The 56,440-nt window shown below is 67.2% G+C and carries 49 protein-coding genes and 1 pseudogene (1 of these 50 cut by a window edge); 24 read left to right on the top strand and 26 right to left on the bottom strand.

The annotated features are described in order from the left end of the window. Nucleotides 1-1,187: the 3' portion of an N-acyl-D-amino-acid deacylase family protein gene (locus tag AC6LJ5_RS10400; protein ID WP_498140416.1), read on the top strand. Its footprint begins 334 nt before the window's first position; 1,187 of the gene's 1,521 nt are visible here — the last part of the coding sequence; the start codon falls outside the window, past its left edge; it ends in the stop codon at nt 1,185-1,187. 114 nt (nt 1,188-1,301) lie between these two features. On the opposite strand, the gene AC6LJ5_RS10395 is transcribed toward AC6LJ5_RS10400, so the two are convergent. The 5 genes from AC6LJ5_RS10395 to AC6LJ5_RS10375 all read right to left on the bottom strand — a co-directional run bounded on the left by AC6LJ5_RS10395 (nt 1,302) and on the right by AC6LJ5_RS10375 (nt 6,236). Beyond that, nucleotides 1,302-3,596 (bottom strand): RelA/SpoT family protein, encoded by a 2,295-nt coding sequence (locus AC6LJ5_RS10395; RefSeq protein WP_103274540.1) that lies wholly within the window; start codon nt 3,594-3,596, stop codon nt 1,302-1,304. Between the two features lie 22 nt (nt 3,597-3,618). Beyond that, the gene (rpoZ, locus tag AC6LJ5_RS10390; RefSeq protein ID WP_006219679.1) at nt 3,619-3,822 is read right to left on the bottom strand and encodes a DNA-directed RNA polymerase subunit omega; all 204 of its coding nucleotides are present in this window, start codon (nt 3,820-3,822) and stop codon (nt 3,619-3,621) included. Nucleotides 3,823-3,866: 44 nt separating this feature from the next. Continuing rightward, nucleotides 3,867-4,499, bottom strand: a complete 633-nt coding sequence (gmk, locus tag AC6LJ5_RS10385; protein ID WP_103274539.1) for a guanylate kinase — start codon at nt 4,497-4,499, stop codon at nt 3,867-3,869. 97 nt (nt 4,500-4,596) lie between these two features. After that, complete coding sequence (locus AC6LJ5_RS10380) at nt 4,597-5,520, bottom strand: c-type cytochrome (protein ID WP_103274538.1); 924 nt, start codon at nt 5,518-5,520, stop codon at nt 4,597-4,599. Continuing rightward, entirely contained in the window at nt 5,517-6,236 is a 720-nt protein-coding gene (locus AC6LJ5_RS10375; RefSeq protein ID WP_498140415.1) for a c-type cytochrome, read from the bottom strand. The genes AC6LJ5_RS10380 and AC6LJ5_RS10375 overlap by 4 nt, the downstream gene beginning before the upstream one ends. A 224-nt stretch (nt 6,237-6,460) precedes the next feature. On the opposite strand from AC6LJ5_RS10375, the gene AC6LJ5_RS10370 reads away from it, so the two are divergent. Beyond that, nucleotides 6,461-7,231, top strand: a complete 771-nt coding sequence (locus AC6LJ5_RS10370) for an SDR family oxidoreductase (RefSeq protein WP_103274536.1) — start codon at nt 6,461-6,463, stop codon at nt 7,229-7,231. Between the two features lie 161 nt (nt 7,232-7,392). Here the strand turns inward: AC6LJ5_RS10370 and AC6LJ5_RS10365 are convergent, their stop codons facing one another. Next, nucleotides 7,393-7,995 carry a C40 family peptidase gene (locus AC6LJ5_RS10365; protein WP_392413726.1) on the bottom strand — a complete coding sequence of 201 codons (603 nt, stop codon included), beginning with the start codon at nt 7,993-7,995 and terminating at the stop codon, nt 7,393-7,395. A gap of 399 nt (nt 7,996-8,394) precedes the next feature. Between AC6LJ5_RS10365 and AC6LJ5_RS10360 the strand changes: the two genes are divergently transcribed. Next, on the top strand, nt 8,395-9,903 hold the full coding sequence (locus AC6LJ5_RS10360) for an AMP nucleosidase (protein ID WP_498140414.1): 1,509 nt from the start codon (nt 8,395-8,397) through the stop codon (nt 9,901-9,903). Between the two features lie 394 nt (nt 9,904-10,297). Continuing rightward, the gene (locus tag AC6LJ5_RS10355; RefSeq protein ID WP_158658511.1) at nt 10,298-11,809 is read left to right on the top strand and encodes an amino acid permease; all 1,512 of its coding nucleotides are present in this window, start codon (nt 10,298-10,300) and stop codon (nt 11,807-11,809) included. Between the two features lie 55 nt (nt 11,810-11,864). Here AC6LJ5_RS10355 and AC6LJ5_RS10350 read toward each other — a convergent pair whose 3' ends face one another. From AC6LJ5_RS10350 to AC6LJ5_RS10310, 9 genes are all read right to left on the bottom strand, one after another. Beyond that, nucleotides 11,865-13,295 (bottom strand): aldehyde dehydrogenase family protein, encoded by a 1,431-nt coding sequence (locus tag AC6LJ5_RS10350; protein ID WP_498140413.1) that lies wholly within the window; start codon nt 13,293-13,295, stop codon nt 11,865-11,867. A gap of 69 nt (nt 13,296-13,364) precedes the next feature. Next, entirely contained in the window at nt 13,365-14,279 is a 915-nt protein-coding gene (locus tag AC6LJ5_RS10345; RefSeq protein ID WP_103274532.1) for a LysR family transcriptional regulator, read from the bottom strand. A gap of 123 nt (nt 14,280-14,402) precedes the next feature. Beyond that, on the bottom strand, nt 14,403-14,732 hold the full coding sequence (gene fdxA, locus AC6LJ5_RS10340; protein WP_103274531.1) for a ferredoxin: 330 nt from the start codon (nt 14,730-14,732) through the stop codon (nt 14,403-14,405). Beyond that, nucleotides 14,732-15,505 (bottom strand): enoyl-CoA hydratase-related protein, encoded by a 774-nt coding sequence (locus AC6LJ5_RS10335; RefSeq protein ID WP_103274530.1) that lies wholly within the window; start codon nt 15,503-15,505, stop codon nt 14,732-14,734. Before AC6LJ5_RS10335 ends, fdxA begins: the two co-directional genes overlap by 1 nt. After that, nucleotides 15,502-16,692: a CaiB/BaiF CoA transferase family protein gene (locus tag AC6LJ5_RS10330; RefSeq protein ID WP_498140412.1), complete on the bottom strand. Its 1,191-nt coding sequence runs from the start codon at nt 16,690-16,692 to the stop codon at nt 15,502-15,504. Before AC6LJ5_RS10330 ends, AC6LJ5_RS10335 begins: the two co-directional genes overlap by 4 nt. Before the next feature lie 11 nt (nt 16,693-16,703). Then, nucleotides 16,704-18,074 (bottom strand): FAD-dependent oxidoreductase, encoded by a 1,371-nt coding sequence (locus AC6LJ5_RS10325; protein WP_498140411.1) that lies wholly within the window; start codon nt 18,072-18,074, stop codon nt 16,704-16,706. Nucleotides 18,075-18,242: 168 nt separating this feature from the next. Then, the gene (locus tag AC6LJ5_RS10320) at nt 18,243-19,082 is read right to left on the bottom strand and encodes an ABC transporter permease (RefSeq protein ID WP_498140410.1); all 840 of its coding nucleotides are present in this window, start codon (nt 19,080-19,082) and stop codon (nt 18,243-18,245) included. Continuing rightward, on the bottom strand, nt 19,082-19,900 hold the full coding sequence (locus AC6LJ5_RS10315; RefSeq protein ID WP_103274527.1) for an ABC transporter ATP-binding protein: 819 nt from the start codon (nt 19,898-19,900) through the stop codon (nt 19,082-19,084). Before AC6LJ5_RS10315 ends, AC6LJ5_RS10320 begins: the two co-directional genes overlap by 1 nt. A 3-nt stretch (nt 19,901-19,903) precedes the next feature. Continuing rightward, nucleotides 19,904-20,932, bottom strand: coding sequence for an ABC transporter substrate-binding protein (locus tag AC6LJ5_RS10310; RefSeq protein WP_498140409.1), 1,029 nt, complete (start codon nt 20,930-20,932; stop codon nt 19,904-19,906). 365 nt (nt 20,933-21,297) lie between these two features. On the opposite strand from AC6LJ5_RS10310, the gene AC6LJ5_RS10305 reads away from it, so the two are divergent. After that, nucleotides 21,298-22,374 (top strand): porin, encoded by a 1,077-nt coding sequence (locus AC6LJ5_RS10305; RefSeq protein WP_498140424.1) that lies wholly within the window; start codon nt 21,298-21,300, stop codon nt 22,372-22,374. 6 nt (nt 22,375-22,380) lie between these two features. On the opposite strand, the gene AC6LJ5_RS10300 is transcribed toward AC6LJ5_RS10305, so the two are convergent. Then, nucleotides 22,381-23,106, bottom strand: coding sequence for an IclR family transcriptional regulator (locus AC6LJ5_RS10300; protein WP_498140408.1), 726 nt, complete (start codon nt 23,104-23,106; stop codon nt 22,381-22,383). Nucleotides 23,107-23,252: 146 nt separating this feature from the next. On the opposite strand from AC6LJ5_RS10300, the gene AC6LJ5_RS10295 reads away from it, so the two are divergent. The 9 genes from AC6LJ5_RS10295 (at nt 23,253) to AC6LJ5_RS10255 (ending at nt 32,630) form a co-directional block, all read left to right on the top strand. Next, nucleotides 23,253-24,500 (top strand): CaiB/BaiF CoA transferase family protein, encoded by a 1,248-nt coding sequence (locus tag AC6LJ5_RS10295; RefSeq protein ID WP_498140407.1) that lies wholly within the window; start codon nt 23,253-23,255, stop codon nt 24,498-24,500. Beyond that, on the top strand, nt 24,500-25,660 hold the full coding sequence (locus AC6LJ5_RS10290; protein ID WP_498140406.1) for a thiolase family protein: 1,161 nt from the start codon (nt 24,500-24,502) through the stop codon (nt 25,658-25,660). The genes AC6LJ5_RS10295 and AC6LJ5_RS10290 overlap by 1 nt, the downstream gene beginning before the upstream one ends. 70 nt (nt 25,661-25,730) lie before the next feature. Then, nucleotides 25,731-26,141 carry a Zn-ribbon domain-containing OB-fold protein gene (locus AC6LJ5_RS10285; RefSeq protein ID WP_498140405.1) on the top strand — a complete coding sequence of 137 codons (411 nt, stop codon included), beginning with the start codon at nt 25,731-25,733 and terminating at the stop codon, nt 26,139-26,141. Between the two features lie 36 nt (nt 26,142-26,177). Continuing rightward, entirely contained in the window at nt 26,178-27,335 is a 1,158-nt protein-coding gene (locus tag AC6LJ5_RS10280) for an aminotransferase class V-fold PLP-dependent enzyme (RefSeq protein ID WP_498140404.1), read from the top strand. A gap of 74 nt (nt 27,336-27,409) precedes the next feature. Further along, a complete protein-coding gene (locus AC6LJ5_RS10275) occupies nt 27,410-28,315 on the top strand; it encodes a transporter substrate-binding domain-containing protein (protein WP_498140403.1) in 906 nt (301 codons plus the stop codon). A gap of 2 nt (nt 28,316-28,317) precedes the next feature. Next, nucleotides 28,318-29,085, top strand: coding sequence for an amino acid ABC transporter permease (locus AC6LJ5_RS10270; protein ID WP_498140402.1), 768 nt, complete (start codon nt 28,318-28,320; stop codon nt 29,083-29,085). A 7-nt stretch (nt 29,086-29,092) separates the two neighbouring features. Continuing rightward, a complete protein-coding gene (locus tag AC6LJ5_RS10265) occupies nt 29,093-29,782 on the top strand; it encodes an amino acid ABC transporter permease (RefSeq protein ID WP_498140401.1) in 690 nt (229 codons plus the stop codon). Between the two features lie 36 nt (nt 29,783-29,818). Continuing rightward, nucleotides 29,819-30,571, top strand: coding sequence for an amino acid ABC transporter ATP-binding protein (locus AC6LJ5_RS10260; protein ID WP_498140400.1), 753 nt, complete (start codon nt 29,819-29,821; stop codon nt 30,569-30,571). A gap of 244 nt (nt 30,572-30,815) precedes the next feature. Then, on the top strand, nt 30,816-32,630 hold the full coding sequence (locus AC6LJ5_RS10255) for a flavin monoamine oxidase family protein (protein ID WP_498140399.1): 1,815 nt from the start codon (nt 30,816-30,818) through the stop codon (nt 32,628-32,630). A gap of 165 nt (nt 32,631-32,795) precedes the next feature. Here AC6LJ5_RS10255 and AC6LJ5_RS10250 read toward each other — a convergent pair whose 3' ends face one another. After that, the gene (locus AC6LJ5_RS10250; RefSeq protein ID WP_498140398.1) at nt 32,796-33,728 is read right to left on the bottom strand and encodes a YicC/YloC family endoribonuclease; all 933 of its coding nucleotides are present in this window, start codon (nt 33,726-33,728) and stop codon (nt 32,796-32,798) included. Nucleotides 33,729-33,929: 201 nt separating this feature from the next. Between AC6LJ5_RS10250 and rph the strand changes: the two genes are divergently transcribed. After that, entirely contained in the window at nt 33,930-34,667 is a 738-nt protein-coding gene (gene rph / locus AC6LJ5_RS10245) for a ribonuclease PH (RefSeq protein WP_103274523.1), read from the top strand. A gap of 85 nt (nt 34,668-34,752) precedes the next feature. On the opposite strand, the gene AC6LJ5_RS10240 is transcribed toward rph, so the two are convergent. Beyond that, nucleotides 34,753-36,129, bottom strand: a complete 1,377-nt coding sequence (locus tag AC6LJ5_RS10240) for an MmgE/PrpD family protein (RefSeq protein WP_392411106.1) — start codon at nt 36,127-36,129, stop codon at nt 34,753-34,755. Beyond that, nucleotides 36,126-37,286, bottom strand: a complete 1,161-nt coding sequence (locus tag AC6LJ5_RS10235) for an acyl-CoA dehydrogenase family protein (RefSeq protein WP_103274522.1) — start codon at nt 37,284-37,286, stop codon at nt 36,126-36,128. The genes AC6LJ5_RS10240 and AC6LJ5_RS10235 overlap by 4 nt, the downstream gene beginning before the upstream one ends. 222 nt (nt 37,287-37,508) lie before the next feature. On the opposite strand from AC6LJ5_RS10235, the pseudogene AC6LJ5_RS10230 reads away from it, so the two are divergent. Beyond that, nucleotides 37,509-38,948, top strand: a pseudogene (locus tag AC6LJ5_RS10230) (methyl-accepting chemotaxis protein); the annotation flags it as partial. 147 nt (nt 38,949-39,095) lie between these two features. On the opposite strand, the gene AC6LJ5_RS10225 reads toward AC6LJ5_RS10230, so the two are convergent. Then, nucleotides 39,096-40,952 carry an EAL domain-containing protein gene (locus AC6LJ5_RS10225; protein ID WP_392411099.1) on the bottom strand — a complete coding sequence of 619 codons (1,857 nt, stop codon included), beginning with the start codon at nt 40,950-40,952 and terminating at the stop codon, nt 39,096-39,098. A gap of 170 nt (nt 40,953-41,122) precedes the next feature. On the opposite strand from AC6LJ5_RS10225, the gene rdgB reads away from it, so the two are divergent. From rdgB to ntrC, 5 genes are all read left to right on the top strand, one after another. Next, on the top strand, nt 41,123-41,746 hold the full coding sequence (gene rdgB / locus AC6LJ5_RS10220) for an RdgB/HAM1 family non-canonical purine NTP pyrophosphatase (RefSeq protein ID WP_498140397.1): 624 nt from the start codon (nt 41,123-41,125) through the stop codon (nt 41,744-41,746). Between the two features lie 35 nt (nt 41,747-41,781). After that, nucleotides 41,782-42,999: a radical SAM family heme chaperone HemW gene (hemW, locus tag AC6LJ5_RS10215; protein WP_103274520.1), complete on the top strand. Its 1,218-nt coding sequence runs from the start codon at nt 41,782-41,784 to the stop codon at nt 42,997-42,999. A 184-nt stretch (nt 43,000-43,183) separates the two neighbouring features. Continuing rightward, nucleotides 43,184-44,596: a type I glutamate--ammonia ligase gene (gene glnA / locus AC6LJ5_RS10210; RefSeq protein WP_103274519.1), complete on the top strand. Its 1,413-nt coding sequence runs from the start codon at nt 43,184-43,186 to the stop codon at nt 44,594-44,596. A gap of 251 nt (nt 44,597-44,847) precedes the next feature. Next, nucleotides 44,848-45,912 carry a nitrogen regulation protein NR(II) gene (gene glnL / locus AC6LJ5_RS10205; protein WP_103274517.1) on the top strand — a complete coding sequence of 355 codons (1,065 nt, stop codon included), beginning with the start codon at nt 44,848-44,850 and terminating at the stop codon, nt 45,910-45,912. Next, nucleotides 45,912-47,414: a nitrogen regulation protein NR(I) gene (gene ntrC / locus AC6LJ5_RS10200; protein ID WP_103274516.1), complete on the top strand. Its 1,503-nt coding sequence runs from the start codon at nt 45,912-45,914 to the stop codon at nt 47,412-47,414. The genes glnL and ntrC overlap by 1 nt, the downstream gene beginning before the upstream one ends. A 27-nt stretch (nt 47,415-47,441) precedes the next feature. Here ntrC and AC6LJ5_RS10195 read toward each other — a convergent pair whose 3' ends face one another. Further along, complete coding sequence (locus AC6LJ5_RS10195) at nt 47,442-48,368, bottom strand: LysR family transcriptional regulator (protein WP_498140396.1); 927 nt, start codon at nt 48,366-48,368, stop codon at nt 47,442-47,444. A gap of 32 nt (nt 48,369-48,400) precedes the next feature. Then, nucleotides 48,401-48,538: a hypothetical protein gene (locus AC6LJ5_RS10190; protein WP_158658432.1), complete on the bottom strand. Its 138-nt coding sequence runs from the start codon at nt 48,536-48,538 to the stop codon at nt 48,401-48,403. Between AC6LJ5_RS10190 and AC6LJ5_RS10185 the strand changes: the two genes are divergently transcribed. Both AC6LJ5_RS10185 and AC6LJ5_RS10180 read left to right on the top strand, forming a co-directional pair. After that, nucleotides 48,537-49,235: a pirin family protein gene (locus AC6LJ5_RS10185; RefSeq protein WP_392411092.1), complete on the top strand. Its 699-nt coding sequence runs from the start codon at nt 48,537-48,539 to the stop codon at nt 49,233-49,235. The two genes, AC6LJ5_RS10190 and AC6LJ5_RS10185, sit on opposite strands and share 2 nt — an antisense overlap. A gap of 172 nt (nt 49,236-49,407) precedes the next feature. Beyond that, nucleotides 49,408-50,313 (top strand): pirin family protein, encoded by a 906-nt coding sequence (locus AC6LJ5_RS10180; RefSeq protein ID WP_103276489.1) that lies wholly within the window; start codon nt 49,408-49,410, stop codon nt 50,311-50,313. A 124-nt stretch (nt 50,314-50,437) separates the two neighbouring features. Here the strand turns inward: AC6LJ5_RS10180 and prfH are convergent, their stop codons facing one another. Both prfH and AC6LJ5_RS10170 read right to left on the bottom strand, forming a co-directional pair. Then, the gene (prfH, locus tag AC6LJ5_RS10175) at nt 50,438-51,061 is read right to left on the bottom strand and encodes a peptide chain release factor H (protein WP_498140395.1); all 624 of its coding nucleotides are present in this window, start codon (nt 51,059-51,061) and stop codon (nt 50,438-50,440) included. Beyond that, a complete protein-coding gene (locus AC6LJ5_RS10170; RefSeq protein WP_498140394.1) occupies nt 51,061-52,197 on the bottom strand; it encodes an RNA ligase RtcB family protein in 1,137 nt (378 codons plus the stop codon). The genes prfH and AC6LJ5_RS10170 overlap by 1 nt, the downstream gene beginning before the upstream one ends. Before the next feature lie 613 nt (nt 52,198-52,810). On the opposite strand from AC6LJ5_RS10170, the gene AC6LJ5_RS10165 reads away from it, so the two are divergent. Then, nucleotides 52,811-53,788 (top strand): Bug family tripartite tricarboxylate transporter substrate binding protein, encoded by a 978-nt coding sequence (locus AC6LJ5_RS10165; protein WP_498140393.1) that lies wholly within the window; start codon nt 52,811-52,813, stop codon nt 53,786-53,788. An 86-nt stretch (nt 53,789-53,874) separates the two neighbouring features. Here AC6LJ5_RS10165 and AC6LJ5_RS10160 read toward each other — a convergent pair whose 3' ends face one another. Both AC6LJ5_RS10160 and AC6LJ5_RS10155 read right to left on the bottom strand, forming a co-directional pair. Continuing rightward, nucleotides 53,875-54,657: an ABC transporter ATP-binding protein gene (locus tag AC6LJ5_RS10160; RefSeq protein ID WP_498140423.1), complete on the bottom strand. Its 783-nt coding sequence runs from the start codon at nt 54,655-54,657 to the stop codon at nt 53,875-53,877. 2 nt (nt 54,658-54,659) lie between these two features. Then, nucleotides 54,660-56,330, bottom strand: coding sequence for an ABC transporter permease (locus AC6LJ5_RS10155; RefSeq protein WP_498140392.1), 1,671 nt, complete (start codon nt 56,328-56,330; stop codon nt 54,660-54,662). Nucleotides 56,331-56,440 lie beyond the last annotated feature (110 nt).

Raw genomic sequence — 56,440 nt, 5'->3', positions numbered from 1 at the left:
CGCCGCAGCCGCTGGACCTGATGGGGCCACCGGCGCTGTTTCGCTTCGAGACCTTCGGCGCATGGCTGGACGCGCTGCGGGACCAGCCCGCCAACGTCAACGTGGCGCCGCTGGTGGGGCATTCCACGCTGCGGGTTCGCGCCATGCGGGACGTGTCGGGGGCGGCTACGCCGCAGGAAATCGAGGCCATGCGCGCCGAAGTGGAACTGGCGCTGCGCGCGGGCGCGTTCGGCGTGTCCACCGGCACCTTCTATCCGCCCGCGGCGGCGGCCTCCGAGGCGGAGATCATCGCGGTCTGCGAGCCGCTGAAGCGGCTGGGCGGTATCTACTCCACCCATCTGCGTGATGAGACGGACGATATCGTCGCGTCCATCGAGGAAGCCCTGCGGGTCGGACGCGCGCTGGATTGCATGGTGGTGTTCTCGCACCACAAGGTCGCCGGCAAGCGCAATTTCGGGCGGTCCGAGCAGACGCTGGCAATACTGGCCGAGGCCGCGCGCTCGCAGCCGCTATGCCTGGACTGTCACCCCTATCCGGCCACGTCCACCATGCTGCGGCTGGACCGCGTCGGCCAGTCGTCGCGCACCATGATCACCTGGTCCAAGGGCTATCCGGAAGCCGGCGGGCGCGACTTTCACGAATTGATGGCCACGCTGGGCCTGGACGAGGTAGGCCTGCTGGAAAAATTGAAGCCGGCCGCCGCGATCTATTTCGTGATGGACCCGGGCGACGTGGAACGCATCGCCCGCTACCCGCTGACCCTGTTCGGCTCCGACGGCCTGCCGTTCGATCCGCGCCCGCATCCGCGCCAGTGGGGCACCTTCCCGCACATCCTGGCAAAGATGGTGCGCGAGTCCGGCCTGATGACGCTGGAACAGGCCATCCACAAGATGACCGGCCAGGCCGCGCAACAATACGGCCTGCAGGACCGCGGTCGCATAGAAACCGGCTGCCACGCCGACCTGGTCCTGTTCGACCCGGACCGCATCCAGGACCGCGCCACTTTCGAAGATCCGATACAGGTCAGCGAGGGCATCGAAGGCGTATGGCTCAACGGCAGCCAGACCTGGGACGGCCACCAGACGCTACCCGCCCGTACAGGCCAGGTACTGCGCCGCGCGACCAGCCCCGCCTGCACGGCGGGGCTGCCAGGCGGGGGGGCAACTACAGGAATCTGTGGGCAATAGAAAACAGACCGCCACAAGAACAGGTGCCCCCAAATCGGGATGTCACGGATCCGGCTCCGCCGGTCCGTAGACATGCCCCCTAGAGGGGGAAGCGCGCAGCGCTTCGGGGGTGGGTCACCCCTTGACTCGGACGATCTTCTGCACCTGCGGCACGTGGCGGATGGCGCGGATCACCTGGGCCAGGTGCTTGCGGCTGTCGACCTGGATGGTCAGGTGCAGCGACACCGTGGCAACCGCGTCGTCGTGCATCGTGACGTGGACGATGTTGGCGTCGGCGGCCGTGACCTCGGCGGCCAGCCGGCCCAGCACGCCGCGCTCGTTGCGCGTGACGATGTCCAGGCGGGTGGCGAGGTGCTTGGCCGTGTGCGTGTCCCAGCCCACATTGATCCAGCGTTCCGGTTCGCGCAGGCGCTGGCGCATGGCCACCGGGCAGTCGGCGGTGTGCACGACCAGACCGTGGCCCATGCGCATGCCGGCGATGATGGGGTCGCCGGGCAGGGGGCCGCAGCAGGGCGCGAGCTGCACCGCCTGGCCTTCGTTGCCCTGGATCAGGATGGGCGCGCTGCGGGCCGAGGTCAGCTCGTCCACCGCGGCGGCGGTGGTGGCGACCAGCTGGTGCTCGGGCGCGAAGCGGCGCGCGACCACGGCGGCCAGGCGCTTGCCCAGGCCGATGTCGGCCAGGATTTCCTCGCGCGAGCTGGCGCCGGTGCTGCGCGCCAGCTTCTGCCAGGCGGGATCGTCGGTGGCGGGCAGCGGCATGTGCAGTTCCTGCATGGCCTGGCCCAGCAGGCGTTCGCCGAAGGCGACCGATTCCTCGTATTTGACGGTGCGCAGGTAGTGGCGGATCTCGGAGCGCGCGCGTCCGGTGCGCACGTAGTTCAGCCACTGCGCGTTGGGGCGCGAGGCCGGCGAGGTGACGATTTCCACCGTGTCGCCGCTGCTCATTTCGGTGCGCAGCGGCACGAACTCGCCGTTGACCTTGGCGGCCACGGCCTGGTTGCCGATGTCGGTGTGAATCGCGTAGGCGAAGTCCACCGGCGTGGCGCCGCGCGGCAGCGAGATGATCTTGCCGCGCGGGGTGAACACATAGACCGCGTCGGGGAACAGGTCGACCTTGACGTGCTCCAGGAACTCGCCGGAATCGCCGGTCTGGCTTTGGATATCCAGCAGCGATTGCAGCCACTGGTGAGTGCGCTTCTGCAGGTCGTTGAGGGTCAGGTCGGCGCCCTTGTACAGCCAGTGCGAGGCCACGCCTTCCTCGGCCACATGGTGCATGTCGCGGGTGCGGAACTGGAATTCCACCGGCGTGCCGTAGGGGCCGACCAGCGTGGTGTGCAGCGACTGGTAGCCGTTCACCTTGGGAATGGCGATGTAGTCCTTGAACTTGCCGGGCACCGGGCGATACAGCTGGTGCAGCGTGCCCAGCGCCAGATAGCACTCGGGCAGGGTGTGGACGATGACTCGGAAACCGTAGATGTCCAGCACGTCCGAGAAGGATTTTTTCTGGTCGACCATCTTGCGGTAGATGCCGAACAGGGTCTTCTCGCGGCCAGTGACCTCGGCCTCGATGCCGGCGGCGGGCAGGGCGGCGCGCACCGAATCGGCGATCTTGCTGATGACCTCGCGGCGGTTGCCTCGCGCGGCCAGCACGGCCTTGTACAGCACCTGGTAGCGGTTCGGGTGCATGGCCGCGAAGCACAGGTCCTGCAGTTCGCGGAACAGCAGGTTCAGGCCCAGACGATGCGCGATGGGCGCATAGATATCCAGCGTCTCGCGCGCGATGCGGCGGCGCTTTTCGGGGTTGACCGCGTCCAGCGTGCGCATATTGTGCAGCCGGTCGGCCAGCTTGATCAGGATGACGCGCACGTCGCGCGCCATCGCCAGCAGCATCTTGCGGAAGCTCTCGGCCTGCTGTTCGGCCTTGGTGGCGAAGTCCAGCCGGTCCAGCTTGGACAGGCCGTCGACCAGCTCGGCGACCTCGGGGCCGAACTTCTCGGCGAGTTCCGTCTTGGTGACGCCCTGGTCTTCCATCACGTCGTGCAGCAGCGCGGCCGACAGGGCGTTGACGTCGAGCTTCCAGCCCGCGCAGATTTCAGTGACGGCGATGGGGTGAGAGATGTAGGGCGAGCCGCTCGCGCGGAATTGGCCCAGATGCGCCTGATCGGCGAAGCGGTAGGCTTCGCGCACGCGTTCTACATCTTTCTTGTCGAGATAGCTGCCGATGATTTCGGTCAGCGGCGCCAGTGAGGCGACGGGCGATGCCGTCGCGTCGGCCGCCTCCTGGGCGGCGACGGAAGGCGGTGGAGGCGGGGTCTTGTCTTTCTTGCCCGTGCGCCGTCCCAGACGGGAGCCGGCGCGCAGGGCGGCAAGCAGACCTGATGAAGCGTACTTCAGCCCGGGAAAAGCCATGCGTGCCGCCCCCCGGAGAGAATCAGGTCGGAACTTTGCGGAGCATTTCCACGCCGGTGAGGCCGCCCGCGATTTCGCGCAGCGCAGTGACCGTGGGCTTGTCTTTGCTGTCCAGGCGCGGGGCATGGCCCTGCGCCAGCTCGCGGGCGCGGTAGGTCGCGGCCAGCGTGAGCTTGAAACGGTTGGGGATCTGGTTCAGACAGTCTTCGACGGTAATGCGAGCCATTAGGACACCTGGTGCTGATGGAAATGGGAGGAAATGCTTGCGTTTCAGTGCGCCGCCGGGATGCCGAGCTGCGCGAACAGCGGAGCGTGGCGGGCGGCCTGAGACGAAAAGCGCAGCCGCGCGGCGCTGACGATTTGGGTCAGTTCCGACAGGGCCACGCTAAATTCTTGATTAATAATAACATATTCGCATTCCGGAGCGTGCGCGATTTCACCGCCCGCCGCCATGAGCCGGCGCGCGATGACTTGCGGCTCGTCCTGGCCGCGCGCCTTGAGCCGGGCTTCGAGTTCCTCGATCGACGGCGGCAGGATGAAAATGCCGATGGCGCCCGGAAAGCGCTGCTTGACCTGGCGCGCGCCCTGCCAGTCGATCTCGAGCAGCACATCGCGTCCTTCGCGGGTGGCGGCGTCGATGCGGTCGCGGGGCGTGCCGTAGAAATTGCCATGCACCTCGGCCCATTCCAGCAGGGCCTGATCGTCGCGCATGCGCTTGAAATCGTCGACCGCCACGAAGCGATATTCGCGACCGTCTTCTTCGCCGGGACGCGGCGCGCGCGTGGTGCAGGAAACCGAGAGCAGGATGGAAGGATCTTGCTGGAGCAGGGCCCTGACCAGGCTGGATTTGCCCGCGCCGCTGGGGGCGACGACCATGAAGACGTTTCCGGAATTGGCGTGCATGAATAGATGACGAGCGTGTGATGCCGAGACCGCAAGAATAACAAATCGCGCGGCGCGGCAGGGGCGAAACCCGCTGCCGCGCCGCGCTTTCAGCGGTTCAGGGCTTGGCCGCCTGCAACAGCTTGCCGCCGGGCGCGGGGGAATCGCTGCCCAGCAGATGGCCGTTGACCTCGATGCCGTAGAGCGAGTCGTCGGAGTCGTGGTACTTGGCGCGGGTCGCGGCCACCGACTCTGCGTAGCGCGGGTCCTGCGGCCGTTCGTGGGCGTTCATGAAATAGGCCACGTCCCACGCTTCCTGATCGCTCAGCATGCCGGCCTGTCCCAGCGGCATGTTGGCCTTGATGAAGCCGGCCGCGTTGCCGATCTGGTGCATGCCCGCGCCCCAGTTGAACGAGTCCGCCCCCCATAAGGCGGGGAAGACCCAGTGCTTGCCGTTCTTCTGGCCCTGGCCTTCAGCGCCATGGCACACGGCGCAGTACTGGGCGTAAACCTTTTCGCCACGCAGGTAGTCGGCCTTCTGCGCCGGCGCGGGCAGCTTGCGGTAGCCCTGGCCTTCCAGCGTCACGCCGGTCGGCGCCTTGCTGGCCAGCCAGAACATATAGGTCTGCAACGCGGTCAGCACGGGATCGTCGGCGGCGGGCGGCTTGCCGTTCATGCTGTAGCGGAAGCAGCCCTGCAGGCGCTCGGCCAGCGTATTGACGTGGCCGTTCTTGGCCCGGTACGCGGGATACAGCACATAGGCGGCCCACATGGGCGCTGAGTCCGGGCGGCGGCCCGCGTCCAGGTGGCAGCTGCTGCAATTCAGGTCATTGCCGACGAATTTACCGGCGGCCTGGGGCGTGTGCAGGAAGATCTGTTCTCCCTGGCGCACGATCTTGCCGAATTCGGTGTCGGGCAAGGATGCGGCCGACGGCGGCGTGAAGCTGGGGCGCGGCTCGGCGGCCAGCGCGGTGGCGGACATCGACAGGGCGAGGGCGGCGGCGAGCCAGGCGCCGGGCAAGCGGGTAAGGCGCGGGTTCATTGCTTGGCTCCCGGTGCGGCGGCTTGCGCGGCCAGTTGCTCGGCGGCCTGGGGCAGGCCGGCGTAGTAGGCCGATACGGCATCGATCTCGGCGTCGGTCAGGCGGGTGGCCACGGCGGGCATCAGGCCCAGCGGGCCGGGCGGGCGCTGGCCCTGGCGCCAGGCGCGCAACTGCCCGGAAATGTAGGCAGCCGACTGGCCCGCCAGCGCGGGGAAGTTGTCCCCGACGCCGATGCCGCCGGGACCATGGCATTGGTTGCAGGCGGGGACATTCTTGTCCCAGGCGCCTCGGGTGGCCAGCCAGGCGCCAGTGTCGGCCGGCGCGGCGCGGCCCATCGCGGTCGCGGCGAGCTTGTCCGTATCCAGCGGCGCGGGCAGGGAGGCGTAGTAAGCGGCGACGGCCTGGCGCTGGGCGGGATCGAGCGCCTGGGCCGTGGCTTTCATGATCGGACTGACACGTCCGCCATCGGCCATGGCGTCCAGCTGTTCGGTCAGGTACTTGGCGCCCAGGCCGGCCAATCTCGGGAAACCGGCGGAGGGATTGCCTTCACCCTTGGCGCCGTGGCAGGTGACACAGGCGGGCGCGCCATTGGCGCCCTGGGTGCTGATCTGGGCGCCGTCGGGCGCGCTGAGCGTACAGGCCGGCGCCGCGAGCAGGGCGCCCAGCGCCAGGGCGCAGGCCCGGCGTCGTGCCACGGTGAGGGACCGTCTAGGCATGGAGCTTCTCCGTTCAATGCTGATTTTTGTAATAAGCAAATTTCCACAAATTATAAAGAAACTTGTGACAGATCATCGCGCAGGCAGGCGCTTGAGGGGGGTCAGGCTATGCCTGCGGCTCGATTCCAACCCGAAAGACGGTGAAACCGCGCTGGTACGTTCGCTTGCAGCGCGCGCCATGGCCTTGGGGTAGGATTTCGCCCATCGACAAGAAGGAGAGTCCGATGCATACGAACGAGATCGACGCGCAGCGCGTGGCCCTGGTGACCGGAGCGGGCACGGGCATAGGCCGGGCGGTGGCGCTGGAATTCCTGGCTCAGGGTTACCGCGTGGTGCTGGCGGGTCGGCGCCGCGAACTGCTTGAGGAAACGCGCACGGCGGCGGGCGAAGACGGCGTGCGCGCGCTGGTGATGCCGACGGATGTGTCCGACGAGCATGCGGTGCGGGATCTGTTCGACGCGGCGCAGCGTGAGTATGGGCGCCTGGATGTGCTCTTCAACAATGCCGGACGCGGCGCGCCCGCGGTGCCGATCGAGGAATTGTCGGTCGACGTCTGGCGCGATGTGGTGAACACCAATCTGACTGGCATGTTCCTGTGCGCGCAGGCCGCGATCCGGGTCATGAAGTCGCAGACGCCGCGCGGCGGCCGCATCATCAACAACGGCTCGATCTCGGCGCATGCGCCGCGGCCGTTCTCCATCGCCTATACGGCCACCAAGCACGCGGTGACCGGCCTGACCAAGTCGATTTCGCTGGATTGCCGGCCCTATGGCATCGCCTGCGGCCAGATCGACATCGGCAACGCGGCGACCGACATGACCGAGCGCATGGCCGCTGGCATCCTGCAGGCCGACGGCAGCACCAAGGTGGAGCCGCGCATGGACGTGGCCCACGTCGCGCAGGCCGTGGCCGCGATGGCGCGCCTGCCGCTGGACGCCAACGTGCAGTTCATGACCATCATGGCCACCAACATGCCCTTCGTAGGCCGCGGCTAGGGGGGAGGCTCACCCCCCGAAGCGCTGCGCGCTTCCCCCCTCAAGGGGGGCGCCGCTGTGGACCGGCAAAGCCGGATCCGCGCGGCCCCGCTGGCGTGGCGCCTGCTCTGGCGCCATGAGCAATTCGATTGCCCCAAGCCTACGCGCTTGGGGTGTTTCTTTTAGCGCTCAGCCTGGGCGAGCATCTGGCCGGGAGTCGGTTCCAGATAGCGGCGGGCGCCGACGTAGCGCTTGGTCCAGTAGGGATTCTTCATTTCGTCCACGCGCACCTTGGCGCCACGGCGCGGGGCGTGCACGAACTTGTTCTGGCCGATGTAGATCCCCACGTGCGAGGTGACGCCTCGGCCCCGGGTGGCAAAGAACACCAGGTCGCCGGGACGCAGGTTCTGCTTGTTCTTGATGGCTTCGCCTTCGGTGCGCTGCTGGCGCGCGGTGCGGGGCAGTTCCAGGCCGGCGATTTCGCGAAAGACATGCAGGACCAGGCCGCTGCAGTCGAAGCCCTCGGAGGCGTCGTCGCCGCCCCACGCATAGGGGGTGCCGATGGCTTCCAGGCCGGCTTGCACGACGCGTTCGCGCAGGGTGGGGACGGTGGGTTCCTGCGCCAGGCGCAGGCCATTGAGGCTGGCGCGGGCCTGGGTGGTGGTGGACAGCGAGGCCTGGGCGGCGCCGGGGATCCAGGACAGGGTCAGCGCCAGAAGGGGGACGGACAGCAGGCAGGCAAGGCGGGGAGGGGCGGTTCGGTCTTTTCGCGTAGGCGGCGTCATTGCGTCACTTCAGGAAATCGGAGTGGGCGGCATGGCTTGGCCAGGGGTTGCGGCACCCTGGCAAGCCGGCGGAAAGGGCGCAGCGCCGGGCGGTCCTCACCGGCGCTGCAGCACTATTGTAATGGAATAAAGTTTCATTACATTTGTCGTGCAATGCAGCATCCCGATCGGGCCATTGTTACGTCATTCGCAGAATAAAGCGTAACGGGCCGAGGCCGGCCGCCCGGAATCGGGCGCGATGGGTTCCATGCGCCCCTTGCGGGCGACCGTGGCCGCGATGACCGTTCATGTACGCGCGGCTCATGCATAATCAATGCATCGGCCCGGTGCCGCGCATGCCGCATGCGGCGGCGCCGCAAGGCCGACATAAAACAGATAAGAAAGCGGAGTAAAAGCGCAATGATGAATGCAGTCCACCCCGAATCCTCCATGAACCGGCCCGACGCCTTGCCTTTCGAACCCTTCCAGGACGCGGTTGCCGCGGTCGACCGGCTCGAAGAGATCTACAGCCGCAATACCGCCTTCCTGCGCGCGGTCTTCCGAGAGGTGCTCGAGGACGCCGGCGCCCGGGAAGGCGACAAGTCGCGGGCCCGGGCCTATTACCCGGCCATCCGCATCCGTGTCGAGACCTACGATCCCATCGACACGCGCCTGTCCTATGGCCACGTGGCCGAACCGGGCATCTACCAGACCACGATCACCCAGCCGGCGCTGTTCCGCGACTACCTGATCGAGCAGGTCGGATTGCTGCTGCAGAACCACCGCGTGGCGGTCGAGGTGGGCGAGTCGGACTCGCCCATTCCCCTGCATTTCGCCTTCCCGGAAGGCGCCTACGTCGAGGGCGAGCACCTGGAAGCGCTCAAGCGCCCGCTGCGCGACCTGTTCGACGTGCCCGACCTGGCCGTGACCGACGACGCCATCGTCAACGGTTCCTGGCGCGGCAAGGACGGCGAGCCCAAGCCGCTGGCGCCCTTCACCGCGCAGCGCGTGGACTACTCGCTGCACCGGCTGCAGCACTACACGTCGACCGCGCCCACCCATTTCCAGAACTTCGTGCTGTTCACGAACTACCAGTTCTACGTCGACGAGTTCTGCGCCCGCGCCCGCGCCTTGATGGCCAGCGGCAACCAGGATTACGAGATGCTGGTGGAACCCGGCAACCGCATCACCCGGCGCGGCGAAAGCGGCCCGGCCGAGGCGGGCGAGCCGCCGCGACTGCCGCAGATGCCGGCCTATCACCTGGTGCGCGGCGACCATTCCGGCATCACCCTGGTCAATATCGGCGTGGGCCCGTCCAACGCCAAGACCATCACCGACCACATCGCCGTGCTGCGCCCGCACGCCTGGCTGATGCTGGGCCACTGCGCCGGTCTGCGCGATTCCCAGCGCCTGGGTGACTACGTACTCGCGCACGGTTATGTGCGCGAGGATCACGTGCTGGACGCCGACCTGCCGACCTGGGTGCCGGTACCGGCGCTGGCCGAGGTGCAGGTGGCGCTGGAGCAGGCGGTGGAAGAGGTGGCCGGCCTGTCGGGCTGGGACCTGAAGCGCATCATGCGCACGGGTACCGTGGCCACCATCGATAACCGCAACTGGGAGCTGCGCGACCACGTCGAACTGGTCGAACGCTTCGCCCAGTCGCGCGCCATCGCCCTGGACATGGAATCCGCCACCATCGCCGCCAACGGCTTCCGCTTCCGCGTGCCCTACGGCACCTTGCTGTGCGTGTCGGACAAGCCGCTGCACGGCGAGCTGAAGCTGCCCGGCATGGCCAGCGCCTTCTACCGCCGCCAGGTCAACCAGCACCTGGAAATCGGCATCCGCGCCCTCGAACGCCTGCGCGGCATGCCGCCGGAGCGCCTGCACTCCCGCAAGCTGCGGACCTTCATGGAAACCGCCTTCCAATAGCCGGCACGGCGGTCCGCGCATCGCCTCCCTGTCCCTCGTTGATTCATCCGCAATATAGGGACAGGGGGCTTCCTGCTACAAATCTGTTATCGCGGCAGCGCGGCCGCGACAGGGCTACCCCGATCACATCCGCGCCGCCGTCCCCCGCTTGGCACGGCCTTCCCAAGCGGGGCCACGCGGAGCCGGCTTTGCCGGTCCGCTGTGGCGCCCCCTTGAGGGGGGAGCGCGCAAGCGCTCGGGGGTGGGCCCATTTTTTGCTATGCTCGCGCGTTGCTCGGATACCCGGGGCGCCGGCGGCCTAGCCTGCGGCATTTCCCAGGCTCCTTCCAGATCCCATAAGGAACGCACTTTGGCACCATCGGAACACGATGAATCCCGCGCCGTCGGCAAGGCCGTGACCGGAGGCGAAAGCCCCTCCGGCCTGCGCCGCGCCCTGTCCGCGCGCCACCTGACCATGATCGCTGTCGGCGGCTCGATCGGCACCGGCCTGTTCGTGGCATCGGGCGCGACCGTGGCCCAGGCCGGCCCCGGGGGCGCGCTGCTGGGCTACGCGCTGATCGGCATCATGGTCTATTTCCTGATGACCAGCCTGGGCGAGCTGGCCGCGGCCATGCCGGTTTCCGGCTCGTTCTCGACCTATGGCGCGCGCTACGTCGAAGAAGGCTTCGGTTTCGCGCTGGGCTGGAACTATTGGTACAACTGGGCCGTCACGGTGGCGGTGGATCTGGTGGCCGCGCAGCTGGTGATGGCCTACTGGTTCCCCGACATTCCAGGCGTGTACTGGAGCGCGCTGTTCCTGGCGATCACCTTCGGGCTCAATGCCTTGTCCGCGCGCGGCTTCGGCGAGGCCGAGTTCTGGTTCGCGCTGATCAAGGTGGTCGCGGTGCTGGCCTTCGTGGTCATGGGCGTGATGATGCTGCTTGGCATCATCCGCGGCGGCGAGACCGGCGGCCTGGCCAACTGGACCGTGGGCGACGCGCCGTTCGCGGGCGGTTTCGCGGCGCTGATCGGCGTGGCCATGGTGGTGGGCTTTTCCTTCCAGGGCACCGAACTCATCGGCATCGCGGCCGGCGAATCCAAGGATCCCGCGCGCAACCTGCCGCGCGCGGTGCGCCAGGTGTTCTGGCGCATCCTGCTGTTCTACGTGATGGCCATCCTGGTCATCGGCCTGCTCATTCCCTATACCGATCCGCAGCTGCTGCGCACCGAAGTCACCGACGTCAGCGTCAGCCCCTTCGCGCTGATCTTCGAGCGCGCCGGCCTGCTGGCGGCCGCCTCGGTCATGAACGCGGTGGTGCTGACCTCGGTGCTGTCGGCCGGCAACTCCGGCATGTACGCCGCTACTCGCATGCTGTACAGCCTGGCGCGCGACGGCAAGGCGCCCGCGGTGTTCGGTCGCGTGACCGGCAACGGCGTGCCGCTGTGGGCGCTGGTGGCCACGACCGTGGTCGCGGCGCTGTGCTTCTTCAGCTTCATCTTCAGCCCCAAGGCCGTCTACGTCTGGCTGCTGAACACCTCGGGCATGACGGGCTTCATCGCCTGGCTGGGCATCGCCATCAGCCACTACCGCTTCCGGCGAGGCTATGTGGCGCAGGGCCGCAACCTGGCGGACCTGCCCTATGTGTCGCCGTTCTTCCCGTTCGGCCCGATCTTCGCCTTCGCCTTGTGCCTGATCATCACGCTGGGGCAGAATTACCAGGCCTTCCTGCAGGACCGCATCGACTGGGGCGGCGTGGTGGCCACGTATGTCGGCATTCCGCTGTTCCTGCTGATCTGGCTGGGCTATCGCCTGGTGCGCGGTTCGCGCTTCGTCAGTTACCGCGACATGCGCTTTCCGGATGCGCGGGCGCGCAGCGAGTACCTGGACACGGCGCTGCGCGGCGGCGCGGTGACGGAAACGCGCTGATCAGCAAGCACCGGCGCCGTCCCGGCGGGGAGGGCGCCGGCATCGCGGCAAGCTCTCAGCCCGCCACGTAGGCGGTCTTCACCGTGGTGTAGAACTCGATCGCGTGGTTGCCTTGCTCGCGCGAACCGAGGCTGGATCCCTTCCGGCCGCCGAAGGGCACGTGGTAGTCCACGCCGGCGGTCGGCACGTTCACCATCACCATGCCGGCCTGCGCATGCCGCTTGAAGTGCTGCACGTGCTTCAGGGACGTCGAACAGATGCCGCTGGCAAGGCCGAATTCCGTGTCGTTGGCAAGGGCCAGCGCGTGTTCGTAGTCGCGTGCCGGCATGACCGCCGCGACCGGCCCGAAGATTTCCTCGCGGCAGATGCGCATGACGTTGTCGCAGTCCGCGAAGATGGCGGGCGCCATGTAGTGGCCCGGCGTGCCGAGTTGCAGCTCGCCGCCGCCGCACAGCAACCGCGCGCCTTCCTGCCTGCCGATGTCCACGTAGCGCAGGTTCTGTTCCAGTTGGTCGCGGCTGGCGACGGGGCCGATGTCGGTTCCGGCTTCCAGCGCGTGGCCGATCCTGAGCGAGGCCGCGCGGTCCCGCAACTTCTGCAGGAAGCGCGCGTAGACGCCTTGCTCGACGATGATCCGGCTCGATGCCGTGCAGCGTTGTCCGGTGGAATAGAACGCGCTTTGCACCGCGCACTCGACGGCCACGTCCAGGTCGGCGTCGTCCAGCACCACCATCGGATTCTTGCCACCCATTTCCAGCTGGGCCTTGGCCATGCGTTGCGCGGCGGCCTGCGCCACGCGCCGGCCCGTGGCGACCGAACCGGTGAAGGAGATGGCGTCGATGCGGCGGTCGTCCAGCAGCGCCTGACCCACCTGCGAGCCGCGACCCATCACCAGGTTGAAGACGCCTGCCGGCAGGCCGGCGCGGCTGATGATCTCGGCCAGCGCCCAGGCGCAGCCCGGCACCAGTTCGGCGGGCTTGAACACGACCGTATTGCCATAGGCCAGCGCGGGCGCGATTTTCCAGGCGGGAATGGCGATCGGAAAGTTCCAGGGCGCGATGATGCCGACCGTGCCCACGGGTTCGCGCGTCACGTCGATCTCTATGCCCGGCCTGACCGAGGCCAGCTTGTCGCCGCGCTGGCGCAGGGCCTCGCCGGCGTAGAACTTGAAGATGTTGCCGGCGCGCGTGACTTCGCCGATGCCTTCGGGCAGCGTCTTGCCTTCTTCCCGCGACAGCAGCCGGCCCAGCTCTTCGCGGCGCGCGAGGATTTCGGCGCCGATGCGGTCCAGAGCATCCGCGCGGGCCTGCGGGCTGCAGAAGCCCCATGCCGCCTTGGCTTCGTGCGCGGCGGCGATCGCGGCTTCGGCCATGCCGGCGTCGGCCTGGGCATAATGATCGATCGTGTCGCGCGTGTCGGAAGGATTGATGTTGGCGACGCTGGCCGCGCTATCCAGCCACTGGCCGGCAATGAAGTTCGGTTTCATGGGATCAATGTGGGTAGAGTGAGATGGGGTTGTGGACGGAGCAGGGCGGCTGTCTTCAAGGGCCGCCATTCAGGCATCGAGCAGCGATAGCTCGAGGCGCTTGATGCGTTGGGCGACGCCGCGGGCGAATTCCAGCGTCACCTTGGATAGCGGCCGCTGGCTCGGCACGACGATGCCGACGGTCAGGGCGTTGATATTGGGCTCCTCGATGGGACGCCACACCACTTCGCCGCTGGAGATTTCCTCCAGGAACGCCAGCTTCGAGAAAAAGGAAATGCCGCGTCCGGTGACGATCAGGCGCTTGAGCAACAGGGTGGAGTTGCAGGTCACGCTGGGGGTCAGCAGATCCCAGAATTCGGAGAACTTCGGCGACACGCCTCCCTGCATGGGAAAGCGTCCCTCCAGCCGCAGGAAGGCATGGCTGCGGCAGTCGGCAAAGCTCACGACGTCCTTCCTGGCCAGCGGATGCGAGGATGCCATCACCACGCCAGGCGGCAGCGCGACCTGGGTCATCACGTCGAGGCCGGCCGGCAGCTTGGAAATGAAGGTGATGCCCACGTCGTACTCGCCGCTGAGCACCTTGGACGCCACATCCCAGGGCGTGACGGCGGTGATGGCATACGTGACGGCGGGGTACTGTCCCGAGAACTCCTCGACAGCCGCGGGCAGCAGGTCGACGAACAGCGAATCCATCGCTGCAACCGATACATGGCCCGTGCGTTCGTCCTTCAGCTCGTCCAGCTCGCCGCGCATCAGGTGGAAATCGTTGAGGGTCGCGCGGATATGCTGCAGCATGCGCTCGCCGGCCGCGTTCAGGCGTATGCCGTTGGGCAGGCGGTCGAACAGATCGGTGCCCATCTCGGCTTCCAGCTTGAGGATCTGCCGGTTCACCGCGCTGGAGGCGACATAGAGGTTCTGCGCGGCCTTGCGGATCGATCCGCAACGGGCGACTTCGACAAAGTACTTCAGGACGCTGGCGTGCATGGAGAGTCTTCTGGTTGCAATCCCGGGATTCTGCCCGCGATCCCGGGCGCGCTGGCACTAGCATTGGCCCTAGTGTGCCGTCCCGCGGATACGCCCGCACGAAACTACGGGACGACACACTAGCTACCCGCGCGCCGGATAGGCCGCGACCATGGGATGGTCGCAGGCCGAGGGCTGCACGCCGTCCGCGCCGCCGGGCGAACCCAGGCCGCTTACGTCCGGTCCGAAGAACTCCCGGTTGACCGCCGCGAACACGGCTTCGTGAGGCGGCAGCTCCTGGGCGTCGTGGATCGCTTCGGTCGGACAGACGGACACGCAGATGCCGCAGCTGATGCACTCGTCCGGATGGATGTACAGCGTGCGCCCGCCCTCGTAGATGCAGTCGACGGGGCAGCATTTGACGCAGGCGCGGTCCTTGACGTCGATGCAGCCGGAAGCGATCACGTAGGTCATTATCTTCCCCGCCATTGTGGTTTGCGCTTCTGCTGGAACGCGAGCACGCCTTCGTGCGCGTCCTCGGATTGCAGGGCCGCGACCAGCGCCGGCAGGCGCAGCGCCTGGGCGTCGGCGGGCGACAGGGTGCCGGTCTTGCGCACCACCTGCTTGATGGCCTGCTGCGACAGCGGGGCGCAGGCCAGCAGGGCGTCGACCCATCGTTGCACCGCCTCGTCCAGGCCGGCGCGCGGGACCACTTCGTTGATCAGGCCGAGTTCGGCGGCCTCGCGCGCCGGGATTCGGCGACCGGTCAGCAGCATCGCCATCGCCTTGCGGTAGGGAATCTGCCGCTGCAGCAGCGTCATGCCGCCGTCCAGCGGCATGCGGCCCACCAGCGCCTCCGGCAGGCCGAAACTGGCTTCTTCGCAGGCCACCACGATGTCGCAGCCCAGCACCATCTCGAAGCCGCCGCCCAGCGCGAAACCGTTGACCCGGGCCACGACCGGCACGTTCAGGGTCTCGCGCAACGCGATGCCGCCGAAGCCGCCAGGGCGTGCCGCGCCCCAGTATTCCAGCCCGGTGGTGGTGGGGTTCTTCAGGTCCGCGCCCACGCAGAAGGCGCGCTCGCCTTCGCCGGTGAGCACGACCACGCGGACGTCGTCGCGGCCCTCGATCTCGGTCCAGATGCGTTGCAGCGCGGCCTCGGTGGCGAGGTCGACGGCGTTGAGCACGTCGGGCCGCGCCAGCGTCACCGTGGCGACATGGTTCTCGATTCGCAGATGCACGCTCATGGCGCCTCCTTGGCGGGGGTGTCCGGACCTTGCGCCAGCTCGCGCAGCACGTCCTCGTTATGCTGCCCGAGCCTGGGCGGCGCGCGGCGCAGGCTGACCCGCGCGCTGGACATCGTGATCGGGCTGTTGATGAAGCGCACGCGCTGGCCCTCGCCGTCGCCCTCGATCAGCATCTGGTTGTGCAGCGTCTGCGGGTCGACCAGCGCTTCGCGCAGATCCCGCACCGGCGAGCACAGGATGTCGACCGCCTCCAGCCGCGCCAGCCAGTGCTCGCGGGTATTGCCGGCGTAGCGCTCGCGGAAGATGGCCTGCAGCGCCGCCTTGTTCTTGAACTGCTGCGTCAGGTCGCAATAGCGCGGATCGGCGGACAGGTCGTCGATTTCCAGCGCCGCGCAGATGTCGCGCAGCGGATTGGGCTTGAAGGCGCCCACCATCACCAGCGGCCCCGTGCGGGTGTCGTACACGCCGCACAGGGGCATGGCCGCCCAGTTGACCTCGGAATCGGCCATCAGGATCATGGCGGCTTCCTGCATCTGCATGGCCAGCATGGAGTTGTACAGGGACACGCTGATCTTCTGGCCCTGGCCGGTACGCGCGCGGTGCAGCAACGCCAGCAGGATGCCTTGCACCATGTGCATGCCAGCCGAATAGTCCGCCAGCGCCGTCGGGTAGACCGAGACCGGCACCGATGCGTCCGAGCGCCGCGCCATCACGCCGGATATCGCCTGGGCCAGCACGTCCTGGCCGCCCTTGAATGCGTAGGGGCCGGTTTCGCCATAGCCGGTGCCGACCGCGTAGATGACGCGCGGGTTGAGCGCCTTGCAATCGTCGTAGCCCAGGCCCATGCGCTCCATGACGCCGGCGCGGAAGTTGTTGACGACGACGTCGGCGCCGGCGATCAGCGCCTTCACCTGGGCCATGTGCGCCGGATCGCGCAGATCCAGCGCCACGCTGCGCTTGTTCCGGTTCAGGCTGCAGAAGATCGGGTTGTCGGCGCCGGCCACGGGTTCGAAGGTGGAGCGGCTGAGATCGCCCGCGCCCTTGCGCTCGATCTTGATGACGTCGGCGCCGTAGTCGCCCAGCGTCTGCGTGCAGACCGGCCCCATCATCACCTGGGTGAAATCGATCACGCGCACGCCGCTCAGCGGCAGGTCTTGTTGCATATCGCGGTTCTCCATGATGCTCATGCGGTTTCGGCCTAGCGCACGTAGGCGGCCAGGGCCGGGACGTCGGCGTTGCGGCCTGTCTGGTCGCCGGGATCGGCGCCCTGGGCGCGCAGCGTTTTCTGCAAGGCGCGCACATCGACATTGCGCGCGGTAACGCCCGCGCTCAGCGCCAGCGCGGCGGCGGTGCCGGCGGCTTCGCCCATCGCCATGCACGGCGGGATCTCGCGGGATATCTTCTGGGCCTGCGAGGTCGCCGAATAGTGCCGGCCGGCCACCAGCAGGTTGTCGATCCGCCTGGGCAGCAGGGCGCGGAACGGGTAGTAGTAGTCACGACCGCGCGCGATGCTGTCGTCGAAGCGCACGCGCTGCACCACGTCTTCCTTGGTCATCACATACTCGCCTTCCAGCAGGCGGGTCTGGCGCACGCCGGTCTGCGGGGCCACGTCGACGACGAAGCACCGCTCGAAGCCGGGCAGCTTGCCGCGCACGAAGTCGACCAGCGCGTGGATGTGCTGGCGGCCCACGATTTCCGCGCGCGTCAGGTCTTCGACCTTGAGCCCGTCGATGCCGGCCATGTGCGGGCAGTTGCACCAGACCACGCCGGGCAGGGGCGTCTTCATCCACCAGATGCCCCACGAGCCGCCCAGCACGCGCTTGATCTGGCGATCGAGCTCGGCATAGGCCTCTGGCTCCTCGCGCTCGTAGCGCTCGGCCGCCTCGGTGTCCACGCCGCCCAGGCGGAACACGGTGGTGGTGATGTAGCTGTCGCTGATGTGCGGCGCGCCGGCAGAAGCGGCGACGTCCAGGTCGCCGGTGGCGTCGATCACCATGTCCGCCAGGATCGCCTCGCTGCCGTTCTTGGTTTCGCAGATGACGCCCTTGATCCGGTCGCCGTCGACCAGGGCCTGCGAGAACCAGGAATGCAGGCGCAGCTGCACGCCGGCCTGTTGCACCATTTCCAGCGCCACGCGCTTGTAGGCGTCCGGGTCGAAGGCGGCGGCGAAGCAGATGGGGTGGGGCGTCTTCTGACTATGGAAATCAAAGGTGCCCCAGCGGCCCCAGCGCCGGTACGCAGCGGGATCCTCGCCCCATTCGTCCGAGCGGGGGAAACGCGCCAGCCCCATCGCCGCCATGCGCTCGATCATGTCCAGGCAGTTGCCGCGCACCGAGATCTCGCGCAGATGGCTGTCCCACATGTCGTCCAGCACCAGCACCATGCCGCCGGAAGCCAGGCCGCCCAGGTGGTTGTAGCGCTCCAGCAGAATGGTCCGGGCGCCGTTGCGCGCCGCCGCCAGGGCCGCGGACAGTCCGGCGGGTCCGCCGCCCACCACCACCACGTCCGCCTGCGCCGCGACCCGTGCGTCGCGGGCGGGCCGTTCAAGCCAATCGCCGATCTTTGTCATGTCTATCTTCCAGGCTGTGTTCCGAAAAAGTGTGCTGATCACTGGGCCTTCGCGCGCCATCGATGCGTGCGCTTGGGCTGCGGCGATCCCCGCCGGCCAGGGATGCCAGCGTTTCGGGGACCGCGTCCAGCGGGTTTGGGGGTGTCGGGCCGTGCCGCTACATGCCGCTCAATGCGACTGCTCGGGCTTCCATTTGATGAGCCAGCGCTCCACCAGGGTGATGATCAGGAAGAAGCTGCCGGACAAGGCCGCGCACAGGACGATCGCGGCATACAGCAAGGCCGAATCGAAGGCGTAGGTGGCCTGGATGATCATGGCGCCCACGCCTGCCGTGGCCCCGATCCATTCGCCGACCACCGCGCCGATCACCGACATGGAGGCGGCGATGCGCAGCGCCGAGAAGAGATAGGGCAGCGAGTTGTACAGCCGCAGCTTGAAGAAGATCTCGCGCTTGCTGGCCGACAGCACGCGCATCAGCTCCAGCGACTGGGGATTGACGTCTTCCAGCCCGCGAACCATGTTCACCAGCGTGGGGAAGAAGCACACCATGGCGGCGATCGTGATCTTGGGCTCGATGCCGTTGCCCATGATCAGCACCAGGATCGGCGCCTTGGCGACGATCGGGATCGAATTGATCATGCCGGCGACCGGATAGAAAATCTCCCGCAACGTCTTGCTGTGCACGAACACCGTCGCCAGCAGCGCCGCCAGCAGATTGCCGAGCAGGAATCCCCCGGCGGCCTCGACCGCGGTCGGCATGAGGTTCTGCAGCAGGATGTCGCGCTTGTCGTACAGCGTTTGCAGCACCAGGCCCGGCGTGGGCGCGATGAAGGGCTTGACGTCGAAGATCGCCACCACCGCCCACCAGGCGGCCACGATGCCGAGGATGCCCAGCGCCGGCAGCGAGCGCGAACGCCAGAGGCTGCGGCGACGGCTGGCCCGGTAGGCGTCCGCCTCGGCGTCGATGCCGGGCTTGGCCAGATTCAGCTTCATTTCGGACGCGCTCATCAGCAGGTCTCCAGAACGCGCCGCAGATGCGCGGACAGTTGAACGAATTCCGCCGTGTCGCGGGTGGCCAGGGTGCGTTGCTCCGGCAGCATCACCGGCACGATCTCCTTGACCCGGCCGGGATTGGCGGCAAGCAGCAGCACGCGCTGGCCCAGGAAGGCCGCTTCGTGGATGCTGTGCGTGACGAACAGGATCGTCAGCCCCATCTCGCGCCAGACGCGGCGCAGTTCCTCGTTGAGGCGGTCGCGCGTGATCTCATCGAGCGCGCCGAACGGTTCGTCCATCAGCAGCACGCGCGGATCGCTCACCAGCGCGCGGGCAATCGCCACGCGCTGACGCATGCCGCCGGACATTTCATGGGGGTACGCGTCCTCGCGGCCCTTCAGGCCGACCAGTTCCAGCAGTTCGCGCGGCGTCGCCTTGCCGGCGCGCGAGCGGCCATTGGCAACCTCCAGCGGCAGCTCGACGTTCTGCAGCGCGGTGCGCCAGGGCAGCAGGGCCGCGTCCTGGAACACGAAGCCGATGTCGCGCCGGGCGCGCGCGGCGGAAGGGGCGTCGTTGAGCACCTTGATCTCGCCGCGGCTGGGCTGCACCAGGTCGGCCACCACGCGCAGGAACGTGGATTTGCCACAGCCGGAGGGACCAAGCAGGGTCAGGAACTCGCCCGCGGGGACATCCAGGCTCAGGCCCTCGATCGCGGTCGTGCTGCGCCGGTCGCTGAAGAACCGGACATTGATGTCGCGGCAGCTGATCGACAGGTCCGGGCGCGCGCCGGCGGCGCCCGTCCTGGCGGATGGGGATTGAATCGCTTGTTGCATCGTTTACCCCGCCAGTCGCGCGGATTGGGTGGCCTGCAGGATGTCGAGCGTCATGATGTCCTCGACCTTGGGCGTGCGGGCGCGGAACTGCCCGAGCTGGGCATAGGCGGAGATCTGCTCCTGCCATACCGCCGGATCCATGTTGCCCCAGCCCTTGGCCTTGGTCTCGTCGTTGAAGACGTACTCCATGAATACGTCGATCGCGACGCGCTCGTCGGCCTGGTTCAGGCTGGGAAATTCCTTGACCAGCAGTTCCACCGCCTGGTCGCGATTGCGGTTGGCGTGGTGCCAGCCGCTGGCGGTCGCGCGCAGGAAGCGTTGCAACAGGTCGGGATGATCGCGCAACGTGTCCGTGTGCGCGTAATAGGGCAGGGCATACAGGCGCACGCCGGAGTCCCACAGGCTCATATCGACGCGCTCGGCGCCCAGCGCCTTGAGCGCCGAGACGTTGGTCTGCCAGCCGGCCACGGCGTCCACGCGGCCGCTGAGCAGGGGCATCATGTCCGAGCCGATCGGCACGATGCTGACCTGGTTCTCGGGGATCTGGTGCCGGGCCAGCATGGCCTTGAGCAGCACCATGCCGGTTGCGTGTATGCCGATGCGCTTGCCGATCATGTCCTGAGGCTTGCGGATCGGGTTCTTGCCCAGCGAAAAGAAGGCGTAGGGATGGCGCTGCACGCCGACGGCGAAGCACTTGATCGGCAGTCCCTCGGACACCGCCAGCATGACCGATGGGCTGGACGAGACCTGTCCGGTCTGCCCACGGCCCGAGGCCACGATGGCCACGCCATCGATATTGGGCCCGCCGGGCTCGATCTTGAGATCGATACCTTCCCGTTCATAGAAGCCCAGCCGCTTGGCCACCACTTCGCACACTTGCCCGCCGCCGGGAACCCAGCCCAGCTGCATGCTGATCGCCGAGCGCTGGGCGGCGGCCGCACGTACCGATAGCAGGGCGCCCAGTCCTCCCATCACGAGCGAGGCCTGCATCAGGCGCCGCCGTTTGGGATCGTTCAAATCCAGATCTTTCATTGCCCTTGTCTCCTTGGTTTTATGTGCCCGCCGCAGGCCTTGCGCGGGTGCCGGCTGTGCCGGTCGATGCGTTGTGAAATGCATTCTGGCCTTCGGGCAGTGCGCTGACAAGAACCGTTTTTCGAGCAATGCCGATGCCGAAATTAGAGCGCTCAGTAACGGTCCGGCGCATGTCGCGCCGCATGCGCCAGATCGCCGGGTGCGCGAAATATTCGAGTGGCCGTGGCAAAAATCTATGCTTCCTGCGGTGACTTTCCTGAGCCGACAATCCACGCAAATCTCGCCAACAAGAGATGCCAGGAGGAGACCCCACATGTTTTTCGCAGTCATGAAACGTAGCGTCATCGCGGACCCCGCCCGCGTCGCTGGCATGCGCCTCGGCGCATGCAGAGAACTCCAATGTCACGCTGTACGGCCTGCTGTCCACCGGCGTCGCCTATACCAACAATCAGGGCGGCAATTCCAGCGTGAAGGCGGTCAACGGCCCCATGCAGACGCCGCGCTGGGGACTGCGCGGCGTGGAAGACCTGGGCGACGGGCTGTCGACGGTCTTCGTGATGGAAAGCGGTTTTTCCATGACCAACGGCACCGCGTCGCAGAATGGCCGGATGTTCGGACGCCAGGTCTATGTCGGCCTGCAATCGAACGACTACGGCACCATCACGCTGGGACGCCAGTACGACCTGGCCAATGCCGTGCTGTGGCCCTATGAGTCCGCCACGCAATTCGCTGCCTACGGCACGCATATCGGCGACAGCGACAACGTGTTCAACACCTTCCGTGTCAACAATACGGTGATCTACAAAAGCCCCGTGTACGACGGCTTGCAGGTCTCGGGCATGTACAGCCTGGGCGGTCAGACGCGGTCGCAGTCGAACAACGCCTACGCGCTGGGCCTGAACTACCAGCGCGGCGGGCTGTCGCTGGGCACGATGTATGAAGTGGTGAACACGCCCAACAGTCCCACCAACCAGGACGGGGCGGTGGTGGCGGACTATGGCTTCAGCTCGCCCTTCGTCAAGAGCCCTGGCGGCGCGGGCGTGGACCGTCAGCGGATCTTCGGCGCGGGCGGCGCGTACAAGTTCGGCGCGCTGGGCGTGTCGCTGCTCTACACGCATGTGCGCTTCGACTACCTGGACCGGACCCGGCTGGGGCTGAACAACGCCGAAGTATCGACCACGTACAACCTGTCGCCGCGCCTGCTGGTCGGGCTTGCCTATATCTACACCTGGGGCGCGTACAAGCCGTCGGAAACCCGTCCGAAATGGCACCAGATCAATATTGGCGCGGACTATTTCCTGAGCAAGCGGACGGACCTGTATGTGACGGGCATTTATCAGCGCGCGGCCGGCGACGCGCAGTTCGCGCAGATCTATACGCTGTTGCCCTCATCGGGCAGGAGTCAGGTCTCGACGGTGGTGGGCATGCGGCACAGGTTCTGAGCGCGTCTATTCCTGCCCCAGCGTCGCCGAGATCTCGGCCGCTGCCGCCAGCATCGGCTCGCGGAACGCTTCCAGCGCGTCGAACGACACTCGCGCGCTGGGCGCCGAAATGCCCAGGCCGGCGATCAGCCGGCCTTGCGCATCGCGGATGGGTACGGCGCAGCCCACCACGCCGGCTTCGACTTCTTCGTTGCTGACCGCCCATTGTTCCTTGCGCACGGCGTCGACCACGCCGCGCAGCGCATCGGCCGATACGATGGTGTTCGGCGCGACCGGCTTGAGCGTAGCGTGCGTCAGCCACCATTCGAACTGCTCTGGCGGCAGATCGGCCAGAAACAGCTTGCCGATTGACGTGCAATACAGCGGCGAGCGCCGACCCTGCGAGAAGTGCAGGCCTTGCGAGCGCGTCGCATAGACGGCATCCACATACACGACTTCGTTATCGGCCCGCTGGCCGATCTGGCAATGCTCGCCGATGCGGCTGGATAGCGCGGTCAGAATCTGATGCGCCGGGTCGGCCCGCAGCGCCGCTTGCACCGCCGCCGCGCCCAGGTTCACGAGTTCGGCGCCCACGGCCAGTTTCTTGCTGCCCAGCACGCGCTTGAGCAGCTGCCTTTCTTCCAATTGGGCCACCAGGCGGTGCGCCGTCGGCACCGGCAGGCCACAGGCCGTGGCCACGTCGGTCATGGAAATGGGGCGGTCGGCCTGGGCCACGACCTCGAGCACATGCAACAAACGGTCTAGGGGTTGATCCCTAGCGACAGCCTGTGGATCGCTGCGCATAATTTGCTCAGTGATGAGATAAAAACTTTCAATATTTGGAAGTATAACGTGAGCTTAGCGTTTATTGCAAGCCCCCCTGAAGAGGACGATGCGCAATGCCCAGCACCACGAAGTTTCCCGCCGATGCGGACGCTCGACGCCCGACGCCACACAAGGGGCCGCTCGCGGGCTTGCGCGTGATCGACGCCGGCAACATGATCGCCGGCCCGCTGGCCGCGACCCAGATGGCCGACTTCGGCGCCGACGTCATCAAGCTGGAACTGCCTGGTGTCGGCGATTCGATGCGGCACTGGACGCCGATGAAAGAGGGCCTGTCGCTGTGGTGGAAGGTCATCGCCCGCAACAAGCGCCTGATCACGTTGACGCTGTCGCATCCGCGCGGCCAGGAACTGTTCCGCGAACTGGTGCGTGACGCCGATGTGCTGATCGAGAACTACCGTCCGGGCACTTTTGAACGCTGGGGACTGGGCTACGAGGAACTTTCCCGGATCAATCCCCGGCTGGTCATGGTGCGCGTGTCCGGCTTCGGCCAGACAGGCCCCTATGCCCGGCGCGGCGGCTACGGCACTATCGCCGAGGCCTTCTCCGGCATTCCGTCCTTCACCGGCGCGCCCGATCGGCCGCCGACCTTGCCGGGCTTTCCCATGGCAGACTCGGTGGCGTCCACCTTCGCCGCCATGTCGGCCATGTTCGCCATTTACAGCCGCGACCACGGCAATGGCCGTGGGCAGGAGATCGACGTCAGCCTGTACGAGCCGCTGTTCCGGCTGGTCGAATCGCAGGTGATCGGCTTTGACCAGCTCGGCATCGTCAAGCAGCGCCTGGGCAACCGGCTGGCCGAGGATTCGCCGCGCAATACCTATGAAACGCGCGACGGCCGCTGGATCGGCATATCCGCCAGCTCGCAGCGCACTTTCGAGCGGCTGGCGCAGGCGCTGGGCATGCCGGAACTGATCTCGGATCCGCGCTTCGCCGACAACGCGCTGCGCTGCACGCATGACGCGGCGCTCGACGCCATCATCGCCGGCTGGTTCCGGGAGCGGGACTGCGCCGACGTCATGGCGCTGTTCGAGGCGGCCGAGGTGGTGGCCGGGCCGGTGCTGGACATCAGCGACATCGTGCGCGATCCGCACTATCAGGCCCGCAACAACATCGTCTCGGTGCGGGACGAGGATTTCGGTCAGGTCCGGATGCAGGGCGTGGTGCCGCATTTCCAGGAAACGCCGGGCGAGGTGCGCCACGCCGGACGCAAACTGGGCGCCGACAACCGGGAAATCTACCTGGGCGCGCTAGGCCTGTCCGAAACGGAATTCTCGGCGCTGACCGAGCAGGGAGTGATCTGATGGCCGGGGCATTCGAGGGCGTGCGCATTGTCGGCGCCGGGCAGGCGCCCTACGCGAAGCGGGGCGACAAGAGCGTGCAGCGCCTGATGTATGAGGCGGGCGGCGCGGCGCTGGCCGATGCCGGCTTGTCCTGGAACGCGGTCGATGGGCTGGCCGTCAGCTGCTTCCTGTTGCCGCCGGACAATGCGCCCACCGTGGCCGAGCATCTGGGCATCGAGGCGCGTTTTCTGTTCCAGGGGCTGTATGGCGGGGCATCCGGCATCATCGGCATGGCGCACGCGGCGCGCGCGATCCGCGACGGCGCCTGCGACGTGGCGCTGGTGCTGGCGGCCGACGCCTTCGACGTGGCGGCCCACAACGAGACGCTGGATCATTTCAACGGCTCCATCAGGGAATACATGTCGCCGCAGGGCTTCGGCGGCGCCAATGGCATGTTCGCGCTGCACACGCGCCTGTATATGGAGCGGCATGGCGCCGAACCCGAGGATTTCGGCCGGTTCTGCATCGCCTTGCGCGAGAACGCGCTGCGCAATCCGAACGCGCTGTTCAAGACGCCGCTGACGATGGCCGATTACCTGGGCGCCAGGCTGATCGCTGATCCCTTGCGCCTGTATGACTGCGTCATGCCCTGCGCCGGCGGCGACGCGGTGGTGCTGGCGTCCGAGCGCACGGCGGCGCGGCTGGGCGGCCCCTCGGTGCGGATCCTGGCGGCCGAGGAAATCCACAACTATCCCGCCAACGATCCCTATGCGGTGCCGGGCGGCTGGATGGGCCTGGCGGACCGTCTGTACGGACGCGCCGGCGTGGCGCCGGCGCATCTGGATTTCGCCCAGCTCTATGACGACTATCCCGTCATGGCCTGCGTGCAGCTGGAGGGCCTGGGTCTGTGCGAGCCGGGGCGCGCGCATGAATTCCTGCGCCGAACCGACATCACCACGCGCGGCACGCTGCCCATCAATACCGGCGGCGGCCAGCTGTCCGCCGGCCAGGCCGGGGCCAGCGGCGGCATGATCGGCGTGTACGAGGCGGCCGCCCAATTACTTGGCCGCGCGGGCGAACGCCAGCTCGATTGCAACCTGGGGCTGGTATCGGGCTACGGCATGGTGGCCTATGGTCGCGGGCTGTGCTCCAGCGCCGCCATCCTGGAACGGGTTCAGTGAGAAGAACAAGATGCCAAGCGATTCGATCAGTCCATTGTCCGCCGCGTCTTGCGCCTCTCCCGGAACGGATGTGGGCAACCCCTTCAAGCCGCTACCTCGTATCAATGCGCTCAACCGGCCCTTTTGGGACGGCTGCAACCAGGGCAGGCTGTTGATCCAGCACTGCGGCGCCTGCGACCGGCATGTGTTCTATCCGCGCGTGTGCTGCCCGTATTGCCGCGCCGATGGACTGGAGTGGGTGCAGTCCAGCGGACAGGGCAGGGTGATCTCGCACACCACCGTGCGCCGCACCCACCACGACGGCTTCAATGCCGACGCGCCCTATGTGTTCGCCGCCATCGAGCTGGACGAGGGGCCGTGCCTGTACGGCCAGTTGCCGGGCGCGCCGCTGGATAGCGAGTCTCTGGCTGGGCGGCGCGTGTCGGTCGTCTTCCTGGAGCATGGGCCGGGCCGCAAGATCGCGGCATTCCGGCTTGATTGACCCCGGCCATTCCATCCTTTTCCGGACCACGCCGCCATGACTTATTCCGCGACCTTCGATGCCTTGCGCCAGCATTTTCCGGTGCGTCAGCACATGCTCTATCTGGACGCCGCGCACCAGACGCCGCTGGCTACGCCGGTGCGCCAGGCGCTGGACGCTTTCTATCAAGCGGCGAACCTCCATGGCGGCCCCAAACCCGCCTGGCTGCGGCGAGTGGAGCAGGTGCGCGCCCGCGTGGCGGCCTTCCTCGGCGCGCAGCCTGGCGAAGTCGCTTTCACCAAGAACACCTCGGAAGGACTGAACATCGCGGCCAACGCATTGGGCCTGACGCGCGGCGACAAGGTGCTGTTGATTGAAGGCGACCATCCGAACAATGCCTATGCCTGGCTCAACCTGGTCCGCCAGGGCGTCGAGGTGCAGTTCATCCCGCTGCGGCGGGGCGTGGCCGATGCGGCGCTGTTCGCGCCGCACATGGACGCCCGCACGCGCGCGGTGTCCTTGTCGCACGTCACCTTCCACGCTGGCCATCGGCACGATATCGCCGGCATCGGCGCGCTGTGCCGCGAGCGCGGCGTGCCGATGGTGGTGGACGCGATGCAGTCGGCGGGCGTGGTGCCGATCGATGTCAAGGCCATGGGGATTTCCATCCTGGCGGCGGGGTGCCACAAGGGGCTGCTGGTGCCGCAGGGGCTGGGCCTGCTGTACGTGGACCAGGACCTGTTGGGCCAGATGCGCCCCGCGTACCTGGCCTTGTCGGCATTGGCGCGTCCGCCCGCCGATCTGGTCGCCGACCCATCCGACCTGGGCTTGCGCGAGGACGCTGGGCGCTTCGAGACGGGCAACTACAACCTGCCCGACATCCACGCGCTGGAGGCGGCGCTGGATCTGATCGAGAGCGTGGGCGTGGCCGGCATCGAGGCTCACGTGCTGGCGCTGGGGGATCGTTTGATCGAACGGATGGACGCGCTTGGCGTGAAGCTGGTCGGTCCGCGCGAACGCGCCCGACGCGCCCACATCTACGTATTGGCGCTGCCGACGCAGCCATGGTTGGAGTATCTGACGGGCGAGGGCGTGCGGGTGTCGCCCGAACGGGACGGCATCCGCGTCTCGTTCGGACTCTTCAATGCGGCGGACGACGTGGATCGTTTCGCCCAGCTGGTGGAAGCCGGGCTGCGGACGCGGACCTTGGCCTGACGGCGCGCCGCTGTCGGCGCGCGCAACAGCCGGACATCGATCCGGCGAGATGTCTGAACATCAAGGGGAACATCATGAACATCCATCACCTGCGTCGCTGGTCCGTCGCCATGGGCGCCGCCTTGCTGGGCGTCTCCAGCGCCTGGGCGCAGCCACTGGAGGGCACGCTGGGCAAGATCAAGGAGACCGGAACGATGACGCTGGGCTACCGCGAATCCTCGGTGCCGTTCTCGTTTCTGGACGGCGAGCAGAAACCGGTGGGATTCTCCCTGGACCTGTGCGCCGCCATCATCGAACGCGTCCAGCGCCAGCTCGACCTGCCCAAGTTGATCGTCAAGCAGGTGGCGGTGAATTCGTCGAACCGCATCCCGCTGGTGGTCAATGGCACAGTCGACATCGAATGCGGCGGCACGGCCAACAATCTGGCCCGCCAGAAGCAGGTGTCGTTCTCGGTGGCCACCTTCGCCGGCCAGCCGCGCTGGCTGGCGCGCGCCGACGCCGGACTGAAGACGCCGGCCGACCTGACGGGCAAGACCGTGGTCGTGACGCAGGGGTCGAACGCGGTCGGCTTTGTGCGTCGCATCAACGAGGAAGGCAAGCTGGGGCTGAACGTCATCCAGGCCAAGGACCATGGTGAGTCGATGCTGACGCTCGGCAGCGGTCGCGCCGCGGCCTTCCTGGAAGACGACATCCTGCTGGCCGGCGAGCGCGCCAATGCCCGCGATCCCTCCGCCTATGCCTTCCTGGAAGGCGGCTACGAGGTCGGCTACTACGGCCTGATGTTCAAGAAGGGCGACGCGGCCTTCAAGTCGCTGGTCGACGGAGTGCTGACCGGCATGATGAAGGACGGCTCGTTCGAGCGTGCCTACCATAAATGGTTCGAATCGCCGATTCCGCCGCGTGGCGTGAACCTGGCGTTCCCCATCTCCGACAAGCTGCGCGAGCGGATCGCCAATCCCAGCGACAAAGTCGATTTCTGACTATGTTCAGCGTACTGCTCGAAGAACTGCCCGACGGCGGCGGACGCTATCTGGACTGGCTGCTGTCGGGGCTGGGCTGGACGGTGTTCCTGGCGCTGGCGGGCTGGGCGATCGCCTTCGCGCTGGGCGTGGCGGTGGGCTGCGGGCGCACCGCCAGGAGCAGGCCGGTCGCGCTGGCGGCGCGGCTGTACGTCGAGGTGTTCCGCAATGTGCCGGTGATCGTGCAGATGTTCGTGTGGTATTTCGTCGTGCCGGAATTGTTGCCGCGCGCCTGGGGCCAGGCGATCAAGGAGATACCGCCGCCCTGGGGCAGCGTGATTCCCGCGCTGCTGGGCCTGGCGCTTTACACTGCCGCGCGCGTGGCCGAGCAGGTCAAGGCCGGCCTGGAAGCGCTGCCGCGCGGCCAGCGCATGGCGGCCGACGCGCTGGGCATGCGCGGTTTGCAAGCCTACCGGCTGGTGTTGCTGCCGCAGGCGCTGCGCATCATCGTGCCGACGCTGACCAGCGAGGTGATGGGCGTGTTCAAGAACAGTTCGGTGGCGCTCACCATCGGCGTGCTGGAATTGACGGCGCAGGCGCGCCAGATCAACGAATTCACGTTCCAGACCTTCCAGGCCTTCGGCGCGGCCACGCTGGCCTATCTGCTGCTGGCCTTGATGGTGTATGCGGTGATGCGCCTGATCGAGCGGCGGCTGACGATACCCGGCAATGAGCCGGCGCCCGCCGTCCGCAGTCGTGGCCGCGCCGGTAAATCGCTCAAGGAGGTCTGAGACCGTCATGGACAGCTTCGACTTCGGCGTCATTTCCCGCGCTGCGCCGTATCTGATGGACGGCCTGGCGTTTTCGCTGAAGCTCACCGCCAGCAGCTTCGCCTGCGGCCTGGCGCTGGGCATCGCCCTGGCGCTCGTGCGTCACTTGCGGGTTCCGCTGCTGGCGCCGCTGGCCACGGGCTACGTGACGCTGATGCGGGCGATACCGCTCATCATGGTGCTGTTCTGGTTCTTCTTCCTGGCGCCGCTATTGCTCATGTGGGCCACGGGCGCGCCCAGGCCGGTGCCGATCGGGCCGGTGTACACCGCCTTCATCACCTTCGCGATGTTCGAGGCGGCCTACTACGCGGAAATCATCCGCGCCGGGCTGAACGCCGTGCCCAAGGGGCAGTACGAAGCCTGCCGCGCCCTGTCCATGTCCACGATGAAAACCTATTGGCTGGTGATCCTGCCGCAAGTGCTGCGCTCGGTCAGTCCGATCCTGCTGACCCAGACCATCATCCTGTTCCAGGACACGTCGCTGGTGTATGTGCTGTCCGTTACCGACCTGCTGGGCGCGGCGTCCAAGATCGCGCAGCGCGACGCGCGCCTGGTCGAGCTGTACCTGGCGGTTGCTGCGATGTACCTGCTGATCTGCGCCTGCGCGTCGCAGGCGGTGGCCTGGCTGCGCAAGCGCACCGCGGCGGCGGCGGCCTGAACCCTGCATTTTTCCAATCCCACGGAGGTCCGCGCCATGAATGCTCCCATGCCAGCCACGCCCGCAGTGCAATTGCGCAAGCTCAACAAGCATTTCGGCGATTTTCATGTCTTGAGGGACATAGACCTGCAGGTCGGGGAAGGAGAGCGCGTGATCGTCTGCGGTCCTTCCGGTTCGGGCAAATCCACCATGATCCGGTGCGTCAACGGCCTGGAGGGCTATACCGACGGCGAGATCCTGTTGCATGGGCAGGCCTTGCCGGAATCCGGCGAGGCGTTGTCGCGCGCGCGCCGGGATGTGGGCATGGTGTTCCAGAATTTCAACCTGTTCCCCCATCTGACTGTGCTGGAAAACTGCATGCTGGCCCCGGCGCACTGCCTGGGCGTGTCCCGGCAGGAGGCGCGGGAACGTGCCGAGCTTTACCTGGACCGTGTGCGCGTGGCCAACCAGGCCGGCAAGTATCCAGGCCAGCTGTCGGGCGGCCAGCAGCAGCGCGTCGCCATCGCCCGCGCGTTGTGCATGCACCCTCGGATCATGCTGTTCGACGAACCCACGTCGGCGCTGGATCCGGAAATGGTGAAGGAAGTGCTGGACACGATGCTGACGCTGGCGGCCGACGGCATGACCATGATCTGCGTCACGCACGAGATGGGCTTCGCGCGGCAGGTGGCCGATCGGGTGGTGTTCATGGACCAGGGCGCGGTGGTGGAAACCGGGACGCCGGAACAACTGTTCGGCGCGCCGGCGCACGAACGCACGCGGCGGTTCCTGGAGCAGATCCTGCATTAAGGAGCACGGAGCGGCCACCGACGCATCAACGCCTGATTAGCGTGGTTTTTATTATATTGATGCGCGCGAATATAATCTCCGAAATGGTTCGATGATATCGTTCTAATGGCGGTTATGTTTTATTATCAGAATAATCAATAATCATTTTAGATTCATTTTCCTGGTGTGTGGACCTAGCATAGGATCAGGTCGCTGGTGATATGCCGGCGTCTGTTCTGCCATTATCAACCTCAAGGAAAATGCAATGTCTTCCATACCCGCGCGCACCCTCAGAACCCCTCGGGCAAGGAGCACGGATGTCACCGCGCTCATCCCGGATTTTCCCTTTGAATATGGAAAGTTCCTGGACCGATCCGGCAGGAACGCACTGTGCACTGTTGCCAATGCCCATTATGGCAAGCAGGTCCTGGTCGTGGGCGCCGGAGTATCCGGAATGGTGTGCGCCTACGAACTGATGCGCATGGGCCTGCATCCCGTGGTGCTGGAGGCATCCGACCGCATTGGCGGTCGCCTGTATTCAAAGAAACTGGGAAATCCGGGCGATGGGGTTATCTGCGAACTGGGAGGCATGCGATTTCCCGTATCGGCCAAGGCGCTCTTTCATTATTTTGAAAAGGTGGGCGTGAAAGCCAATATGGGGGATTTTCCAAACCCCGGGACGGAAGCCGCGATCAGCACCGTTGTCGACTACCTGGGCGAGCCACCCGTCTATTACGAGGCCACGGGCAACGATTTTCCGAAGCCTCCCGAGTACGCCCAGATAGAAGAAGAATTCTTCACGACTTTTCTCGGCGGCGAGCCCTTCCATTTCGCCGAGATGGAAGCGGCCATGACGGAAGGCTCCATCGATCTCGTCAAGATAAAAACGCTCTGGAACAAGATCGTCGACGATAACGGCGCAACCTGGGACGACAAGAGCTTCCTTCGCGCCCTGCAGGAACTGTCCGGCTGGGACGAGGCGCAGATCAATCTGTTCGGCCAGATCGGCTTTGGAACGGGCGGGTGGAACACTGATTTCCCCAACTCGATCCTGGAATTGCTGCGCGTCATCTATGGCGGCCTGGACGCCGATCACCGGCTGGCCTATGACGGGGCCTCCAGCATGCCCGAGCGCTTGTGGTCCATGCCCGCGAGCACGCTGGGCGATGACGTGGCGCACTGGCCCGCGGGTACCAGCGTGGAAACGCTGACCCGGCAGGCGATGCCCGATCCGTTCTGCAAGGAAGTCCGGCATATCGCGCCCAAGCCGGGCGGCGGCTTCACGGTGAAGTTCGTCGACACGCGTACGCAGGAGGCGTTCAGCCGGGAATTCGACTGCGTTGTCTACACGCCCCATGTGCGCGTGCTCGACAAGCTGCGCTATGCCGATGGCGCCGCGAGCCTCGAGCAGATGAATCCGCTGCTGCCCGAGGGAACGTGGGAGGCGGTGATGAATACCCATTACATGCAGTCGACCAAGATCTTCGCGTCGACGACGACGCCGTTCTGGGAGGAACGCGATCCCGTCGACGGCAAGCGGAAAATGAGCGTCACCCTGTCCGACCGGCTGACCCGGGGCACCTACCTAGTGGACTATGGCCCCAGCCTGGGCGCCTACCGGGGCAGCGGAATGTTCCTTTCCTATACATGGAATGACGATGCGCTCAAATTCCAGGGGCATCTTCCCGCCCCGGAAACGCTGTGCACCAATCTGCTGGAATCCATCTATCCAAAGGCCGACATCAGCGGTTTTTACGCAGGCTCGGATACCTTCGCGAAAATGAGTTGGGAAAATGAGCCCCATTATCTTGGCGCGTTCAAGATGAATTTGCCTGGGCAGTATGAATATCAGCGGAGGATATTCTCCCAATTCATGCAGGGCATTGAAGACAATGCGCCGTATGGATTCATCCTGGCGGGCGACGATGTGTCGTGGACGGGAGGGTGGGCCGAAGGGGCCGTGACCACAGCGATCAATGCGGTTCACAAGGCCGCCGTCCTGTTTGGCGGCGGCAGCCAGACCGGCAATCCCGGCCCGATTGATGCTTGGGACACGCTCAAGCCCATAGTGCGGTCTTGATCCGCCGTTTGCATTGAACCCGAGGCCGCTCACGGCCTCATGGCGATCGCTTGGGATGGTTTTCTTCTGGCCTTGTGCACCGGGGCGTGATGCCTCGGTGCATTTTTTTGCCGTGTGCATGCGTCGCTGCCCGGAGGAGCGGCAGTTCTCGCTAACCGCCGCGCCTTACTCGATGTTCTGGGCCTGTTCCCGCATCTGCTCGATCAGCAGCTTCAGATCCATGGCCGCGCGCGTCACGTCCATGCTGCCGGCCTTGGAGCCCAGCGTATTGGCTTCGCGGTTCATTTCCTGGAACAGGAAATCCAGCCGCTTGCCGGCGCTGCCGGCGTTCTTCTTGCCCGACGCCGGCTTGCCGCCGCCGTCGCCCAGCAGGTGGCGCAGTTCTTCCAGATGCGAGCGCAGTCGCGACAGCTCTTCGGCCACGTCGATGCGCAGCGCGAACAGATTGGCTTCCTGGGCCAGCCGTTCGGACAGCTCGGCGCCCGAGATGTGATTGAAGCCGCCGGGGAAGGCGGTTTCCACGCTCTCGCGCAGCTTGGCGGCCAGCTTCTCGCGATGCTCGGCCAGCAATTGGGGCAGGTGGCTTTCCACGGTCTCGACGATGCGGCCCACGCCGTCGGCGCACTCGCGCATCATCGCGGCCAGGCGCAGGCCTTCGCGCTCGCGGCCCTCCTGCAACTGCGTCAGCGCCTGCTGGGCGGCCTGCAGGCAGGCGGCGCCCCAGACCTGAGGATCGAGCGCGTCGTTGCCGCGTTGGCCAGGCCAGTTGAACAGTTCCACCAGGCGGGGCGAGGCGATGTCCGGCAGGATGCGGCGCGCGGCCTGCAGCTGCTCGGACAGCGTCTCGAGCCAGGCCGGGTCGAGCCGGGACATGTCGGCGCTGGCATTGCGCGTGAAGGACACGCGGATCTCGACCTTGCCGCGCGCCAGTTGCGCCGTCAGCAGTTCGCGCAGCGGCGTTTCCACATGGCGCAGCTCGTCGGGCAGGCGGAAATACAGGTCGAGGAAGCGGCTGTTGACGCTGCGCAGTTCGAGCGCCAGCGTGCCTTGCTCCAGGTCTGCCTTGGCGTTGCCGAAGGCGGTCATGCTGCGGATCATGGTGTGTCTATCCTGTTCTTTGCCGGAGGGATGGCGCGTCGCGGCCGCCTGCACAGGGCGTTCGCGGGCGCACGAGCGCCAATATCGCGGCAGGATACTCCATGCCGCCGCATTTTGCGGTGTTACCGGGCAGGGCGCCGGGTTTCGTCCGGACGCAAGCCCTTACAATGCCGCCATCTGAATTCTTGCCTTGGAGTCATCGTGACCACAACCCCCGCCATTGCCCGCCCGTCTGGCCGCGCCGTCGACGAATTGCGCCCCTTCAGCCTGGAGCGCGGCTTCACGCGCTATGCGGAAGGCTCCGTGCTGGTCAAGGCCGGCAACACCCATGTGCTGTGCACGGCCAGCGTGCTGGAGAAGGTGCCGCCGTTCCTCAAGGGCAAGGGCGAGGGCTGGGTCACGGCCGAATACGGCATGTTGCCACGCGCCACGCACACGCGCGGCGATCGCGAGGCCGCGCGCGGCAAGCAGAGCGGCCGCACCCAGGAAATCCAGCGCCTGATCGGCCGCAGCCTGCGGGCGGTGTTCGACATGCGCGCGCTGGGCGAGCGCACGCTGCACCTGGACTGCGATGTGCTGCAGGCCGATGGCGGCACGCGCTGCGCCAGCATCACCGGCGCCTGGGTGGCGGCGTCCGACGCGATCGCGCTGCTGATGAAGCGAGGCGACCTGGCCGCCAGCCCGATTCGCGACGCGGTGGCGGCGGTGTCCGTGGGGCTGGTGCAGGGCCGCCCGGTGCTGGACCTGGATTACGAGGAAGATTCGGCCTGCGACGCCGACGTTAACGTCATCATGACGGGCGGCGGCGCGTTCGTGGAAGTGCAGGGCACGGGCGAGGGCGCGACCTTCACCCGCGCAGAGCTGGACCGTATGCTGGAGCTGGCCGAGGGCGGCATCGCCGGGCTGGTGCGGGCACAGCGGGCCGCGCTGGCCGGCTGACTCAACCTTTGAGCGGGCTGGCGCGCGATGCGTGGCCAGTCCGTGACAGCCCAGGCCCGTTCCGGGCTGGGCCGTCCCGCCGGCTTCAACCCAGCAGCTGCCCCAGGGTCTGCGCCTTTTCAAGGCTCCACACCGTGTCGATCAGCGTGCGCAGTTCGCCTTCCGTGGCGGCGTCGGCGTAGCGTCCCAGGCGCAGCGTCTTGTCTTCGATCTCGGCGCGGGACAGCGTGTTGCCGGGATCGCCCTTGGGTTCGTCCACGCGGCTGCGCAACTGGCGCCCGTCGCGGGTATGGACCGTGACCTTGCCGATCCAGCGCTGGGGGTAGGCGGCGTCCACTTCGGGATCCAGCTCCATTACGACGCGTTGGCGGAACGCCGCCACCCGTTCATCGTCCAGTCCGGCGTCGAATTCCGCCAGCCCGGCGCGGCCCTGCAGCGCAACCAGCGCCAGCACCGTGCCCATCGAGAACTTGGATTGATGCACGGTGCGCGGATCGGTCACCGGCCCCAGCACGTCGATCGCGCCCTGGTGCACGTGCGTGACCACGCGCTCGATATCGTCCGGGCTCAGTCCATGCTCGCGCAGCGCCTGTTGCAGCGCATCGGCCGCCGGATGCGTGTGGCGGCAGGAGGCGTGGTACTTGAACGAGGTTTCGGCCAACGCCCAGCGCGTGCCCAGCCGGTCGCACAGCTTGGACGGATCGGCGTCGCGCGACATGCCCGCGGCCATGCCCTGGGGGCCTTCCAGGATGTGGCGGGCGCCGGTGAATCCGTCGCGCGCCAGGTAGGCGGCGGTCAGGCCGTCGGCGGCGGCCTTGGCGGTGTGCAGCTGCTTGGAATCGGCGGCGTCGCGCAGGAATTCCCATAACCCGGCCGCCTGGGTGCCGGCCGAGCCCAGCGCGTGCAGCATCTGCCCGGCGTCCAGGTTCAGCAGCCGGCCCACGGTGACGGCGGCGGCGATGGTGCCGGCGGTGCCGGTGGTGTGAAAGATCTTGTAGTGCGAACGGCCGAGAAATTCGCCGACGCGGATGCCGACCTCGTAGCCGGCCACGGCGGCGGTCAGCAGGTCGCGTCCCGAGCGCCCCAGCGCCTGGGCCACGGCCAGCGCTGGCGGGAACACCACGGCGGCGGGGTGGAACACCGAGCCGTTGTGCACGTCATCCTGCTCGACCACGTGCGCGGCGGCGGCATTGACCATGGCCGCGAACAGCGGCGTGGTGCGCCGGCGGGTGATCAGCACCTCGCTGGGGCCGTCGGCCGGGCCCATGGCGGCGGCATAGCGCTCGATCGCCAGCACCGCTGGCGCCGAGGCGCCAGCCAGGATGGAGGCCAGGCAGTCCAGCAGCAGATCCTCGGCGCGCCGCAGCACCGGCGCGGGAATGTCCTCGTAGCGCAGCCCGGCCGCGAAGGCGGCCAGCTCGGCGCTCAGGTGGGGGGTGTGGGAGGCGTTTGTCATCGTCAGAAGGAGCGGGGCAGGCCCAGAATGTGTTCGGCCACGTAGGACAGGATCAGGTTGGTGGAGATCGGCGCCACCTGATACAGACGGGTCTCGCGGAACTTGCGCTCCACATCGTATTCGTTGGCGAAGCCGAAGCCGCCGTGGAACTGCAGGCAGGCGTTGGCTGCTTCCCAGGAGGCGTCGGCGGCCAGCAGCTTGGCCATGTTGGCCTGCGCGCCGCAGGGCTCGTGGGCGTCGAACAGGCGGCAGGCTTCGAAGCGCATCAGGTTGGCGGCCTCGACGTTGACGTAGGCGCGCGCGATGGGAAACTGCACGCCCTGGTTCTGACCGATGGGGCGGCCGAACACGGTGCGCTCCTTGGCGTAGGCCGCGACCTTGTCGATGAACCAGTAGCCGTCGCCGATGCATTCGGCGGCGATCAGCGTGCGCTCGGCGTTCAGGCCGTCCAGGATGTACTTGAAACCCTTGCCTTCCTCGCCGATCAGGTTCTCGACCGGGATTTCCAGGTTGTCGAAGAACAGTTCGTTGGTCTCGTGATTGACCATGTTGGGAATCGGGCGCACCGTCATGCCGTGCTTGATCGCGTGGTGCAGATCCACCAGGAAGATCGACATGCCCTCGGACTTGCGCGTCACCTGATCCAGCGGCGTGGTGCGCGCCAGCAGGATCATCAGGTCGGAGTGCTGCACGCGCGAGATCCAGACCTTCTGGCCGTTGATCACGTAGCGGTCGCCTCGGCGCACGGCGGTGGTCTTGATCTTGGTGGTGTCGGTGCCGGTGGTGGGTTCGGTCACGCCCATCGACTGCAGGCGCAGCTCGCCGGTGGCGATGCGCGGCAGGTATTCGCGCTTCTGCGCCTCGGAGCCGTGGCGCAGCAGCGTGCCCATGTTGTACATCTGGCCGTGGCAGGCGCCGGAATTGCCGCCGCTGCGGTTGATTTCCTCCATGATGACCGAGGCCTCGGTCAGGCCCAGGCCGGAGCCGCCGTATTCCTGGGGGATCAGCGCGGCCAGCCAGCCGGCCTCGGTCAGCGCGCGGACGAATGTCTCGGGATAGCCGCGTTCTTCGTCGATCTTGCGGAAGTACTCGCCGGGGAACTGGGAACACAGGTCGCGCACGGCTTCGCGGATGTCCTGGTAGGCGTGGGAGGCTTGGGGCATGGGGGCTTCTTGGATCGTGATGGATGGAAATTCGGTACAGGATGGACTGTGCCGCAAGGCGCCGGGGCTGCCAATTCACAATTCATTAACACGGCCTTGCTCCGCGCCTAAGCGCGCGATCATGACAAGGGTTTGTCATGCAAGGGGCCGGGTTGTGTCAAGAATTTGCCAAACTGCGTCCGCATAATCATCCGCGATGTGCCCTGGAGGCAGGGCGATAGGATGAATATGCGGAAGAATCTGAGAGTCACCACGGCCTTGTCGGCGATCCTGGCCTTGTTCGTGGTGCTGTTCGCGGCGGCCGCCGCCGCGGGCATCGCGGTGCTGCGCGACAATCGCGCCGATATTGAAGCGCTGGGCAAGGGCAGCATCGAGCGCGCCAGCGACCTGGCCGACATGACCAGCCGGCTGTTCCAGGCGCGCGCGGCGCTGACCGATGCCAAGACGGCGATGGAAGGCGGGCTGGAAGAGGCGCGCAATGCCTCGCTCAAGCAGTCCGAGACCCTGCTCAAGCAGGCCGCCGACAGCCTGGCGCGGCTGCGCGCCAATCCGGACGCCAGCGCGCAGGGCGCGCCGCTGTTCGACCAGATGCTGGCCGCCTATGCGGCCTTCGCCGACCAGACCCTGGCGCCCATGCAGAAGGCGATACAGGGCTGGAACGGCATCGAGGTGAATCGCCTGGTCGACAAGGTGCTGCCGGGCAGCGGCAGCGCCTACGTCAGGCAGGCCGAGGCCTACCAGGCCTATGCCCGCCAGCGCGGCGAGGCGGCGGTAGCCGGCGCCAGCGATACCCTGGCCAGGGTTATCCTGGTGGCGGCGGTGGTGCTGGGGCTGGTGGTGCTGCTGGCCGTGCTGATCCGGCTGGCGTTCCGGCGCGGCATCCTGCGCCCGCTGAACGAGGCCGGCGCGCATTTCGACCGCATCGCCGACGGCGACCTGACCGGCGCGATCGCGCTGCGTGGCGACAACGAGATCGGCGTGCTGTATTCGGCCATGCGCCGCATGCAGACCGGCTTGACCGAGGCGGTGGCCTCGGTGCGCCACGGCGTCGAGGAGATCCATACCGGCTCGGGCGAGATCGCCGCGGGCGGCGCCGACATGTCCGACCGCACCGCGCGCCAGGCAGGCTCCTTGCAGGAAGCCGCCGCCAACATGACGCAACTGGCGCACACCGTGCAGCTGACCGCTGGCAACGCCGACCAGGCCAGCCGCCAGGCGCAGAGCGCCACGCAACTGGCCCAGCGCGGCGGCCAGGCGGTCGACGAAGTGGTGCAGAGCATGCGCGGCATCGCCGACAGCGCGCGGCGCATCGGCGAGATCGTGGGCGTGGTCGACAGCATCGCCTTCCAGACCAATATCCTGGCGCTGAACGCGGCGGTCGAGGCAGCGCGCGCCGGCGAGCAGGGCAAGGGCTTCGCCGTGGTGGCGGGCGAGGTGCGTTCGCTGGCCCAGCGCAGCGCGCAGGCGGCCAAGGAAATCAAGGGCCTGATCGACGATTCGGCGGCGCGGGTCGAGGCCGGCGTGCGTCAGGTGGGCCTGGCCGGCGACACGATGCGCGACATGATGGTGTCGGTGGACCGCGTGACGCAGATCGTGGCCGAGATCTCCAGCGCCACGGCCGAGCAGGCCGCGGGCATCGCCTCGGTCAACCTGGCCGTGGCCGACGTGGAGCGCTCCACGCAGGAGAACGCCGCCATGGTCGAGCAGACGGCGGCGGCGGCTGCCGCGCTGGAAAGTCAGGCGCAGGCCCTGCGGCGCGCCGTGGCGGTGTTCCAGATCGCCGAAGGCGAGGACGAGGCGCGGCAGGCCTCAGCCGCCGGCGAGCTGCGCCAGGGATCCGCCGCCATAGCGCTCGCTCACCAGCGACAGGTTCCCATGCTTGACCTTGTGCTTGACGTGCGCGGCGGCCGACGCGATGTCCTCCGGGCGGATGCGCTCGCATAGGGAAGGCGTGACCGTCAGCGCGCCCACGCCGAGGGTCACGAAGGGGAAGAAGCGCGGCACGCCGTAGCGGTCCTCGGCCTCGATGCCGCCGTTGCGGCGGCCTTCGTCGTCGTAGAGGTCCATGGCACGGTCGTTGAATTCGGCGATGATGCGCTGCACCCGCTCCATCCAGTCGGGGCTGCGCAGCAGCACCACGAAATCGTCGCCGCCGACATGACCGACGAAGTCGCGCAGCGGATCGCAATGCCGCTTGATGACCTCGGCGGTCAGCAGGATCATGTCGTCGCCGCGCCAGTAGCCATAGACGTCGTTGAAGGGCTTGAAGTTGTTCAGGTCGCCATAACAGACGGTGAAGTCCTCGGCGTCGTCCAGCAGGGTGGCGATGTGCCGGCTGATGGGGATGTTGCCGGGCAGCGAGGTCAGCGGGTTGGCGTAGCGGGCGGCCTCGATGCGCATCTCGGTGACCGAGCGCACCAGCGTCTCGCCGGTGGCCAGGCCGTCGTAGCGGCCGTCGCGGGTGATGATCAGCCCGTCCATCAGGTAGCGCTGGTCTTCGGAGATCAGTACGTGGCTGAGCTGGTCGATCGATACGTTCAGATCGACCAGCACCGGCTCGCCGTTCATGAAGGTGGAGCAGGTGTCCCGGCCGAACAGCTCGCGCGTGTAGCGCTGCGCGTAGTGCTCGGAGAAATCGCGGCGGTTGATGATGCCGACCGGGCGGTTGTCGGCGTCGATCACGGCCACGGCGTGCAGGTGCTTGTGTTCCATGAACAGGCGGTGCACGTCGTCATTGGTGTGCTTGTCCAGCAGGGCGGCGGGCGCCTCGACCTTCAGGCTGGCGGCGGTGCCGCCCGCCGAGCGTTGGGCCAGTGGCGTGGGCGTGCGCACCCGCAGCGAATCGCGCAGCGGCTGCGTCAGCTCGGTCAGCAGCGCCTCTTCGGGGCGGCCCAGCAGCCAGCCCTGGGCGTAGCGGATGTCCAGCTCGCGCACCACGGCCAGGTCCTCGGCCGTCTCGATGCCTTCGGCCACGATGGCGGTGCCCAGGTGCTGGGCGACCTTGAGGATGGCGCGCACCATGTTCTGCTTGCGGTCGTCCTGGCCGATGCCACGGAAGAAGTAGCGGTCGATCTTGACCAGATCGGGCTGCATCTCGGCCCACAGCTGCAGGTTGGAATTGCCCACGCCGTAGTCGTCCAGCGCGATGCGCATGCCGTAGTCGCGCAGGCAGGCGAAGGCGCCGCCCAGCGCGGCCATGTGCTCGGACAGCGGATCCTGCTCGGTCAGCTCGACGATGATGCTGGTGGGTTCGAGCGCGCAATCCTTGAGCAGCCGCAGCGGCATTTCGTCGCCCCACAGCGTCCAGTAATGGATCAGGGCGGAGCCGGACAGGTTCAGGAACAGCTTGCCCTGGGCACGTGCTTCATGGAAGCCATGGGCGCCGGCGCGGAAGCTGGCCAGTTCCAGCTGGGGATGCAGGCCCTGGCGGCGGGCCTCGGCAAACAGGGCGTCGGGAAAGTGCAGCGCCGAGTCCAACGGGCCGCGGATCAGGCTTTCATGGCCGTAGATGCGGCTTTGGGCCAGGTCGATGACGGGTTGGAAGCGGGGTTGCAGGAGGCGTTCGCGCAAGATGCCGGCCAGACTGGCGTGACCAGACCCCACTGCCGGAATGGAATGGGGAGCGCCGGCCGCAACCGGCCGGGGCAAAGCGTGAAGAGAGTTCATCGCCGGTGCGTCAGATACGATCAGTGACAAGATTATCCATAGTGACAATAAAATATGTCGGTCTTGTTGCGCGATTGCCATATTCATCATTCTTCCTGCGCTGGCGCAACAGCGGCATGGCACGCCGGGGCGGGCAGGGCGGCGGCGGCCGGCTCCCTTACAATGCCGCCATGACTTCCCCCAAGATTCCCGAATCGCTGCGCCGCGTGGTGCTGGCGTCCAACAATGCCGGCAAGCTGCGTGAGTTTTCCGCCTTGTTCGCCCCGCTGGGCATGGAGCTGGTGCCCCAGGGCGAGCTGGGCGTGCCCGAGGCCGAAGAGCCGCACGTCACCTTCATCGAGAACGCGCTGGCCAAGGCCCGCCACGCCAGCCGCCTGACGGGGCTGCCGGCCCTGGCCGACGACTCCGGCCTGTGCGTGGCCGCGCTGCAGGGCGCGCCCGGCGTGTATTCGGCGCGCTACGCCAAGATGCATGGCGGCGAGAAATCCGACCTGGCCAACAACGCGTTGCTGGTCCAGAAGCTGGCCGGCCTGGCCGACCGGCGCGCCTGGTACGTGGCGGTGCTGGCGCTGGTGCGGGCCGAGAACGATCCGTGTCCGCTCATCGGCGAAGGCCATTGGCATGGCGAGATCATCGACCAGCCCGAGGGCGCCAACGGCTTTGGCTACGATCCGCATTTCTACCTGCCCGACCTGGGCCTGACCGCCGCCTCGCTGGACCCGGCCGAAAAGAACAGCGTCAGCCACCGCGCCCGCGCGCTGCGCGAGCTGCTGGGCAAGCTCAACCAGGCCTGAGCGGCGCGCCGCCCTTCCTGCATTCGCATCGCAGCATGTCCATCACCATTCCCATCCGCGCTGAATCGGGCGCTTCGCGCCCGCGCCTGGCGACGGGCTCCGCCCTGACCAGCCTGCCGCCACTGTCGCTCTATGTGCACGTGCCCTGGTGTGTGCGCAAATGCCCGTACTGCGACTTCAATTCGCACGCCGCGCCGGGAGAGGGCATTCCGGAACGCGCCTACCTGGACGCGCTGCGCAGTGATCTGGAACAGGCGCTGCCCGGCATCTGGGGCCGGCAGGTCGTGTCGGTGTTCATCGGCGGCGGTACGCCCAGCCTGCTGTCGGCCGCCGGGCTGGACGAGCTGCTGGCGATGTTGCGCGCCTGCCTGAACCTGTGGCCGGACGCCGAGATCACGATGGAAGCCAACCCCGGCACCGCCGAGGCCAGCCGCTTCCGGGACTATGCCGCCAGCGGCGTGACGCGCTTTTCGCTGGGCATCCAGAGCTTCGATGACGTCCAGCTCAAGAAGCTGGGCCGCATCCACGACGCCGCCCAGGCCCGCGCCGCGATCGAGATGGCGCAGCGCGCCGTGTCGCGCGTCAACCTGGATCTGATGTTCGCCTTGCCGGGCCAGACGCTGGCGGCCTGTACGGACGATCTGCGCCAGGCGCTGGCCTTCGGCACCGAGCATCTGTCGCTCTATCACCTGACGATGGAGCCGAACACGGTGTTCGCCAAGTTCCCGCCCGAGGATTTGCCGGACGACGATACCAGCGCCGCCATGCAGGACCTGGTCGAAACCGAGCTGGCCACGGCGGGCCTGGCGCGCTACGAGGTGTCCGCCTACGCCCGGTCGGGCGCGCGTTGCCGTCATAACCTGAATTACTGGGAATTCGGCGACTACCTGGGCATCGGTCCGGGCGCGCATGGCAAGCTGTCTTTCCATGATCGCATCGTGCGCGAGGCGCGCCTGCGCAACCCGGAATCCTGGATGCAGGCCGCCGCCGCGCGCGACGGCAGCCATCTGGCCGAAAGCCGACAGGTCGGGCCGGACGAGCTGCCCTTCGAGTTCATGCTGAACGCCTTGCGCCTGAAGGACGGCGTGGCGGCGACCCTGTTCAGCGAGCGCACCGGCCTGTCGCTGGCCGTCATCGCGCACCAATTGGAGGCAGCGGCCAAACGCGGCCTGCTAGACGCCGATCCCACCCGCCTGCAGGCGACCTCCCTGGGCTGGCGCTTCCTGAACGATCTGCAGGAAATGTTCCTGTAGCAAAAAAGCACCAAGATGGGGCGTTCATGCCCCATCTTTTGCACCATATTGGTGCTACATTTTCCTTCTTACTCGCCGTTGTCCCCGGGGATTCCCTGAGGCCAAACCTGGCACGCTTATTGCTTCCCTCTTTCATGCCAGTCGAGCGGCAGCGCCCTCGACCCTTTTATCTAATGGAGATGACATGGCAAGCCCGAAAGACGTCCTGAAACAGATCGCCGACAACGAAGTCAAATTCGTCGACTTCCGCTTTACCGACACCGTGGGCCGCGAGCACCACGTGTCCGTGCCCACGAGCGCGATCGATGAAGACAAGCTGGAAAGCGGGCAAGCCTTCGACGGTTCGTCGATCGCCGGCTGGAAGGGCATCGAAGCCTCGGACATGCTGCTCATCCCCGATCTGTCCACCGCCAACATGGATCCGTTCCGCGAAGAGCCGACGCTGATCCTGTCCTGCGACGTGGTCGAACCTTCGGACCTGAAGGGCTATGACCGCGATCCGCGCTCGCTGGCCAAGCGCGCCGAAGCCTACCTGAAGTCCTCGGGCCTGGGCGATACCGCCTACTTCGGTCCGGAACCCGAATTCTTCGTGTTCGACGGCGTGACCTGGAACACCGACATGTCGGGCACCTTCGTCAAGATCAAGTCGGAAGAGGCCTCCTGGTCCACCGGCCTGGACTTCGAAGGCGGCAACACCGGCCATCGTCCCTCGGTCAAGGGCGGCTACTTCCCCGTGCCCCCGGTCGATTCGTTCCAGGACATGCGTTCGGAAATGTGCCTGCTGATGGAACAGATGGGCGTGCCGGTCGAAGTGCACCACCACGAAGTGGCGGGCGCCGGCCAGCTGGAAATCGGCACCAAGTTCAGCACGCTGGTGCAGCGCGCCGACTGGACGCAGATCACCAAGTACATCATTCATAACGTGGCTCACGCCTACGGCAAGACCGCCACCTTCATGCCCAAGCCCATCGTCGGCGACAACGGTTCGGGCATGCACGTGCACCAGTCCATCTGGAAGGACGGCCAGAACCTGTTCGCGGGCAACGGCTACGCCGGCCTGTCGGACTTCGCGCTGTACTACATCGGCGGCATCATCAAGCACGCCCGCGCGCTGAACGCCATCACCAACCCGGGCACCAACTCGTACAAGCGCCTGGTTCCGCACTACGAAGCCCCGGTCAAGCTGGCCTACTCGGCCCGCAACCGCTCGGCCTCGATCCGCATCCCCTACGTCGGCAACCCGAAGGGCCGCCGCGTCGAGGCGCGCTTCCCGGACCCCCTGGCCAACCCGTACCTGGCCTTCTCGGCCCTGATGATGGCCGGCCTGGACGGCGTGCAGAACAAGATCCACCCGGGCGATCCGGCCGACAAGAACCTGTACGACCTGCCGCCGGAAGAAGACGCCAAGATCCCGACCGTGTGCGCCTCGCTGGAAGAAGCGCTGGAAGCCCTGGACAAGGACCGCGAGTTCCTGACCCGTGGCGGCGTGTTCAGCAACGACATGCTCAACGCCTACATCGACCTGAAGATGGGCGATGTGAACCGTCTGCGCATGACGACGCACCCGATCGAGTTCGACATGTACTACAGCCTATGAGGTGACGCCCACCCCCGAAGCGCCTTCGGCGCTTCCCCCTCAAGGGGGCGCAGCCAGCGGACCGGCAAAGCCGGCTCCGCGCTGCCTGGGGTGGGGAGGGCACTGCCGAGTCGTGGCGTTGTCTCCTCCCTTGAGTCGTTTGTCTCCATCGGGTTTGCGGCGGGCCGGCCTGGCCGGCTTTGCCGCGCTCCGGATGGAGTTGTGTTGATTTCTTGCGTTGCGGGTGGCGCGTAGCGCGATGGGTAACTGAGATGAATGTAGAAGCTCTAGACCTGCTCGCCACGTCCGTTTTCCTGGTGAACGGGCGCGGCCACATCGAATACGCCAATGCCGCCGCCGAGGATCTGTTCGGGCGGTCGCGCAAGCAGCTGTGCGGGCAGTCGGCCGCCACGCTGTTCGACAGCCCCGAGCACATACAGTCCTCCATCGATCGCGCCGCCGGCGGCCGCTATGCCGACGTCAGGCAGCTGGCGTTCCTGCGCCGCGCCATGGAATCGGTGGAAGTGTCGGTCACGACCGTCGGGCTGACGGGCCAGCGCTGGCCCGTGCTGATCGAGGCGCGCGAGATCGAGCAGCGCGTGCTGGCCGATCGCAGTCATCGCCTGGTCGAGGAGATCGAGGCGCACCGCGAATTGCTGCGCAATCTCGCGCATGAAGTGAAGAATCCGCTGGGCGGCCTGCGCGGCGCCGCCCAGTTGCTGGAGGCCGAGCTGCCCAACGCGGCGCTGGCCGAGTACACCCAGGTCATCATTTCCGAAGCCGACCGCCTGCAGGCGCTGGTGGACCGCCTGAGCGGACCGCAGCGCGTGCCGCTGAACGCGCGGCCGGTGAACATCCACGAGATCTGCGAGCGCGTCTGCGCGCTGATACAGGCCGAGTTTCGCGACGAGATCACGCTGCTGCGCGACTACGACGCTTCCGTGCCCGACCTGAAGGGCGATGCGGCCCGGCTGATGCAGGCGGTGCTGAACGTGGCCCGCAACGCCGCGCAGGAACTGGTGGCGCGTCCCAGGGACGCCGGCGTGGAGCATGGCCTGGTGACGCTGCGCACGCGGGTGGCGAGGCAGGTCATGCTGGCGCACCGGCAGCACCGGCTGGCGCTGGTGCTCTCGATCATTGACAACGGTCCGGGCGTGCCCGAGCACATCCGCGACCGCATTTTCCATCCGCTGGTGACAGCCCGTGCCGGCGGCACGGGACTGGGCCTGAGCCTGGCTCAGGACTTCGTGCAGCAGCACGGCGGCATCATCGAATTCGAATCCCGGCCCGGGCGCACCGAGTTCCGCCTGGTCCTTCCGATGGAGCCCGCACACTGATGAAACCCGTATGGATCGTCGACGATGACCAGGCCATCCGCTGGGTTCTTGAAAAGGCCCTGGCGCGCGCTGGCATCCCCACCCGCAGTTTTTCCCAATCGGCCGACGTGCTGGATGCCTTGGCGCGCGACGTCCCGTCGGCGCTCGTGTCGGACATACGCATGCCGGGCGGCAATGGGCTGGAGCTGTTGCGCCAGCTGAAGGAACGCCACGCCGGCCTGCCCGTGATCGTGATGACGGCCTTTGCCGACCTGGACAGCACGGTATCCGCCTTCCAGGGCGGCGCGTTCGACTACCTGGCCAAGCCCTTCGATGTGAACGAGGCGGTGGCGCTGATCCAGCGCGCGATGCAGGAGTCCTCGCAGCAGGATGAGGCCGCGCCCGGGCAGGACGAGACGCAGAACAACGAGCGCTGGATGATGACGCAGTCCTCGTCCACCGCCATGCAGGAAGTCTTTCGCGCCATCGGCCGGCTGGCCCAGTCCAAGGTCACGGTGCTGATCACGGGCGAGTCCGGCACCGGCAAGGAGCTGGTGGCGCGGGCGCTGCACGGCCATGGCGTGCGCGCCGGCGGCCCCTTCGTCGCGCTGAACGCCGCGGCGATTCCGCGCGACCTGCTGGAGGCCGAGCTGTTCGGCCACGAACGCGGCGCCTTCACCGGCGCCAACACGCTGCGCCGCGGTCGCTTCGAGGAAGCGCACGGCGGCACGCTGTTCCTGGACGAGATCGGCGACATGCCGATCGAGCTGCAGACCCGCCTGTTGCGCGTGCTGGCCGAAGGCAGCTTCTACCGCGTGGGCGGCGCCCAGCCGGTGCGCGTGGACGTGCGCATCGTCGCGGCCACCCACCAGCCGCTGGAGCAGCGGGTGGAGCAGGGCCTGTTCCGCGAGGATCTGTTCCACCGCCTGAATGTGATCCGGCTGCGCCTGCCGCCCTTGCGCGAGCGCACCGAGGACATTCCGGCGCTGGCCAATCACTTCCTGACGGCCAGCGCCCGCGCGCTGGGCGTGCCGGTCAAGCGCCTGACGCCCGAGGCGCTGGCGGTGCTGACCCGGTTCGACTTCCCCGGCAACGTGCGTCAGCTGGAGAATTTCTGTCACTGGCTGACCGTGATGGCGCCGGGGCAGACGGTGGAACCCGCCGATCTGCCGCCCGAAATCCGGGCGGTGGATTCGCAGCAGGCATCCGGCGCGCCGGCGACGCAGCGCCCTCCCGTGGCCGCCATCGGCACGGTGTTGCCGACCGCGATGCCGGCGCAGGCCGAGCCGGATGCGGCGACGCCGCGCAACTGGCAGGATCCCTTGTTGCGCGACGCGCAGCATCGGCTGGAGCGCGGCGAGCCTGCCGTCATGGCCACGCTGACGCGCCAGTTCGAAAAGATCCTGCTGCAAAGCGCGCTGGATGCCAGCCGTGGCCGACGGGTCGAGGCCGCGACGCGGCTGGGCATTGGCCGCAACACCATCACGCGCAAGCTGCGCGAGCTGGGCATCGAGGACGACTGAGGCACGGGCGCGGCATCGCGCCCGCCTTCAACCCAGCCCGAGCAGGCTTTCGCACAGCCGGGGCGACTTGAGCTTTTCCAGCCACCACTTCAATGCCTCGCCCGGCGGCTCCGCGCGCCACGCGTAGGCCACATGCTCCGTCAGGGGCATGCCTTCCTCCGTCTCGCAGATCGTCAGGAGGCCTTGCGCCAGATACGGCGCGGCCAGCGTCACCGGCAGATAGCCGCAGCCCAGGCCGCGCACCTGCGCGTCGATCTTGGCCTGCATCGTGGGCATGACCAGCACGGGCTGCTCCGACAGGATCCCGCGCGTCTGCGGCGGCAGGCCGCGGCTGGTATCGGCCACCACCACCGAGCTATAGCGGTTCAGATCGGCCGGGCCCAGCGGGCGGTCCAGCGACGCCAGCGGATGGCTGGCGGCCACGCAGAACGCGAACTGCACCTGGCCCATGGCCTGAGAGCGATACGGACCGGTCGGCTCGCCGGCCGCGCCCGCGCCGACGACCAGATCGGCGCGGCCGGAGGTCAGCGCGTCCCAGTTGCCGCTCAGCACCTCGGTGGAAAAACGCAGCGCGGTGGCGCTGCCCAGCGCCTGGAATTCCTCGATCAGGTCATACAGCGGGCGCCAGGGCAGCACGGCGCTGACGGCGATGCGCAGCTCCACCTCCCAGCCCGTGGCGATCCGCTTGACGCGGCAGGCCAGGTCGTCGAGCGATTGCAGGACGTGGCGGCCTTCCCGCAGCAGCGCCTCGCCGGCCGGGGTGAGCCGTGCGCGCTGCCCGCTGCGGTCGAACAGCAGCACGTCCAGCCCGTCCTCCAGCTTGCGGATGGCGTAGGTCACGGCCGAGGGCACCTTGCCCTGTTCACGGGCGGCCTTGGCGAAGCTGCCGTGGCGCGCGATGGCGTCCACCAGGGTCAGCAGCTCGGGAGTGATGGGCTGGGAGAGCGGGGTCATGACCATGCATTCAAAATTTATGAACGTTGTCTTCAAAAACGGGCGACAAAACCGGCCGCCATCAGGCGCAGAATATCACTCATGCCGGTTGTGCAGCCAGAAACCGCACGGCGATTCCCGCCAGAAGGTACGTCACAACCATTCATTTTATTGAAACAGGAGTCAGCCATGCTTACCATCCGCCGCAGCGCCGAACGGGGCCACGCCAACCACGGTTGGCTCGACTCGTTCCACACCTTTTCCTTCGCCAACTACTACGATCCGGCGCACATGGGCTTCGGCGCGCTGCGCGTGATCAACGATGACCGCATCGCCGCGGGTCGCGGTTTCGGCACCCATGGGCACCGCGACATGGAGATCATCACCTATGTGCTCGACGGCGCCGTCGCCCACAAGGACAGCATGGGCAGCGGCTCGACCATCCGGCCGGGCAACGTGCAGCGCATGAGCGCGGGCCGGGGTGTGCTGCATTCGGAGTTCAACCCGCTGCCGGATGCCGAAACGCATCTGCTGCAGATCTGGATCGAGCCTGACGTGGCCGGCATCGCGCCGGAGTACGAGGAGCGTGAATTCAGCGATGCGCAGAAGCGCGGCCGCCTGCAGGCGCTGGTGTCGCCGGATGGCGCCGAGGGCTCGATGAAGATCCATCAGGACGCGCGGCTGTACGCGGGCCTGTTCGAGGGCGATGAAAGCGCCGAGCTGCCGCTGGCGGCGGGGCGTCGTGCCTGGGTGCACGTGGCCCGGGGCGAGATCGTCGCCAATGGCCAGACGCTGAAGGCCGGCGACGCGCTGGCGCTCAGCGATGAGGTCGCCGTGAAGCTGTCGAACGGCAAGGACGCCGAAGTGCTGGTGTTTGACTTGAAGTAGAAGACCCCCCCGAGCGCTTGCGCGCTCCCCCAGGGGCGCCGCTACGGACCGGCGGAGCCGGATCCGTGCGGCCCCGATGGGGGGAGGGCGTGCCACTGTTGATGGGTGGCGTGTGGTGTCGGGTATTACTAAGATGGAATGTGGTTGCAGGATTCAAATGGGAGAGATGACCATGACGACCTTGTCTGATGACGGCGCGAGCCAGATTGAAACGGTGGTGGTGCCGCGCAGCAGCGATCTGGGCGGATTCGAGGTTCGGCGGGCGCTGCCTTCGGCGCAGAAGCGCACCGTCGGGCCTTTCGTGTTCCTGGATCATATGGGGCCGGTCGAATTCAGGGCTGGCAGCGGCATCGATGTGCGGCCGCATCCGCATATCGGGCTGTCCACGGTCACGTATCTGTACGAAGGGTCGATGGTGCATCGCGATGGCGCGGGGCATACGCAGACCATCCTGCCGGGCGAGGTGAACTGGATGACGGCGGGCCGGGGCATCGTGCACTCGGAGCGCTCGTCGCCCGAAAGCCGGCAGGCTGATCAGCGGCTCTGTGGCCTGCAGATCTGGGTGGGGCTGCCCAAGCAGCACGAGGAGACCGATCCCGGTTTCGTCCATTACGGGCTGGACGCGCAGCCGGTGGTGGAAGGCGAGGGCGTGCGCGCCCAGGTGGTGGCCGGCGAGCTGTTCGGCAAGACTTCCAGCGTCAAGACGCTGTCGCCGCTGTTCTACGGGGATATCCAGATGCGCGCGGGCTCGACCCTGGTGCTGCCGGCCGAGCATGAAGAGCGCGCGGCCTATCTGGCCACGGGTTCGATCGAGGTCGAGGGGCAGGTGTTCGAAAGCGGCCGCCTGGTCGTGTTCGCGCCGGGCAGGCCGGTGCAGATCCGCGCGGTGAGCGATGCGCGCTACGCGGTGCTGGGCGGCGAACCGCTGGACGGTCCCCGCTTCCTCTGGTGGAACTTCGTGTCCAGCAGCAAGGATCGCATCGAGCAGGCCAAAGAGGACTGGCAGCGCGATCGTTTCGGCCAGACGGTGCCGGGCGATGAGACGGAGTTCATTCCCTTGCCGCCGCCCAAGGCCTGACGGGCATGAGAGATGCTTCCCTGTACAGCGTGCGCCTGCCGCAGAGGGGCTGACCGTTTTGAAAAAACGGCCGGTGACTCGCGTCCCGGCCGTTTCACGCCTGTGCAAGACGCCTGGGCGCGGACTACGCGCCGTCGGCCGGCTCGAAGGCGGCGCCCTTGAACACCCGCTTTGGACTGCCGCGCTCCACCTCATGATGGAATTGGCGGCGGCGGGCGCGTTGCGCCGCGTCCCGCGCCTGCTCGTGGCTGGCCAGCCGATGCGCGATCAACAGCACGGCGAGGCGCTTGTTGGCATGCTGGCTGCGCTCGGTCTGTACCTTCACGCTGATGCCGGTGGCGACGTGCGTGGCGCGCACGGCGGATTCCGTCTTGTTGACGTGCTGGCCGCCAGGTCCGGACGAGCGTGTCGTTTCAAAGCGTATGTCGGCGGCCAGGCTGGGCGCGGGCGCTTCGCAGCGCAAGACGCCGATGAACCAGTTCTTGCGCGGGTGGGACGGACGATAAGGGCTGGGGCAGGTCCATTGGATCGAGCCCTCCCAGCTCGCCGCCAGCGACGCCGCGCCGTCGCCGTCCAGGCTCAGCAGCACGGAGCGGTAAGTGCCGGCCTTGCCGCCGCTTTCGCTTTCGACTATGTCCACATCGACCGAGCGTGCCTGCGCTTCGCGCGACAGTCGCGCCAGCGCCTTGGCCACCGCCAGGCAGCACTCGTCCGGCCCCTGGGCCGAGGATAGTTGCAGCAGGATCATCAGCAGCATCCTCCCCGGGTCTTGTAGGTCAGCACCGGGCGCAGTTTGGCCAGCACCGTCAGCAGGCCGGCCTGTTCCAGGCTGGCGATGATGCTGTCCACCGGCTTGTAGGCTTCGGGCGCTTCTTCGTAGATCAGCTGCTTGTCCTCGCAGATGACGTGGCTGCCCAGCCGGGTCTTGGCGAGTTGCGCGGGGCTGTAGCGCTTGAACAGCCGGTCCTTGCACTCGCTGCGCATCCACTTGCGGCCCGCGCCATGCGCCAGCGAGTACAGGCTGGCCGCGCTGGGAACCGGCGCCACCAGATAGCTGAAGTCGCCGCGCGAGCCCGGGATCACGACCAGCCCGCCATCGGACGGCGTGGCGCCCTTGCGGTGCAGCCAGCCCCGTTCGCCCTGGACCTCGGCGCGCGTGACCAGGTTGTGGTGCACGTCCAGCAGCTGTCCGCCTTCCGTGCCGAGCCGGTCCAGCATGCGGCGAGCGACCAACTGCCGGTTGGCCTGGGCGTAGCGCAGGGCGGCGTCGTGCCGGGCCAGGTAGGCCTGGCAATCAGCGCTGTCTTCGGCAAGGCCGTCGTGGCCGTGCCGCTGGACATGCTCTTCCAGGATGGCGCGGCCCAGGCCACGCGACCCGCTGTGGACCAGCAGGACGAGTCGGTCCAGATCCAGCCCCAGCGCGTCGACCGCCTGCGGGTCGCAGACGGTGTCGATGCGCTGCAGTTCGGCGAAGTGGTTGCCGCCGCCTATGGTGCCCAGCGCCTGCCGATGGCCGACATCGGCGGGCGCCAGCTCGTCCACGAGCGGCTGCCAGCTGTCATCCAGCGGTCCGTCGATATCGCCGAGCCGCTTTTCCAGCTTGGCCGTCGCGGCCTTGCGGGCGTCGATGCCGGTGCTCCATAGCGACATGCCGCAGCCGATATCGCCGCCGATCAGGGCAGGGTACAGGCGTCCGGTGGAGAAGAAGGCGGCGCCCACCGGATAGCCGCGACCCGGATGCAGGTCGGGCATGCCGGCGACGCGGCGCATGCCGGCGAGCCTGGCGGTCGTGTGTAGTTGCTGGATCGCGTTGCCTTCGATCCAGGTGTCGTCCGAGGCGATCAGCGTGACGCTCTCGGACAGTGCTTGAATGCAATTGCCCATGGAATTTCCATAATCAGGTCTTGGAAAGGGCTTGCTTCCACAGGCATCGGTGCCGCAAGGCGCGGCCACGGCTCACCGGCGCGGCGTATGGCGCGGACACGGCGATCGCGGCGCACTGCCAGGCAGTGGCCGTGCGGACGTGATGCGTATGAAAGACCCTGTATGGCAGGACCGGACCAGGGCAGTGCGAATGTCTTGCCGGCTAGTCTGCGGCAAGAAGAATTCAGTCGGGCTGGACGCGGCCTGCAAGGCGGGAAGTCTGTTGTTGTTGCATGATGATTCCTCCTGTGCAGTTCGGTTGATGGGGGTGAGGACGTCGCGCGGATGGCCATTCGTGGCGTGGGTGGCGCGGCGTCCTCGGCGGACGTTCGTTGGCGCCGATAAGAGGCGTTGCGCGGGCGTCAGGCCGGAAAGAGCGCAACTCTATCATTGAACTTCGCGGCCTGTCTCGCGGTTGCGGCAAGCCAGGGCCTCATGTGCGTCAATACGTATGAATTGCGCCACAGTGCGCGCGTGCGCGCGGCGCGGCCAGGGCTGGCGCCGCGCAGTATGATGCGCCTCCGGCATCGAGCACAACGCGATCGCCGCGAGACAACAACGGGATGGAGACATCATGCAACGCTTTACCTTGAGCGCGCTGCGCGGCCTGGCCGCGCTGGCGCTGGTCCACGGCGCGGCCGCCGCGCAGGCCGCCGGCTATCCGGCCAAGCCCATCGTATTCATCGTGCCCTACACCGCGGGCGGCACCACCGATCTGGTGGCGCGCACCGCGGGCCAGAAGGTCGCGGAGAAACTGGGCCAGCCCGTCATCGTCGAGAACCGTCCGGGCGCGGGCGGCAACATCGGCATGGACGCCGTGGCCAAGGCCGCGCCGGACGGCTACACCATCGGCTTCGGCGCCATTTCCACCAATGCGCTCAATCCCTTCGTCTATCCGTCGATGCCGTTCGATCCGACCAAGGACTTCACCGGCATCAGCATGCTGGGCGCGTCCTCGGTGGTGCTGGAGACCGGCCCCTCGATCAAGGTCGACAGCGTCAAGGATCTGGTCGCCTATGCCAAGCAGCATCCGGGCACCGCGTTCGGCACGCCGGGAACGGGCACGTCGATGCATCTGGCGGGCGTGATGTTCGATCAGCTGACCGGCGCCGGCATGCAGCACATTCCCTACAAGGGCAGCGCGCAAGGCATCAACGATCTGCTGGGCGGCCATCTGCCCATCATGTTCGACAACCTGCCGGCCTCGTTGCCGCATATCAAGTCGGGCAAGGTCCGCGCGCTGGCCGTGACCGGCAGCAAGCGCGCGCCGGCGCTGCCGGACGTGCCCACGCTGGCTGAACTGGGCTATGGCGCGGCCGTGGTCGATCCCTGGTTCGCGATCTATGGTCCCGCCAAGATGCCGCCGGAGATCACCAAGACCCTGAGCGAGGCCTTCCAGGCCGCGCTGGCCATGCCCGAGGTCAAGATCAAGCTGGAGCAGGCGGGCTTCATGCCGTATGGCTCGACGCCGGAAGAGGTGGAAAAGCTGACGCGCAGCCAGCACGAGGCCTTCAATGCCTTGTCGCAGAAGGTGAAGCTGTCGGCGGATTGACGCCGGGACGGAAGTGACGGCGGCCTGGATGGGCGCGCCGTTCGCGCGGGCGGCCCGGACCCTGGTCCTGGCCGCCCGCGTTGCGTTCAGCGGCCGCGCGCGAAGACCTGCTCGCGCTGCTCTTCCAGCGCCTCGCTGCGGATGAAGTCGCGCACGAAGGCGTCGGCCGGGTGATGATGCAGGTTGTATGGCGTGTCCCACTGCGCGATGCGGCCCTTGCTCATCACGCCGATGCGGTCGGCGATGGCGAAGGCCTCGGCCTGATTGTGCGTGACCAGGATGGCGGTGTGGCCGGTGGCCTTCAGGATCTCGCGCACCTCGAAGGCCAGCCGCTCGCGCGTGTCCACGTCCAGGTTGGAGAAAGGCTCGTCCAGCAGCAGCAGCTCGGGCGAGGGCGCCAGCGCCCGGGCCAGCGCCACGCGCTGCTGCTGGCCGCCGGAGATCTCGTGCGGATAGCTGGCAGCGGCATGGCTGAGCCCCACCAGTTCCAGCATTTCCTCGACTCTCCGCGCGCGCGCCGCGCGGTCCAGCCTGCGCAGGCCGAAAGCCACGTTCTGCGCCACCGTCAGGTGCGGGAACAGCGCGTAGTCCTGAAACATCATGCCGACCCGGCGCGACTCGGGCGCGACCTGCATGTCCGGGGTGGAGATGATCGTGCCGTCCAGCAGGATGCGGCCGGCGCGCAGCGGTTCGAAGCCGGCGATGGCGCGCAGCACCGTGGTCTTGCCGCAGCCGGATTCGCCCAGCAGGCAGCCGATGTGGCCGGCGGGCAGCGACAGCGTCAGGTCCCGCACCACGTCGCGCACGCCCTTGGGCGTGTCGTAGGCCAGCGAGATATGGTCGATTTCGAGCAGATCGGACGACAAGATGTTCAATGTCCCATTTTCAGATTGGTGCGCGCCAGCAGGATGACGGGCAACAGGCCCGCCAGCACGATGGCCAGCGCGGCGACCGCGCCTTCCTCGTAGGTGCCCCGGGCCGCCTCGGCGTACAGCCAGGTGGCCAGCGTGTCGAAGTTCATCGGGCGCAGCAGCAGGGTGGCGGGCAGTTCCTTCATGGCGTCCACGAACACCAGCAGCGCGCTGGCCGCCAGGGCCGGGCGCAGCAGCGGCAAGTGGACGCGGCGCAGCGTGCCGGCGGACGTCTCGCCCAGCATGCGCGACGCCTGTTCCAACGACGGCGGAATGCGGGCCAGGCCCGCTTCGATGGCGCCGGTGGAGATAGCCAGGAAGCGGATCGCATAGGCGCACACCAGCGCGCCCATGGAGCCCATCAGCAATAGACCGCCGCCGCCGAACAGGCGGCCCACGGCGGTGTCGATCCAGACGAAGGGCGTGAGCAGCCCGATGGCGAGCACCGTGCCGGGCACGGCGTAGCCCAGGCTGGCGATGCGGCCGCAGGCGCGTCCGGGATTGAAGGCAGCGCTTTCGCGCAGCGTGCGTCCGGCCCAGGCGACGGTCAGGCCGCACAGCAGGGTCACGACGGTTGCGCAGAAGGCCACGGTCAGCGTATTGCGCAGCCCGACCAGCAGCTGGCCCGACACGCCGCCGACCAGATGCAGGCGCTTGTAGGTTTCCACCACCAGGTACAGCGCAGGGGCGACGAAGCCCAGCAGCACGGGAATCCAGCCCAGCGCCGCGGCGACCAGCGCCGCCGGACCGCGCAGGCGGCGCGGCTGCATCGGGCGCATGCGCTGGGTGTTGGCGTAGCGCTGGCGCTTGCGTCCATGCCGTTCCAGCAGGATCAGGCCGACGACGATGGCCAGCATGGTCAGCGCGATCTGGGCCGCGCCGGCCAGGTCGGAACGCGTGACCCAGGTGGTGTAGACCGAGACGGTCAGCGTCTGCACGCCCAGGAATTCCGAGGCGCCGATATCGTTCAGCGTTTCCAGCAGGGCCAGGCTCATGCCGACCACGATGGCCGGACGCGCCAGCGGCAGCGCCACCCGGAAGAACACGCCGGCGCGGCCGGCGCCGAGGCTGCGCGCGGCTTCCAGCAGGCTGGCGGCCTGCGTCATGAACATCACGCGCGTGCTCAGGTACACATAGGGATACAGCACGAAGCCCAGCACGAAGATCGCGCCCTGGACCGAGCGCAGGTCGGGCAGGCGGAACTGGCGCGGGCTGTCGTAGCCCAGGATGGCGCGCAGGCCGGTCTGGATGGGGCCGATGGGATGCAGCAGGTCCAGGTAGGCGAAGGCGATGATGTAGGTGGGCACGGCCAGCGGCAGCAGCAGCGCCCAGGTCAGCGTGCGGCGCGTGGGGAACTCGTAGGCGGTCACCAGCCAGGCCGAGCCGGTGCCCAGCAGGGCCACCAGCGCGCCCACGCCGGCGAGCAGGATGAGGGTGTTGGCCAGCGCCTGGGGCAGCACGTAGCTGGCCAGGTGTTGCCAATGGGCTAGGTCGCCGCCCAGCGCCCACCAGCCCAGGGTCAGCAGCGGCGCGAGCACCGCCAGGGCAATCAGGGCGGCGCCGGCGAGCCAGCCGGCGCCGCGTTCCGTCCAGCGCAGCCGCAGCGGCCGGGACAGGGATTCAGTGTGCATGCTTGTACGTCGATAGCTTCAAGTTCTGGCGTCCGGCGCGTCCGGCTTCCTGAGCGGCAAGGCCTGCCGTCGTCCGCCGGGCATGGAGCCGGGGCGGGCGAGGGCAGGCC

This window comes from Achromobacter sp. 1011791174 (assembly GCF_059760925.1).
This window is presented reverse-complemented; position numbering and strand designations above follow the sequence as displayed.

Bases quoted from the DNA above. Each gene is read 5' to 3' on its own strand.
- AC6LJ5_RS10235 (WP_103274522.1), bottom strand. From the start codon at position 37,286: ATGCCCCAAGCCTCCCACGCCTACCAGGACATCCGCGAAGCCGTGCGC.
- AC6LJ5_RS10315 (WP_103274527.1), bottom strand. From the start codon at position 19,900: ATGCAACAAGCGATTCAATCCCCATCCGCCAGGACGGGCGCCGCCGGC.
- AC6LJ5_RS10290 (WP_498140406.1), top strand. From the start codon at position 24,500: ATGGCCGGGGCATTCGAGGGCGTGCGCATTGTCGGCGCCGGGCAGGCG.
- AC6LJ5_RS10165 (WP_498140393.1), top strand. From the start codon at position 52,811: ATGCAACGCTTTACCTTGAGCGCGCTGCGCGGCCTGGCCGCGCTGGCG.
- fdxA (WP_103274531.1), bottom strand. From the start codon at position 14,732: ATGACCTACGTGATCGCTTCCGGCTGCATCGACGTCAAGGACCGCGCC.
- AC6LJ5_RS10330 (WP_498140412.1), bottom strand. From the start codon at position 16,692: ATGAGCATCATGGAGAACCGCGATATGCAACAAGACCTGCCGCTGAGC.
- AC6LJ5_RS10325 (WP_498140411.1), bottom strand. From the start codon at position 18,074: ATGACAAAGATCGGCGATTGGCTTGAACGGCCCGCCCGCGACGCACGG.
- glnA (WP_103274519.1), top strand. From the start codon at position 43,184: ATGGCAAGCCCGAAAGACGTCCTGAAACAGATCGCCGACAACGAAGTC.
- AC6LJ5_RS10225 (WP_392411099.1), bottom strand. From the start codon at position 40,952: ATGAACTCTCTTCACGCTTTGCCCCGGCCGGTTGCGGCCGGCGCTCCC.
- AC6LJ5_RS10320 (WP_498140410.1), bottom strand. From the start codon at position 19,082: ATGAGCGCGTCCGAAATGAAGCTGAATCTGGCCAAGCCCGGCATCGAC.
- AC6LJ5_RS10370 (WP_103274536.1), top strand. From the start codon at position 6,461: ATGCATACGAACGAGATCGACGCGCAGCGCGTGGCCCTGGTGACCGGA.
- AC6LJ5_RS10310 (WP_498140409.1), bottom strand. From the start codon at position 20,932: ATGAAAGATCTGGATTTGAACGATCCCAAACGGCGGCGCCTGATGCAG.
- AC6LJ5_RS10195 (WP_498140396.1), bottom strand. From the start codon at position 48,368: ATGACCCCGCTCTCCCAGCCCATCACTCCCGAGCTGCTGACCCTGGTG.
- AC6LJ5_RS10360 (WP_498140414.1), top strand. From the start codon at position 8,395: ATGATGAATGCAGTCCACCCCGAATCCTCCATGAACCGGCCCGACGCC.
- AC6LJ5_RS10185 (WP_392411092.1), top strand. From the start codon at position 48,537: ATGCTTACCATCCGCCGCAGCGCCGAACGGGGCCACGCCAACCACGGT.
- AC6LJ5_RS10345 (WP_103274532.1), bottom strand. From the start codon at position 14,279: ATGCACGCCAGCGTCCTGAAGTACTTTGTCGAAGTCGCCCGTTGCGGA.
- hemW (WP_103274520.1), top strand. From the start codon at position 41,782: ATGTCCATCACCATTCCCATCCGCGCTGAATCGGGCGCTTCGCGCCCG.
- AC6LJ5_RS10170 (WP_498140394.1), bottom strand. From the start codon at position 52,197: ATGGGCAATTGCATTCAAGCACTGTCCGAGAGCGTCACGCTGATCGCC.
- AC6LJ5_RS10280 (WP_498140404.1), top strand. From the start codon at position 26,178: ATGACTTATTCCGCGACCTTCGATGCCTTGCGCCAGCATTTTCCGGTG.
- AC6LJ5_RS10250 (WP_498140398.1), bottom strand. From the start codon at position 33,728: ATGATCCGCAGCATGACCGCCTTCGGCAACGCCAAGGCAGACCTGGAG.
- ntrC (WP_103274516.1), top strand. From the start codon at position 45,912: ATGAAACCCGTATGGATCGTCGACGATGACCAGGCCATCCGCTGGGTT.
- AC6LJ5_RS10260 (WP_498140400.1), top strand. From the start codon at position 29,819: ATGAATGCTCCCATGCCAGCCACGCCCGCAGTGCAATTGCGCAAGCTC.
- AC6LJ5_RS10270 (WP_498140402.1), top strand. From the start codon at position 28,318: ATGTTCAGCGTACTGCTCGAAGAACTGCCCGACGGCGGCGGACGCTAT.
- AC6LJ5_RS10275 (WP_498140403.1), top strand. From the start codon at position 27,410: ATGAACATCCATCACCTGCGTCGCTGGTCCGTCGCCATGGGCGCCGCC.
- prfH (WP_498140395.1), bottom strand. From the start codon at position 51,061: ATGATCCTGCTGCAACTATCCTCGGCCCAGGGGCCGGACGAGTGCTGC.
- AC6LJ5_RS10190 (WP_158658432.1), bottom strand. From the start codon at position 48,538: ATGGCTGACTCCTGTTTCAATAAAATGAATGGTTGTGACGTACCTTCT.
- AC6LJ5_RS10380 (WP_103274538.1), bottom strand. From the start codon at position 5,520: ATGAACCCGCGCCTTACCCGCTTGCCCGGCGCCTGGCTCGCCGCCGCC.
- rdgB (WP_498140397.1), top strand. From the start codon at position 41,123: ATGACTTCCCCCAAGATTCCCGAATCGCTGCGCCGCGTGGTGCTGGCG.
- AC6LJ5_RS10155 (WP_498140392.1), bottom strand. From the start codon at position 56,330: ATGCACACTGAATCCCTGTCCCGGCCGCTGCGGCTGCGCTGGACGGAA.
- AC6LJ5_RS10395 (WP_103274540.1), bottom strand. From the start codon at position 3,596: ATGGCTTTTCCCGGGCTGAAGTACGCTTCATCAGGTCTGCTTGCCGCC.
- glnL (WP_103274517.1), top strand. From the start codon at position 44,848: ATGAATGTAGAAGCTCTAGACCTGCTCGCCACGTCCGTTTTCCTGGTG.
- AC6LJ5_RS10295 (WP_498140407.1), top strand. From the start codon at position 23,253: ATGCCCAGCACCACGAAGTTTCCCGCCGATGCGGACGCTCGACGCCCG.
- rpoZ (WP_006219679.1), bottom strand. From the start codon at position 3,822: ATGGCTCGCATTACCGTCGAAGACTGTCTGAACCAGATCCCCAACCGT.
- gmk (WP_103274539.1), bottom strand. From the start codon at position 4,499: ATGCACGCCAATTCCGGAAACGTCTTCATGGTCGTCGCCCCCAGCGGC.
- AC6LJ5_RS10375 (WP_498140415.1), bottom strand. From the start codon at position 6,236: ATGCCTAGACGGTCCCTCACCGTGGCACGACGCCGGGCCTGCGCCCTG.
- AC6LJ5_RS10265 (WP_498140401.1), top strand. From the start codon at position 29,093: ATGGACAGCTTCGACTTCGGCGTCATTTCCCGCGCTGCGCCGTATCTG.
- AC6LJ5_RS10255 (WP_498140399.1), top strand. From the start codon at position 30,816: ATGTCTTCCATACCCGCGCGCACCCTCAGAACCCCTCGGGCAAGGAGC.
- AC6LJ5_RS10350 (WP_498140413.1), bottom strand. From the start codon at position 13,295: ATGAAACCGAACTTCATTGCCGGCCAGTGGCTGGATAGCGCGGCCAGC.
- AC6LJ5_RS10180 (WP_103276489.1), top strand. From the start codon at position 49,408: ATGACGACCTTGTCTGATGACGGCGCGAGCCAGATTGAAACGGTGGTG.
- AC6LJ5_RS10335 (WP_103274530.1), bottom strand. From the start codon at position 15,505: ATGAGCGTGCATCTGCGAATCGAGAACCATGTCGCCACGGTGACGCTG.
- AC6LJ5_RS10365 (WP_392413726.1), bottom strand. From the start codon at position 7,995: ATGACGCCGCCTACGCGAAAAGACCGAACCGCCCCTCCCCGCCTTGCC.